Raw genomic sequence first — 53904 nt, 5'->3', positions numbered from 1 at the left:
AGAGTTAAGTGTTTGTTTTTCATTGTCGGTTACCAACTTGTCCCATAGTAAGTTCTACCTTATTTCTTTGTCTCATTCCAGTTTCCAGTTTTTAAGACAGACTAGAACTTACTTTGGGAATTTACTGTGTTGTACCAGTCGGCCCTGATTTGGACTGGACACTTGAAAACTAAAGAAAAATGTGTTATACTTTGAGTGCTTAAAAGTTCAAAGAGATAAGCGCATAAAGAAAACACCCAAGGTGGCCGCCGTGGGTGTTTTTTTGTGCTTGCTCAAGGCACGCAGGCTATTGTTTGTATTTGTCGCATTTGTCCGCTAATCGGATTAGCCATTCCGAAATCACGTTTGCTAATATGGATACTAACAAGGGTAGCAGGACAAGTTCAAAGAGTATACGCATAAAGTCTCACCTCCCAACCTGCGCTGTTTAGTGATTGCGACTTAGATATTATACCATAAAATGAGTAAATCGTGCTATTATAAACAAGTTATCATCCACTAATGAAACAACAATTAAATAGCTCCTACAGATTTTTTCCACGATTATCAGAAAATCAGTTCCAAGAATAACTGGTTTGCTCCCTCACCTTCACGTATGATATAATGGTTCAGATTTTTAGAAAAGGAGAATTTTATGTCTGAAATAAAGGCAAAACGTGTATCCAACTATGAATTGTTTTATGATTTGGTCTTTGTATTAGCCACTTCCTCACTGACGGGCTTGCTGCATGGGGACCACATCGGTTTTAAGGAGATTGTCACCTTTATCATCGCCAATCTGATTATTATGACCTTGTGGATGAATGAGACCATTTATCTGAATAAGTATGGCGAACGAGATTTTCTGGATATTTTCACCATTATTCCATCCATGTATCTGATTGGTAACATGTCACTCAACTTCAGCAATGATTTTGAAAAAACAGCTCTGCCCTTCAATGCCTTTCTGACCTTGTCATACGTTTTGATTTTCGTGCAATATTACCTAAGAGGTCGACGGATTGGCTTTAATGAGGACATCAAGGCAACCTTGCAGATGCTGGCGACATACATTGCGTCCTTTGCAATTGCAACCTTGTTGGTCATCTTCAAGCTATGGACCAATGATGAACGGATGCTGATTGTCTATATTATTCCCTTCTTGATTTCCTTCTTCTTCCAAAAGAGAATGAGTCATGACCCCATCAACTTCCCACACATGGTGGAACGTTGCCAGCTGATTACCATTATCACTTTCGGTGAGACCGTCATCGCTATTATCAAAAATTACCCGCTTCTAGAACTTCCTTTGGAAGGAATCCTCCTCTTCTTCGCAATGGCGACTCTGTTCATCTTCTATATTTCTCAGACCTATCTCACTATCGACCATCACCGCAAGGCAGATGCGACTGTTCTGCTATACGCTCACTTGGTGATTGTTCTTAGCTTGAATTTCTTCACAGTGGCAATGGAGCTTTTCTCTAGTCATCATAATGATTTGGCCTTGCCCATGCTGATTGTAGGAAACCTTATCTTCTATAGTGGTATCCTTTCGACCTCCTTCTATAATCAACAAGTCCATCAAGTTGGCAGGAGAGGGCTGTTCATCTATGCTCTCATTTTACTAATTGAAAATGTTGCCTTATTGCTGGATGGTCATTCAAATATCCTACTATTTGTTATCTTAAACCTGCTCTCACACGCTATGATTGCCTATCATGTTATTCGCTTCCGCAAAGCCAACCACAGTTTGTTGGGAGAAGATATATAATCATTCAGTTTATTACAGTAAAAGAACAAAAAAAAGCAAGGAGACTTCCTAATTCAAAGCCTTCTTGCTTTTTATTATAACTGTATCTAACTATTTCAAAAATAGGTTAAAATCTCCCTTATATGTAGCCCATTCGGAAGTTAGGAATTCTTTTTTTAGCTGATAATGAACAGGTGCTTGTTGTTCTGTCAAGAATGGGTGAATATACTTATCAAGCTCCAGCCAGCCTTGCCAACCGATGTGAATCGTATCTTGCATAAAATAATCTATCCCCCCCTGCTCCGACAAATCAGCAATATGATTAAAACCTTGACTGGTCAACTGGTACTTAATCTTTGCTACTGTTGCCCGATACATATCTTTATTGAGACCAGTGTAGTTCATCCAACGTTCATTAACCGGGGGAATTACAAATAGCACATCAGTCTGATGTTTAGCAAATTCATTCAAAACCAGCTGAAAATCATTGTACTCCGGTGATTGCAGATAAGATATTTTTGTCTGGGATTGTTTAAGTTTTTTGATTTTTGACTGAAGACGATTTCTATAAAACCTATCATCAATTTGGAAATCATTTGATTGAGTAGAACGACTCCCGTCCTCATTAGCCACTTTACTCAAGCGGTCATAGGAAAAAGGCTCTGGAAGTTTCATCGCTTCCGTTTCTACCAATCCTAAATTACTACCAGAATCAGCAAAGCGACTAAATAAGGCATCTTGCTTTTCTAATAAATAGGCTTGCCAGGTCAACTGCTCTCTATCCCATTTCGACAATTCCTTACCACTAGCTACTTTTTGAAACATTCCTGTCAAACTACAGTCTGATTTAAGCTCTAAGAAACGCTTTGCTGCATATCTATCATAGTCATCCCCAGCACTTGTTTGCAGAAAATGAGTGGCTTGATCACTACTAAAATATTGTTCAAATGCCTTAGATGATGCCCCTTTGGGTGAAAACCATTGAGGAGAAACAACATAGATAGCCTGACTATTCTTTAAATGTGCCCCAATCTGTTGCATGCCAAAATATTGTGTCAGCGAAGCTGCACCACGTTGTCCTAACAAATAGGGAGTATACTCTCTCTGATAAGCATCTGCCAACACTGATGGATGCATACTATCAAAACGCGACCACTCACTTGACCCAAAGAAAGGAACAAAACGATGATTTTTGTCTCCCAGAGCCCTATTTTTCTTATATTTGCTCTTAAAACTAATATAAGACAATGCTACTGCATCTTGTTTTTCTTCTTTGAAATTTGGCCGAGAAGCACTCGGGAAAAACAACAACGTGAGAATAACTAAAAACGTTGCACAAATCACAGGCCCAAAAATCTGCCACAATTGCTTACGCATGCATCAACTCCACAACACCAGAAATGATTTTGTTAGCTGTATTCCAATCTTCACGACCAAACTCTGAAACTGGAACTGTAATATTAAAACGACTTTCTAACTCCACAATAAGTTCTACAGTCCCCATACTATCTAAAACACCCGCATCAAATAGGTCTTCATCCATCATTTCAGATACATCTTCCATAAATAATTCTTCGATAATATTCAATATTGTTTCTTTTACATCCATTTTATATTCCTTTCTACGATTCATACAATCGTTACCTATTGTCTACTTGAACCACAATTTATCTAAAAATCCTGAAAATATCAAGAAAGAGAACATGACCGTATGGAAGGTCACAAACATACCAGCGAAACTCGTCCAACGATTATCCGGAAGTGGTTCTTGCCCAGCTTTTTTTCGAGCTAAATTAATTGATTTCTTCTTACGAATCCAAGCATCATTGATGATCAATCCCAAAGCATGAAAGAGACCATATGCAATATAATACCATGTTACACCATGCCACAAGCCCATCAAGAGCATATTTAACAGATAGGCAACATTGGATACCGTATTTCGATTTTTGAAAACCTTATGTTTCAACAAAGTCTTAACCAGACGCATGAAGACGAAATCACGGAACCAAAAAGATAAGCTGATATGCCATCGATTCCAAAATTCCTTAAGATCACGCGATTTGAACGGTTGATCAAAGTTAATTGGGCAGCGAATACCCATAAGATTGGAAATACCTATAGCAAACATGGAATAGCCTGCAAAGTCAAAGAATAATTCAAAACCATAGAGATACATAACTCCAATAGTAGGTAAGTTAAACCATCCACCTTGATCCAAGGCTACTGCCTTTAAAGGCTCCAGTAAAGTATGCCCGATAAAATAGGCTAGAATAAACTTATATAAGAAGCCCATCATAATATAATGCACAGTCTGATCGAGCATATTTAATAACTCAGTTCGCTCAGGAATTTGTTTGTAATCTTCCGTAAACCGTCTATAACGATCAATAGGGCCACTCGAAATAGTTGGCATAAATAGCAAAAATCGCAAAAAACTTCCCAAACTAAATTCCGTTAGTAAACCGTCCCGCATTTCAATCACCATTCCGACCGACCGAAACGTTAAATAAGAAATACCTAAAAAACCGAAAATTGCCCCATGCTGACTAAAAGTCGGTGCCAACTTTACCCAAGTCAACGGAAAAACAGCTAAACACACGATTAAATAGAAGACCCAGCTTTGATTTGCCCGTTGACGATAATGCTTGTAGAAAAAAATCAACATTGTCTGCCAAATAATATAGGCCAATAAAGACAGCAATTGCATTGTCTTTGTACCTGTAAACATCAAGACAATGAAGGCTAAACTAACACCTGTTTCATACAAGGGGAAACGTTTTTTAAAAAAGAGTCCTATAAAAATTGGTACTAGCGCCAAGACTAGATAGAAAAAGTACAATGGATTTCCATAAGGCTCTAACTGAGGTAGCTGTTTGAAAAACTCCATCATTGAGCATTCACCTCAGCGATCAACCCCTTAATATCAATCTTCCCATTTGCAGTCAAAGGAAGACTGTCTCGATAAATAAACTTCGAAGGCATCATATAATCCATCATCCGTTCTTTTAACTCCTGCTTGATGACCTTGGTTAACTTCAACTCTCGATCGAACTGCTCCATAATCCCTGCTTTAGGGACAACATAAGCTAACAGATTTTGCACTTTATGGTCAGCATTATAACGTGGAACAGCCACCGCAGCCTCAATATAGGTTGATTTATTTAAGTGTTGGGCAACTTCTTCCAACTCGATACGATAACCATTATATTTAATTTGGAAATCCATACGTCCGCCATAGAGTAACAGACCTTCATCTGTCATCACACCCAAATCCCCAGTATGATAGGCCTGTAAGCCGTCAAACTGGAAAAATGCCGCCTCGGTTCTCTCAGGATTATTCAAATATCCTTTAGAGACAGCAGGACCTGATACAACGATTTCCCCCTGTTGACCATTCGGTACTACTTGACCATCCTCACCCAAAATAAAAGTTGGCGAGTCTGGTTTGGTATAACCAATCGGCAAACGTTTATAATTCACCAGCATCTCATCAGTGATGGCAACTGCTGATAAGGCGACTGTAGCTTCGGTCGGTCCATAAGCGTTAACAATCACAGCTTTTGGAAAACGTTCGCGGAGCTTCTGAGCTGTTTTTACAGTTAACTCCTCTCCGTCAAAATAGAAATGCGTCAAATCTGGTAAATGTTCCCCATCAAACTCACGAGATAGCAAGGCCATATCTACAAATGATGGTGTCGAAGTCCAAATCTTAAATGGCAAAGTTTGAATAGCTGCAAATAAGGTCTTAAAATCCAAAGTCAACTCTTTCGGTAGAGCAAATAAGGTCCCACCAAGGGCAAGCGTCGGAGCCCAATACATAACCGACAAGTCAAACGAATAGGAAGGTTGAGCCAACATTTGTGGTCGCTCTGGCAGCGCAAACTCTTTATCACTTATCATCCAGTTAGTAAAGCTGAGCAAATTGTCATGCGAAATTTGCACCCCTTTTGGTTTACCCGTCGTCCCAGAAGTGAAGATAATATAGTAGGTATCATCTCCGCTTACAGGATGCATCAACTGATAAGTCGATTTCTTCTCAAAAATGGCTTCAACTTCAGACAAACCAAGCACTGGCAAACTTGTCTCTAGCGGAAAGTCTGCTACCGCAAACACCAAACTCGGCTCTGCTATTTCCAGAATGGCTTCAATCCGATCCAAAGCAGAATGACTATCTACAGGGATATACGGATGACCAGCCTTGGTTAAGGCAACAAAGATTGCCAACATCTGGTACTCCTGTCCGCCAAAAACAAGAACAGGAGAGTTTGCTGGTAAATCCAAACTATCAATATGGGCTGCTAAAGAATCTGAATCTGCCTTTAAATCCCCATAACTATACAACTGTCCTAGATAATGGTAAACAGGGTAGTCAGGATTTTCTGTTGCAAAATGCTCTACCCGCTCTAACATGCTGCTAATCATTTTTATACTCTCCTCTTTAAAACTCATTATAGATAAATCCTCCCTGTCCAATGTCTAAATAACTATACAGATACAAAAGTAGTAACAATATAAAAAAATAGAACAGGGTTCTACAGATAAATCGTACAACTGGATGTTGCATGTTCTATCTCCTTCCATCTCTTATTCCTGCGAATTGCTTTAAATACAATGTCTAGTCAATCTTGACTTACTTCGAACTCATTCCATTCATTAAATGATTAATTTTAAATCAACCTATATTTTACCATAATTTTGTCAATTTATTTCTTTTTTCACTAAAAAATACAAGAATATACCTGTTATACAAAGACTGTATTTTTTATCAATGCAATATAAAAAGTTTAGAACAATTACAATATCCTAAACTTTTCACTCTTTAATTTATCTAAGAAAAATTACAACCGAGACTCAAGAAATATGGAATTCGTGTCAACATCCCATTCGCAAAAAATGTGAGGTCTATTACATAATTTCTTGCACAATCTCTGGTTTAGATGCCTAGATCTTTCCAATATTTCATACGCTTTTCATTTGAATAAAGGCTCACATGAACCACTGTTCCCTATCCATATGAAGTCAACGAAAAATAGAAATCTTAGCTAAAAATATTTTTGACAAAAGTTTTAAAACGATTCCAAAGGTTCCAAAACCATGAGGGACTTTCAGAAGACTTCGGAAAAGTTTTAACCGTTCCAGTAATATTGATTCCATTATTTTTAAAATTGTTATTTTTAGGAAATACCCCATTTATTGCAAAATTGTTTAAATTATGACCTTGAAGTGCTTTTTCTAAAGATTTTTCCGTTATTGGAGAGTAACCGCGTGACACTGCTTGGTCAACTTTTTCTTGAACATCAGCGTGCACCGTTGTCCCAATAACAGAGGTAACTGCAAGAGTTGTAATGAGTGTTAAAGCTGCTAGTTTTGAATTAGCTCGTTTCATGAAATGTCTCCTTTTACAAAGTATTAGTTTTTTTAATATGAAGGTTTATAAATTAATTGCGCTAAATATTACAAGATTATAAACATTTGAATAACACTTTAATTATTGATTACTTAAATCCAAATAATCTTTGTATACCGAAACCACGACGTACCCCTTTTTCAATAAATGTTTTGAAAACTGTTTTGAATTTCTTCCATAAGTTCCAAAACCAAGAATCAGACGAATTAGCTGAATCAGCATTCTGACTATTAATAGATTTCAACTCAGTGACCCCAGTATTCTCAATAGGAGTAGATGACGATTCCAATTTCATAAACACTCCCTTGCTCATTGGTTTTAGTTCTCCAGATGAAGTGACATGATAGTCTTGTGCACCAGCAGTTACGCCACCTGCAGTGCTCATCAGAAGAACAAGAGCCATAGCACACAGACCAACTTTATAACTACGTTTTGTTACAATACGTTTCATTTTTGAAATGTCTCCTTTATACAATATTCGCCCTTTTTTAGACAATGTAGTGCCAGTATAGCACAAAAAAATAATGTAAATCCCAACTTTAGAGAAAGATTAGATAAAAAACCATTAAATTCCAAAAAATAAAAATATTAATATAAAAACATAGAAATAGGATACGCTCCGTTCAAGAGAACCTTGTCTCGAATAAGCGAAGCAATAAAAAAGAATATCTCTAAAAAATTTAAAACCCTCTATTTTCACAGAGGGCATACTATTTTGAGTTATATTATTAAAGTTATGAATGTATAGATGAAAAAGATTTTTAAGAGGGTAATATATAGAAAATTAAAAATTTAAGAAAGATTAATGAAGGTATGAAGGATTTGCAAATTTAATTGACTAAATATTACAAGAATATAACTCTAAATAGTAAACATTCTACTTAACACCATCCAACTCCACGACAGAATGCTTCCCAGAATGTTTTTACACTACTCCAAAAAGAATTAAACCATGATTTGGTTTCAGACGGTTTAGTTGTAGAATTATTCACAGGTTTCAAAACTATGCTCCCCTGTGCAAAAGACTCCGCTGGAGCTTCCAACAGCCTATACACTTTGGTATCACCTCGGGTTTCGACACTGTAGGTCTCCGTACTTGCATGTGCAGTTGCGCCACCTGCAGTGGTCATTAGCAAGGCCAAAGCCATGGCACTCAAACCAATTTTATAACTACGTTTTGTTACAAGTTGCTTCATTGTTGAAATATCTCCTTTATACGATATTCGTCTCTACAAATGATAGTATAGCACAAACAGACAACTCAAATTCCAACTTTAGAAAAAGGTTAGATAAAAAACTATAAAACTCCAAGATATGGAAATATTAATATAAAGACAAAAATACACATGCAATGTTTGTGGTTCAAAAAACTTGTCTCGAATAATTGTGGTAATAAAGAAAAAATGTCTCTAAAATGTTTAAAACCCTCTATTTTCATAGAGGGCATACTAATTCAAGTTATATTATTAAAGTTATGAATGTATAGATGAAAAAGATTTCTAAGAGGGTAATATATAGAAAATTAAATAATTTAAGAAAGTTAGTGAAGTATGAAGGATTTGCAAATTAATTGACTAAATATTACAAGATTATAACTCTATGTTACTTACTAACTTTGAGCCCAGTTAGTCCCACAGAACAACATAATGCATTCCAGAATGTTTTTACATGTCCCCAAAATGAACCAAACCATGATTTTTGTACAGAAGGATCCATTTTTTGATTGATAGACTCTAATTGGTTAACTCCATTATTTTGAAAAGACTTATTTAGAGCGGGCGTTGCTACAAGGACACTATTTCCTCGTTCTGAAATAGTACCTGTTGATGTTAGTCGTTGCTCTGCATTTACAACTGCACCACCTGCAGTAGTCATCAGCAATGCAAGTGCCATAGCGCATGCACCAACTTTATAATTACGTTTTGTTACAATATGTTTCATGATGAAACATCTCCTTTGTATAGATATTTGCTTCCTCCTATCGGAAACGTAGTAACAGTATAGCACAAAAAAATAACTCAAAAACCAACTTTAGAAAAAGATTATATAAAAACCAGAAAACTACCTGAAAAAAATGAAAACGTTATACAAAACGTAGAGAAAATGATACTATTTCGCTCATTTCACTTATCCCTATCAATTTTCAACATGATAAAGGATAGCAATACCTCTTGTTGAAATTTTCTCTCACATCCAACTTAATGTTATATATAATCCATTCAAATATATAACAACTGATATGGATTATCAGAATAGCAAAAGGCATGCCCTTAAAAATATAAGTTACATGCCTTTTCACAATTTTTGTCAAATTCATAATGGAAAAAGAACCTAGATTCATTCAGAAATTATACTTATTGTACTGTTACAACCAACTTTATGTCTAAGAATAATCGTTTACAACATACTACACTAATTTACTCGCTGCTGCTTGGTCGAGGATGAGGATGACATTGTCATGGTTTTGGAGGACGCTTGCTGGGACATCTTCTGTCACTGCCCCTTCCACAGTCGCCTTAATGGCGTCAGCTTTTTCCTGACCATAGGCCATGAGAACAATGGTCTTGGCTGCCATAATGTTGGCGATGCCCATGGAGATAGCTTGTTTTGGTACATCTTCTGGATTGTCAAAGAAGCGGGCGTTGGCTTCAATGGTTGATGGCGCCAATTCAACCAGATGAGTCTGACCATCAAATGGAGCACCTGGTTCGTTGAAACCGATATGGCCGTTGCGACCGATACCCAAAATTTGGAAATCAACCGGATGTTCAGCCAAAATTTTATTGTAACGTTCTGTTTCAGCAACTACATCTGTCGCCAAACCATTCGGTAAATAAGATTTCTTAAACGGTTTGTCATTGAAAAGATTTTCCTTCATAAAATGAATATAGGATTGGTCGCTCTCCTCACCTAGACCAACATACTCATCCAAGTTTACAGATGTCACATTCGAAAAGTCTAAATCTGACTCACGAATCAATCTGTAAAATTCTAACGGACTGGAGCCTGTTGCCAAACCTAATACCTTGGCACCTCCGTTCAATTTTTCTCTCAAAATGTCTAATGCTACAGTTGCTCCTTCAACTTGATTATTTACTACATGAATTTTCATAACACACCTCTTTGGTCTATACCATTTCTTTTTTTCTTTATTATATGGTATAGACCAATTTTTGTCAAGAATTTATACTTATAGAGTATTACATTAGCACGAATAATTTTAATTCTCTTCCCATCCATCAAGACTTAAGTGTCTAACTATGATATAATACATTTATGACAGATGTGCTTTTTTACTTATTTTTTATTGGTATTCTGTTCTGCCTTACTGGCTATTTTATTTCTAAATCAAAGGTCCTAAAATTTATTTTCTACTTGATTGGTAGTCTATTGGTGGCTTTGCCATTTGCCCTATTGATTTATTTTACCTATATTTTATTTTAGTCTAAGGAGTGAATATGAATACTGCAGATTTTGATTTTGATTTACCCGAAGAGCTTATCGCTCAAGTGCCTCTTGAAAAGCGCGACAGCTCTAAACTATTGATCCTCGACCGCGAAAAACGGAGCATGGTTGACAGTCACTTTGACCATATCATTGACCAGCTGAATCCCGGCGATGCTCTGGTCATGAACAATACACGTGTTCTGCCTGCCCGTCTCTATGGCTACAAGCCTGAAACTATGGGACATGTTGAGCTTTTGCTTTTGAAAAATACCCAAGGTGATCAGTGGGAAGTACTTGCCAAACCAGCAAAACGTCTGAAGGTCGGTACCACAGTCGCTTTTGGTGACGGACGATTAACTGCTACTATCGTAGAGGAATTAGAACACGGTGGAAGAATTGTTGAATTCTCCTATGAAGGAATCTTCCTTGAAGTCTTGGAAAGTCTAGGCGAAATGCCACTTCCACCTTACATTCATGAAAAATTAGAAGACCGTGAACGCTATCAAACAGTTTATGCCAAGGAAAACGGCTCTGCCGCAGCTCCAACTGCTGGACTACATTTCACCCAAGAATTACTCGAAAAAATCGAAGCTAAAGGAGTGAAACTAGTCTATCTGACTCTTCACGTTGGGCTTGGGACCTTCCGACCAGTCTCTGTTGATAACGTTGATGAGCATGAAATGCACTCGGAATTCTATAACCTATCGGCAGAAGCTGCTCAAACCCTCAATCAGGTCAAAGATAACGGTGGCCGTATCGTCGCAGTCGGCACGACATCCATCCGCACCCTCGAAACCATCGGTAATAAATTTGATGGCCGTTTGGAAGCTGATTCTGGTTGGACAAATATCTTCATCAAACCTGGCTACACCTTCCGAATCGTTGATGCCTTCTCAACCAATTTCCACCTGCCAAAATCTACTTTGGTTATGCTAGTTTCTGCCTTTGCAGGTAGAGAATTTACCTTAGATGCCTATAAACATGCTGTTGAAGAACGTTACCGCTTCTTTAGTTTTGGGGATGCAATGTTTATTCAATAGGCTGTTATCACCAATTTATTCTGAGTTCAGATTTTATTTTCCTTACATCTCAAGGAGGGCCCTATGAACAAGATTGAAAGCCGCCATCAGCTAATCCTGTCTCTAATCATGGAGAAGAAAATACATACCCAGCAGGAATTGCAAGAATTACTAGAGGTCAACGGAGTCTCCGTCACCCAATCTACCCTCTCCCGTGACATCAAGATGCTCAATCTTGTCAAAGTCAACGAAGATGATTCTTCTCACTATGTCATCAACCCCATTGCTCCTACTCGCTGGGAAAAACGACTGCGACTCTATATGGAAGATGCTTTGGTCATGCTAAAACCTATCCAACATCAAGTGGTGCTCAAGACCCTACCTGGATTGGCCAACTCATTCGGTTCTATTTTGGATGCCATGGAAATTCCTCAAATTGTAGCGACCGTCTGCGGTGACGATGTCTGTCTCATCATTTGTGAAGATGTCGAGGGGGCACAAGCTTGCTTCGAGCACTTGAAACAGTTTACTCCACCATTTTTCTTTAGTAAATTATAAAAATTTGTGTTCACAAACAAATACTTAATTTTAAAGATAATTTTTCAAATAAATATCAATAACTTCCCTTTATACTCATAAACGAAAATCTCCCGTAATAAGATTTATTACGGGGGATTTTTAGTAGCCTATAAAAAATTATCCTGTTATTCATAGCCTTCTAGTTTACTTTTTGTACAAGGCAATGAGCTACATGCTATACTTGGGTACGGCAAAGCGAGTGAAAGAAAAACTAAATGACTATATCATTACAATTAGAAAGCCCTAAACATTCACTCAAATGGCTATGTTACTCCTCTTTCCTCCGACGAATAGCAGCTGCTAGGCCGATAAGTCCAAGAAGAGTGAATCCAAGACCATCTACTGCGCCTGTATTTGGCAATTCTTTCTTCTGAGAAGCTACTTGCTTGGAATTTGACTGCTCACTGCTTGGTTTTGATACAAGGGATAAAGGTGTGACAGATGGTCCATAGTTTGATGTCAGGTATCCCTTAAAGGCAGGGCGTGGTTCTGCTTGGACACTTTTTCCTTTAGCAGTAATCAGAGGTAGCTTGCCTTCTGGTAAGGGCTCCGCTTTGACGCTGTCTCCTTTTGCTGTCACAGGAACTAACGCTTCACGCGCTGCTTTTACTTCTGCCAAGTAACCATCAACAAACGCTTGGTTATTTCTACTTAGTTTCCAATCAATCTTGTTCAAGACCTCTTTTAAAGTCGCCACGCTCTCTGGTGTATAGGAATTTAAATCAGTAGGAATCTTCCCAACTTCTTCTCGCAAATCTCGGTACTCTGCCCAAAAATAATCAGAATTGTTTTCCGTAAAACTGTGCAAAAGTTTTTTAATTGAGTCATAGCTGTAAGGCTTGCTTGGGTCATCTGCCCATACCGCAACCATGCTACCGATAATGGGTACCTTAGTATTCTCAGATTTCGGTACTTGATCAAACCTTGTTGATTTAGTTCCTCGAAGACCTTGATCAAGGTTATACCATCCCAAACCTTCTGCTTCACGTCCAATAACATAGTACCAAGCATCATTTGTATTAAGAATTTTATGCCCTTTTTCATGAAGGAATTTTGAGGAAGCAACATCATATCCTCCCCAACCTCCTGTCCAGAAAGAAGCAATAATGTCTTTATCAAAAGTACCCGAACTAGTATCGTGGTTATAATAGATACCATCATTGAAAGCCATTGGCTCTAAACCATGCTTCTTGACGATAGCTGCTAAATCATTGGCATATTGAATAAACTTACCATAATCACCTTGTGTCTGAAGAATGTGCCATCCAGAAGCATTTGTAGCATCGTTAGCATACTCATCTAAGCCAATATTGAAAATTTTAGATTTGCCTGCAAAGTAACTAGCATATTTATCAATTAAGGCTTTAGTAAAAGCAACTGCTTGGTCATTTTTTAAATCAACTGTACGTGCAGATGTTTTGCCATTATAACTAAATTTTGGCGATTTTATCCCCAATTCTTCCATTGCTTCTACAATCGCATCCATATGACCTGGGCTATTGATAGTTGGAATAATGGAAATATTTTTTTCCTTAGCATAAGCAAGAATATCATCCATCTCACTCTGACTTAAGGTTGTACCGTTTGGATCGTCATAATAATGCTTATTACCATTTATTATTGCTTTTCTAACTGCTTCACTGTCATACACCTTATCTCCAACGGTCAAATTCATATCATCTAATAAAAATCTCAGACCATCATTTCCCAATAAGAGGTTCATATCCGTGTAACCATAAGAAGAAATTAAATCAATAATCTCCTTTATCTGATTTACAGAGAAATACTTGCGACCGGCATCGAGTGAAAAAACTTTGGACAAAGCTAGTTTTTCTTGATCAACAATAGGTTTTTCTGGTTCTGCTTCAGGATGAGCAGCTACAAAAGTTACTTTTGCTAACTGAACATCACTGGCTTGCAGGCCTTTCTCTGTTCCATCTTCCAACTTATAGGAAATACCTTTGACCGTTGGAAAGACGATTTTCACAAATTTAGTACCTTTTCGAATGTTGCGAATATCAAATGTAGTGCGTGCATAAGCTGGGGTTGCTTCTACAAAATTATCCACTACAGTAACATTCTCTTTATTCCAGCTTTTGCCGTCAACAGATGAATACACAGTGAAGTCAATTTCACCGTCTTTTGCATTTATCAAATGTTTGCGAACAGATTTTCCTTCATTAGCCCCTGCTTCTTTATTATAGACAGAATAGTCTTCAAGTGTTTTGTAATAAGTTGTTAAGTGCAAAGCCTCTGGATTAGCAATCTTGTAAACTAGTGCATTTTCGCCATCACCATCAGCATAGAGCCTGCTTGTTTCGTAACGTGGTTGACCTCCATAGTAGAAATTATTTTTGTTTTCATGAGCTGCTTTCCCGTTAGAGACTGTTACGAGGTGACCAAGTTTTTGCTGCGGCTTAATAACATAATCATTAGGCTTGGCATCATCTAGATTATCAAAATGTACCTTACTTTGATCTGCTTTTTGATAAATTCGAACCCAATCAACCAAGTACTCACTATCCTGTTTAGTCATGTTGCGTTTGTAATCAACATCACCAACCCAGCCATCACCAACTTGGGTTTCCAGTATTGGGAACATAGGGCGGGTGTGCATACCATCCCTATCCTTACCACGGTTGGTTTGAAAAACAAATTTTCCATCAATATACCATTTGATGACATCTGGAGTCCATTCGACTTCGTAGACATGGAATTCCTGACTCCAAGCTTCGTAATTCTTATAAGCTGAGCCATCAGATTTTTTATTTTTTGCCAAAATACCAAAATGGTTAGTTGTCCATGCATCCCATGGATTTTGACCAAGGTATTCCAAAACGTCAATTTCGTCATGCCCGGTCTCATCCTGTGCCAACATCCAAATAGCAGGCCAGATTCCCTTAGAGTCATTTACCTTAGCTCGAACAGCCATTCGACCAAATTGGAAAGAATACTTATCTTTAGATTCTAGGCGACCAGAAGACCATGTTACTTTATCTGGTAATTCTTTATCATCATACCGATCGTGCCCAACTGCTTCAACCAAAGCTTTTTTATCCTTATGGTTCGTGCTACGGATAGACAAATAGCTCTTGTCGCCATCTTTTTTGATAGAAACTGCTTTACGATTGTATATAGCCGCATGATTCCACATGCCATCAATAATTTGCCATTTACTTTCATCAATCTTGTCGCCATTAAATTCATCAGACCAGACTAATGTATCGTATTCAGATTTTGGTGGAACATATTCTGGAGCAGATTCGTCATAAGATTTTCCTCGTCCCATAATCTGAATTTCTGAATAGCGAAGAGGAGTATCGTCTACGCGAGTACCTCTAAAGCGAACATAACGCGCTTTAGAGTTCTTCGGAGTTTTAATCGTTATAATCTGTTCCTTGTCAATGGTGAAATTTTCATTCTTATAGATTGTATTATAATTATTACCATCATTATAATCATCATCCAAATCTATCCGGAAATTACGATACTCTCCAGGAGCTAACTGAACCTTGATTTCCTCAATAGTATAGACATTTCTAAATTCATATTGAAGATAGGCCTGGTTCCCTATTGATTCTTGAGTAGTATAATTCTCGTCGAACTTTCCATCGTTAATGGCTTCTGGATTAGTTGGAGCCTTACCATAGAAATATGGTTTTTTTAATTTAGCGAGGTTGACTAGCTCGGTTTGTGGTTCTTCATTCGTACCAGCATCTGCTTCAACCTGCGCCAAGACTTCTATCTCGTTAAAGAGAACGCCATTACTATATCCCTTCCAGGAACTGTTTGTATTTTGGATATAATGCCCCCGTCCCCAAATACGAATATAACGAGCATTGATTGGTGTTGGCAATTGGATGACTTGAGGCTGTCCTTTATTCGCAACTGTTTCTTCTACATCTGCCTGTTTGAAAATGACTTCTGTGGTTTCAGGAGAAAAATCTACACTTGTAGACAATTCCACTTTAACATCTTTAAAAGTAGACACTGCATTATCATAAGTATTACGATGAATTTTTACAGTATGGACGGGAACTTCCTTTTCAAAATCATACTGAACGTAAACATGATCCCACTTGGAGTAACCGTTATCTGATTCGCCAGTTTCTTTACCAGCAATGATTTTGGTATTGCTATTGGCATCATCGCTACTACCGTAAGCACTCCCATCGGTAGCTGCATCTGGATTTTTTATAGAAACAGAAGGGACCGTTGATAATTCCGAAACCATCTGATGCTGGCTGTTAGTTACGGGCTTTTTCCCTTCTACCACATTTTTATCAGCTACTTGTGATTCCTCCTGTTTTTCTTCTGGAGTTGAAGGTTCTGTTTCAGTTGATGGAGTAGCTTCCACAAGTGGTCTTGCTTCAATAGCAGGTGGAGTTTCATTGTTAATTGCTACTGGTTCTCCCTGAGATACCTCCTCTGCTGCAACGGTCTGTCCTGCCCATACCAAAAAACTGGTACAGATGAGAAGCTGACCAAGGATGACTTTTTTCGTAAACTTACCTGTTTCTTTTTTCATTATTTCCTCCTATAAAGTCTGCAAGTTTATCCTACCTATAGCCAAAATAAAGCAGTTTGTAAACCTTTTTAGCCTCGTATAAGACTCAAAATTCAGTTTACTGGTTGATGTGCGATCGCATTTTCTGTCACAAATATAACATGTAAGCGTTTTATTGTAGAATAGTCTAACTTGACTTATTCTATATGCAGATGGGGTCTATTTTTAAAACAGCATATAATAAGTCACACTTTCATATATTTTTGTCCACTTCTTGTAAACAGTGACACATTTCTATCTCATCTTTTTAATGTTATTCTTCATAAAAAAAGCCCTCAGATATTTCACTAAGAGCTTTTAAACTGTATTTTAATATTCAATGCTGATAATGGCTATTCCGCAGCTAAACGATAGACTGCCTCAGCATAAATATCCATTGTTTTATATAAGTCTTCTAATGGCATGCGTTCATTTTCCTGATGCTCTGTTTGTTCTGTATCTGGGAAACATGCACCAAAGGCCACACAGTTTGGCATAGTACGAGCAAAGGTAGCCCCACCTGACGAGATTGGCTCGCTTGTCAAATCTCCTGTCTTATCTTGATAAACAGACATGAGGGTAGATACCAGCTGGCTGTCTAATGGCACATACAAGGAAGCAAGGTAGTCGTACTCTTCGTAGGTCAAACCACATGATTGCGCTTTGGCTTGTAAAGTAGAAACTAGGGCTTCTTTATCCGCAGTGACAGGAATACGAATGTCCAAGCGAATTTCTGATTTTTTTGCGCTAATGGTTAGACCTGCAATATTGAAACTGAGTGTCCCTGATGGTTCATCAGTCACATCACCAAAAAGCTTAAATCCTGTAGCATCTTCACCAACTGCATTGACGATAAAGTCCAAGGCTGGATGGCTTTCGAAATGTTCCAAGGCCTTTGCCAAACGAACGATGGCATTGACCCCCTCGGCAGCATCCTTGGCGTGCCGCGAAATACCAAGAACCGTTACTTGATCATCTTTTGTTTCATAATCAAAGCCTAATTGATCTAATTCCGCAATAACTCCTGCTAATAAATGACCAGAATAGCTTGCCTTGGCAGGTACTACGTTATAAGCAGTTCCCGCTTCGATACTCAGACAAGGGTGACCTGGACCATGCAATTTGGCCTGTAACAATCCTTTTTCAGCATAAGTCAAAGGGAAGGAGGAATCTGGTGCAAAGCCCATAGTTGCCACTTCTTCCAACTGATTGTAGCGGTTCATACACCGCCATAAGGTCTCTTCATCTGTTCCAAAAATGAAACGAATCCGCTTGTTAAATTGGACTCCCGCATCAAGAAGTGCTTTTACTGCAAATAAGGCTGCCATCGAAGGGCCTTTATCATCCTGAACCCCGCGTCCAATAATATAATCTCCCTCTACCACAGCCTCAAAAGGCGGCGTCTGCCATTGACTAAGATCACCAGCAGGTACTACATCTAAGTGGCAAAGGATTGCTAATAATTCTTTACCTTGCCCAATTTCAGCATAGCCATAATAGCCAGCAGGGTCTAAATAAGTTTTAAAACCCATTTTTTCTGTCAAAGCCAACGTGTGCTCCAGAACATCCTGAATCGCTTGACCAAATGGCGTATCTGCCTGATGTTCTTGCAAAACAGAAGGAAAAGCAACCAGTTCTTGGATGGCTTGAATACATGCCTCCTGATGCGATGACTGAATAAAACTTGTTCTCATTGTGTCCCCTTTCAACATAATAAGATATGATATATTTTCTAGCACTATTCTATCATAAAAGGAAAAACTGAGCCAAATTTTATCTGTATTCATGATAAAATCTGACCCAGAATTTCGATTAGAAGAATGTCGCAATGACCAAAATAGCTATGGAGGCAATCATGATGCCTACGATTAACTTACCTACAAATTTATACCAAGTACCAATTTCAACACGACCAAGTGCCAAGGCTCCCATTACAATACCTGATGTTGGAGCTACCAAGTTCAAGAGACCTGATGCAGCTTGGAAAGCTGTGATAACCAAGCTCGCTGGTACATTTACAAACTCACCAAGAGGTGCCATGATACCCATAGAAGCCCCTGCAAGACCTGATGAAGATGGAATCAAGAAGGACATTGGTAGGTAGAAGAGATAGGTCAAAATGATGAATACTTGTGAAGATAAACCTTGCAATCCTTCTTCACCCATGTGGAGAATAGTGGCAGTAATCATACCATCGTTCATGATGACTTGAATACCACGCGCGATAGCACAAATCAAAGCTACGCTGAAAATATCAGCCGCACCGAACATGAAGGATTTTACCAAACGTTCTTCACTCATACCATAAACTAAACCAACTACAATCCCTGCAATACCAAAGAGCATTGCTCCTTCTGGGAAGTACCAAGTACCAAGAGCAGCTGTTGAAGAACCAATCACTTGACCGATGAACGGAAGACCAATCAACCAATCTTTAAATTGTGTAAAGATAGTAACACCCAAGTCTTCCCATGGTATAAAGCTACAAATCATGAGAACAAATGTTAATACAAATACCCAGAGAACACGTTTTTGAGCTGGTGATAATTCTGCATTCACTTCTTGAGTTGCTGTTACATTAAAGTGTTGCATGTCCGCTTCACGTTGTTTATAAACCAAGGACTTAGTCGGATCGTTTTTCACTTTCTCAGCATAGTTGGCTACAAAGAGAACCCCCATCAAGAGAATAACAACGAAGAAGACAAAGCGCCAAATCATACCGTCCGCAACACTTACACCTGCCGCGTCAGAGGCTACAACTGTCGCAAATGGGTTTACAGTAGAAGCCAAACAGCCGATTTGAGAACCTAGCAAGATGATGGCTACACCAGTAATACTATCAAAACCAACCGCCATCATAACAGGAACAAGGAGCGGGAAGAAAGCCATTGTTTCTTCACCCATACCATAGGTTGAGCCTCCCAAGGCAAACAAAGGCATGAGGATGTAAATCAACATTTTTTCACGACCTTTGAAGCGTTTTACAATAGAAGCAATCCCTACATCAAGTGCACCTGTTTCGTTAACTACACCAAGAAAGGCCCCAACCATGATGATGAAGAATGCTACGTTAATCGCTGCTTCAGTCGCACCGTGACCAAGCATGGCACGAACTGGAGCCATAAAAACATCGTAAATCCCTTGTGGATTTTGAGCAACCTTCTCATAGGTACCAGCCACCAAACGTCCGGCTTCATCAACCTGATACTGACCAGCTGGAATAATCCATGTCATCACTGCCATAAAGGCAATAATGAGCATCAATATTGTATAAGACGAAGGCAATTTAAAGCCTTTTTTCACTTTTTCGCTCATCGCAAAAACCTCCTATAATATTTTGAAAGTTTATCCCCTATTTAAGGGAAATTGTATCCGTAATAACCGTATCAAATATCCACCTATCTTCAAGAGATGTCTATCTCCTTCAGTCTATTATCTGAAATCATTGCTTATAGATAGATACTTGATAGGAAATGGATGAGAGGGGAGGGAGCTTAGAAGCCCAGACCTTCATGTTTAGATTAAAGGGAACCCTTGTGGGACTATCAACACTTCCACTCCCCTAACTCCATCAATAAATAACCCGTCTAGTTTAAAAACTATATTTGCATGCAGAGTCCATCAATAAATAGAAGCCTCAACGATACATACAGCTGCTTAGCCTTTGACAATGATAGTGCCGCTATCGGATTCAATCAAAGCGCCTAAGTTTTCTAATGAGGTAATGACTGCTTTTGATTGCGGCTTATTGTTTACAAAAGCAATAGCTGCTTCAACTTTCGGTAGCATGGAACCTGGTGCGAATTGATTTTGTTTGATATATTCTTCCAATTCAGCCACGGTAACGGTTTCTAATTTTTCTTGGTCTGGTTTGTTGTAGTTAACAAAGACATAATCTACACCTGTCAAGACGATAAACAAGTCTGCATCAACCAATTCTGCCAAACATTGAGAAGCAAAGTCCTTATCGATAACTGCTTCCACACCGGTCAGGGTGCCATCTGCTTCTTGGACAACTGGAATACCTCCGCCTCCAGCAGCTACGACTACCTCACCTGCATTGAGAAGGGTACGAATGGTACCAATTTCTTTGATTCCTACAGGTTTTGGCGAAGCAACGACTTTGCGCCAGCCACGACCGGCATCTTCTTTGAAGGTTGCACCAGTCTTTTCTGCTTCTGCTTTCGCTTCTTCTTCTGTATAGAATGGTCCAATCGGCTTGGTCAAATTTTCGAAGGCGGGATCATTCTTATCTACGATAACCTGGGTCACAACAGATGCTACATCTTTTTCAATGCCTTCCTTGAGCAATTCATTTTCCAAGGCATTTTGCAACCAGAAACCAATTGAACCTTCTGTCATGGCTACCAAACTGTCTAGTGGAAAAGCTGGGTTCTTTTCCGAATCAGCAGCAAGGTTTTGAAGAAGTAAGTTTCCAACCTGAGGACCATTACCATGTGTGATAATAAGGTCATCCCCATTTTTTATCAATTTTACAAGGTGCTTGGCTGTTTGTACCAAGGCCTCTTTTTGTGCTTTAGCCGATGGGTCGGACGATAAAATGGCATTGCCACCCAAGGCTACTACAATTTTACGATTTGCCATATCTCTTGCTTTTTCCTCACTTTCGCGAAATAGTAATCGCTTACACATCTATCCTCAAAATAAGGGGGCTGGGTGCCAGCCCCCGGAGGTTGCGATGCGTTATTAGATAGTTAATTATTACACACGTGGAACAAATGGATCCCCTAAAGTAGCCGCCATCACTGCTTTAATAGTGTGCATACGGTTTTCAGCTTGGTCGAAGTGACGAGCATATTTGCTACGGAATACTTCGTCTGTTACTTCCATTTCTTCTACGCCGAATTTTTCAGCGACATCTTTACCATAAACAGTGTTTGTATCATGGAAGGCAGGCAAGCAGTGCAAGAAGATGAGATTTTCATTTTCTGCTTTTTTCACCAATTCCATATTCACTTGGTATGGTTTCAAGAGGGCAACGCGTTCTGCAAATTTATCTTCTTCACCCATTGATACCCAAACGTCAGTATAAAGAACATCTGCACCTTTGACTGCTTCGTCAGCATTATCAGTAATGAGAACACGTGCTCCACTTTCTTTCGCAAAAACTTCAGCCAAGGCAACTACTTCTTCTTCTGGGAAGAGTTCTTTTGGAGAGAAGATATGGACATTGACACCAAGGATAGCACCTGTCACCAAGAGAGAGTTGGCAACGTTGTTACGACCATCACCACAGTAAACCAGAGTCAAACCTTCCAACTTGCCAAAGTTTTCTTTGACAGTCAAGTAGTCCGCCAACATTTGAGTTGGGTGCCATGCATCTGTCAAACCATTCCATACTGGCACACCAGAGAATTCTGCCAATTCTTCCACCATTTTTTGACTGAAACCACGGAATTCAATACCGTCGAACATACGCCCCAAAACTTTAGCAGTATCTTCTGTAGATTCTTTCTTACCAAGTTGGATATCATTTGCACCAAGATATTCTGGATGGGCACCAAGGTCAATAGATGCTACTGTGAAGGCAGCACGAGTACGTGTTGATGTTTTTTCAAACAAGAGGGCAATATTTTTACCTTCCAAATAACGGTGTGGAATATTGCGTTTTTTCAAATCTTTCAAATGAGCTGAGAAATCAATCAACCATTCCAATTCTGCGCGTGTGAAATCTTTCTCTGCAAGGAAATGTCTACCTTTAAATACGTTTGTCATTGTCTCTTCTCCTAATGTTTAAATAAATTTTGTCAATGTCTGGCACCATTCTCCATCTTCTTGATAAACTTCAGAAGTTGCTTGGTAGCCAACTGACTCATAAAAAGTCTTTGCAGTTAACTCCGAATGTATATTCAACTGATGAAAGCCTGCTTCACGTGCATAAGCTTCCAAAGAGCTGATAATCATTTTTCCATAGCCTTTTCCACGAAAATTCGGTAGAGTGGCTATTCGGGTTAGACGAGCTTGACCAGGACCGACAGGAAGAAAACGTCCCGTTGAAACAGGCTCTTCACCAATAAAGAGATTGGCGTAAACTCTTCCTTCCGTATCATTCTGGTCAAATTCATCTTCCTTTGCAATACCACGCTCAAGGACAAATACCTTATAGCGGACATAGATAGAGGCTGCGCGTTGCCATTCTTCCGAACCGATTGTTGTTCGTTCTATACTTGGCATTAGATGTCTTCCCGTTCAAACGGCATTGACATACAACGAGGTCCACCACGACCGCGAACCAATTCGCTTCCGCCAATCTTAATCAAACGAAGCCCTTTGGACTCGAGGATAGCATTGGTAATCGTATTGCGTTTGTAAACAACTACCACACCTGGTGCAATAGTCAATGTATTTGAACCATCATTCCATTGCTCACGACCAGCAGCAACCATATCACCGCCACCACAACGGATTAATTCTACTTTTTCAAGACCAAGGTTCGCAGCCAAAAGTTCTGCCAAGTCACCATGTTCTTCTTCAATATGAAGCGTGTCATTTTCATAGGTTACAGAGAAGACACGAAGGTCACCTTCAATTTCTGGGTGGATAGTAAACTTATCATAGTCAACCATGGTAAATACTGTATCCAAGTGCATGAATTTACGGTTGTTAGCAAATTCGAATGCCAATACTTTCTTGAAGCCAACATGCTGTTCAAAGATATTTACCAATAGTTTTTCAATTGATGCAGCGTCAGTACGTTGTGAAATACCTACTGCCAAAACATCTTTTGAAAGAACCAATTCGTCACCACCCTCTATACGAGTAGTTTCTTCACGATTGTAAACCAATGGAACTTTTCCACCATATTCTGGGTGATGAGTGAAGATGTATTTACCATACAAGGTTTCACGGTTCCGTGTTTCTGAATACATGTGGTTAAGAGAAACAGCATTACCAATCGTAGCAAATGGATCCCGTGTGAAGTAAAGGTTTGGCATTGGGTCTATTGCAAATGGGTAAGAGGATTCAACCAAATCTGTCAAACCTTTTTCTTCAGCAGGGATTTCTGGCAATTCTGCCTTTTGAATACCGGCCATCGTTTTCTCAACCAGTTCTTGATTATCTTCAATAGACAACAACAACTTGCGAATTGCCTTCTTAGTCGCCCGACCACGAATGTTAGCTTCTTCGAGATATTCATCAATAAATTGTTCACGAATTTCAGGTGTAACAAGTGACTCAGCAGCTAATTTTTCCAAGTAGAGCACTTCGACACCTTCATCACGAAGAGCTTGAGCAAAGGCATCATGCTCTTTCTGTGCATCTTCTAAGAATGGAATATCATCGAAGAGTAGGCGTTCTAGGTAGTCAGGCATAAGGTTTTCAATTTCCTTACCTGGTCTGTGTAACATAACTTTTTTCAGCTTACCAATTTCTGAAAAAACATGAATTGGATGGTTTGACATGATCTGTCCTCCTTGTAGATTTATACATGATGGGAAACGAGGAGGACCGTACGCTTTCCTGCCTCTCATTTCCTCTTTACATCCATAGTTTAACAGAGCAAAAAAACAAAAACTTGAAAACGCTCACATTTATTTTGAGAAATTCTTCACATTTTTAACCTTATTTATAAATAATTATCGATTATATCGCCTATATTCTGCATAATTCTCTCCGTTATATCATTATATGAATTTTTATTTTTTTATAAAAAAACAGAAACTTCAATGAGTTTCTGTCAAATTTTCTAAGAAATAATCAATATCTAAATAAGTTAACTGTTTATGGCTATAAGCAATTTTACCATCCTGCTTCAGTTGCTTCAAAACATGGCTAACCGTTTCCCGTGTCGTAGCTGCTAAACGCGAAATCTCTTGAATATGAATTTCAAATGGCAAGGTAGCAAACTGATCGCGCTGGCACATATCCCAATAAAGAAGAGCCAAGGCTTGAACGACTCGATCTGATGCCTTGGAACGCATCGCATTTCGCAAGCGCAACTCTTGAAAACGAAGCACTTTGGATAATTTTTGACAGATATAAGCCATTTGACTCGGATTTATCTTCGACAAGGTTTCAAACAAGACCATCGGTACAATAAAATACTCTAGGTCCGTTATGGCAATGGCAGTATAATGATAAGGTTTGTCCTGAAACATATCTCCAAAAGGGAAGGCACCGCCCTGCCGAATATAGTCCAAATACGTAAAACTATCCGTCTCATCATATTGCTCAATCCGAGCATAGCCCTTATACAATACAAATAGATAATCTCTAGGATCCTCTGCGTAAAAAAAGATTTGCCCCTTAGGAATCTTTCGAAAACGAATATGCTTAGCTAATTGATCAAAGCTATCACGTGTCAAACGTTCAAAAGTTGGATGTGCCCTTAGATAATCATATTGTTCGTTGCTTATCATCAAAACTCCTTTCTAGCTAAAGTATCCTTCTATCTATTTTAACATATATTAACGTTCTATGCTAATCATTACTGAAAAATTCATAAAACAGGATCATTCCAGTGAAGAAGATTGCTATCACAGCATACAAAAAACCGGTCCTCTCGAACCAGTCTTAGTATCGTCGAATGGATTAACTTTCAGACAAGGAACTGAGGTGCAAGCAATACTAGAGTACGGCAAGCCGAAAGTAACGATGTATCAAAGTTAATTCAAATGTCTATAACATTCTATGTATACCTATCTATTCAGTCAATTCATCCGCAATCTTATTGATTTTCCGCAAACGATGGTTGACACCACTTTTAGTGATCGGTACCGTTAGACTATCCGCCAATTGCTGAATGGAATAGTCTGGATGCTGAATTCGCAACTGGGCAATCTCCTGCAAGTCACCTGACAACTGATCTAGACCGATAGTATCCATAATTTTGATAATATTATTGATTGTTTTCATACTAGCATTGACCGTCTTTGCAATATTAGCGGCTTCCGCATTTGTAGCTCGATTTAGGTCATTGCGAGCCTCACGAAGCAATTTAACATTCTCAAATTCTGTCTTTGTCTCTTCTGCTCCAATCACCAAAAGAAAATCCATAATGTCCTCTGCACGTTGCAGATAGGTAATGGTTCCTTTACTCCGCTCAATAACCTTGGCGTCCAAGAGAAATTTCTGCATCAGATTGGCCAGGTCATTGGCATGGTCACTATAGACAGAAGCTATTTCAAGCTGGTATTTTCCTTTTTCAGGATCCTTAACAGAGCCTGCCGCTAAAAATGCTCCACGAAGATAGGCTTGACTCCACGAATCATTTTCCAAAACCAAGGGGGAAATCCCCGTCTCTAATCCAAAGAAGCTATCAGCCAAATGCAAATCGTTCAATATCTCATTCACGCCGTCTTCTATCAAAACTGCATACACACGATTCTTTTTGAGATTAGGTTTTTGATGATGGCGAATCTCAGCCTTAATTTGGTAGAAATGGAGTAACAGTTCATAAATGTGACGGGCAATCTTTGCATTTTCCGTGCTGATAGAAAGAGTCAAACCTGATGAAGCTAAGCCCAAACTACCTGATAATTTGATAATAGCAGATAGCTCGCTCTTATTTTGGCTAGACTGAAGCAGCAATTCTTCCTTTACTTGTACTGTAAAACTCATGGTCGCACCTGCAAAATCTTGAGCAACTCTTCTACTACCAAGTCACCATCATGGAAAGCTCCGCCATTTTCCAAACGAAGAAAATTCGAAGAAATCACACGATTAGCCTGTTTTTGTAAACCTGCAAAATCGTGTTTTACCTGTACCAAGTATTCATCAAACTGATTACTATTCATATACTCTTGTGGAACTGGCTCAATATTGACCAAAACTGTATCAATGAATTGTTCAGCTAGGTGAGCATTGAGGACCGCCACATGGTCTGCATCTGAGAAAAACTCAGTCTCTCCCCGTTGGGTCATAATGTTGCACACATAGGTCACTTCAGCCTTGGTTTCTTTTAGGGCTTTGCCAATGTCAGAAATCATCAGATTCGGCAAGATTGAGGTAAAAAGAGAACCCGGTCCAAGTACAATCATGTCACTTTCCATAATCGTTTCAACTACCTGACGACTGGCTTTCGGTTCATCATCATTATAAGAATTTGTCACGTAGACATGATCAATCATCCCATTATGCTTGGAAATCTTGCTCTCACCTGCTACCTCGGTCCCATCTGTAAAAATAGCATGAAGGGTCAAGGCCTGTTCGCTAGATGGATAAATCCGCCCTGTCGTATGGAAAAAGCGCGTCAACAACCTCATCGCATTGTAGGTTGAACCCTGCATTTCTGAAATACCAGCAATGATGAGATTCCCTAGTGGATGACCAGCCAAGGGGCCATCTGAATCCGCAAAACGATACTGGAAAATTTGTTCATAAAGTTTGGGCATATCCGACATAGCCAATAGGACGTTACGCAAATCACCTGGAGGGGTCACCTGCAAAGCCTGACGGATTTCCCCCGAAGATCCTCCGTCATCAGCTACCGTCACGATAGCGGTAATCTCTACATCCTTATCCCGCAAACTCTTCAAGATGACTGGAATACCAGTCCCGCCCCCGATAACTGTAATCTTTGGTTTTCTCATGAGCGGTTGACCGTCTCCTTCCGTCTGTCCTTATCACGATGACTACGATTGACATTCCAATTTTTCTCTAAATCGTCTGCCAAACGTTTAGCAAAGGCTACGCTTCTATGCTGACCACCCGTACATCCAACGGCAATCGTTAGAACTGATTTTCCTTCCTTCTGATAACCAGGAAGAATCGGTTCTATCAAGTCGAGCAAATGACTATAAAACTCTTCCGATTCTTGATGCTCCATGACATAGTCAAAGACAGGCTGATCTAGTCCTGTAAGATTCCGTAATTCTAACTTGTAGTAGGGATTTGGTAAGAATCGAACGTCAAAAACTAGGTCTGCATCCAGAGGTAATCCATATTTGAAACCAAAGGACATCACTTCTATGCGAAACGACGGTTGATTATCTTGACTAGCAAACTGCTCCGAGATTTCCTTACGCAGATTACGAGGAGTCAGCTCTGTCGTATCAATAACATTTTGACTCATATTTTTCAAGGGAGCCAAAAGTTCACGCTCTAGCTGAATCCCGTCCAAAACACGACCATCAGCCGCCAAAGGATGGGAACGACGAGTTTCTTTATAGCGAGCAACCAATTCACTATCCGTTGCATCCAAGAATAGGACTTTAAAATCTAAATCCTCTGCCCCCTCAATCTCATCCAACACCTCTCGAATCTCCGAGAAGAAGGAGCGACTCCGCATATCTACAACAAGAGCAATCTTATTGTTATCCTGACTATGGCGAATCAACTCTAAAAACTTTGGCAAGAGAGTCGGTGGCATATTATCAATGGTAAAATAACCCAAGTCTTCAAAAGACTGAATGGCTACCGTCTTACCAGCTCCAGACATCCCTGTCACAATCACTAAATGGAGTTTGTCCGACATGACATTCCCTCCTTTTCTCTTCTAATCAATAACTGCAATAACTTCAATCTCAACCTTAACATCACGTGGCAAGCGAGCAACTTCCACCGCTGAACGAGCTGGAAAATCTGCTGAGAAAGCTGTTTTATAAACTTCATTAAAGGCTACAAAATCATTCATATCTTTTAGGAAACAAGTCGTCTTCACCACATGGTCAAAGTCTGTTCCTGCTTCTGTTAAAATTGCTGCGATATTTTTCAAGACTTGCTCAGTCTGCTCCTGAATGGTTTCACCAACCACTTCACCAGTTTCAGGTGACAAAGGAACTTGACCAGAGGCAAAGAGGAAATTTCCAACAACCTTCCCTTGAACGTATGGGCCAATTGCTGCAGGGGCCTTATCTGTGTGAATGGTTTTCATCTGATTATCTCCTTTTTATCATTCTACTGATATTATACCAAAACACTAGCCTAATCAGCCAGTTTTCGCGTTGTAATAGTAAATCTCCAGCTTAGGAAGATTGCTCGCAAGAGCAGGTCAATCAAAATCGACAGCCAGACGCCAGCAATTCCTAAACCGAACATCTGACCTAAGACGATAACACCTAATACGCGCTGCCCCCACATTCCTATCATTGTGGAGTAGAGTGGCGACTTGGTATCCCCCAAGCCCTGCAGAGCGCCAGCCATAATCAAAGAAACCGCAAGGCCTGGCTGGTTGAAAGCATCGATCCGTAAGGCTGTGACGACTTGTTTGACGGCTTCTAGGTCTTTGGTAAATAGCAGAGCAAAACTTGGAGCTCCGAAAAATAAGATGGTACCGAGCAGAGACATGATGGCTACTCCATAGGCAGAGCTGAGAAATGCGACTCGTCTAACTGTGAGGATGTCCCTCTTTCCCAAGGCTTGACCAATCAAAACCGCTGCCGCTGTCGCAAGACCATAGGCTGGCATATAGGTAAAACTCTCGATATTGCCTGCAATCATGTGAAAAGCATAGACAGTCGTCCCCAGCCCCACAATCAAACTGAAATAGACCACCTGTCCCAACCGCATGACCAAGCGTTCCAAGGCTGCAGGTATGGTCAAATCCACCATTTCCTTAGGACTTCCGAAGTGGAACAATTGTTTGAGATCAACTGCCAAGTCAGTCTGCTGTACTTTTCGGTAAAGCAAGACAGTACCAAGCAAGCGAGCTAAGACAGTTCCCAAGGCCGTCCCTACAATCCCCAAACCTGACCAAGAGCCAATACCAAAAATCAAGAAATAGTCCAAGACCACATTAAAACCATTGGTCAGAAGACTGATTTTCATAGGGGAAACCGTATCCCCAGATGCCCGCAGGATTGTTCCCAAAATGGTCATCAGAGCTTGGAAAATCGTCAAGCCACCAACCCAGTAAAAAAATGCCTGGGCGCCAGCCAAACTCTCCGCATCTGCTCCCATCAAGACCAGCATCTGTCGCCCGAAAATAAGGGATAGTAAACCCAATAGCAGACCTACACCTACTGAAAGCACTAAGGCTTGACGGACATGAAAGGTAAGAGATTCCCTATCTCCTGCGCCAATAGACCGAGCAATCAAAGCCGTTGCCCCAACTCCCAAAGCCATATAGACCGCCAAATAGACATTCAAAATCGTATTGGCTAACCCACTGCCGTCACCGCTACCAGCCCCAGCTATGCAATCAAGAGGGTATCCACAAAACCAACTAAGGTCTGAAAGATATTTTCCACCGTCGCAGGAAAGGCCAAACGAATAATTTCTTTTCCTAAACTTTCTTGCTTCATTTTCCTCTCCACAGATTTATTTAGAATAATTATAAATAAAATTCAGTGAAAAAGCAAGAAAACAGGAAGTGGGGAAGAACTCGATAAGTCAAAAAGGAGTTCATCTCCCCACCCCCGCATAGCTCCAAAGGTTCGGGGAACCTTTGGAGCTTGGAGATAAGGCGAACTCCGTTCGCTTCAGTCGTATAGGTCAGATTTGGAGTGGAAAACACGAATTGCTGAGATTTGCTTCGCAAGCCTTATCTCCAACCTTTTTACCTCGCTTTTCTGTTTCAAGGCTCGGGCTGAAACAGTTCCCAGAACTGTTTCACTCCACTGAACTGTTAAAGCCAATCAACCTCTGCGCTGAGATGTTGACACGAACTCTGAAAAGTGCACCGATACCGAGCCTAGTTACCTAGAACTTCACTTTTTATAGATTTCTTTCCGGTGCCCGATTTCAAGAGCTAGGATGACCATTTTATTATCAATAATATCGCAAATCACACGGTAATTCCCTACTCTATACCGCCACAGCCCCTTATAGTCTCCTACCAAGGTCTTCCCAAATTGTCTTGGATTCTCCAAACCGTCCAAACGTTTTTTCAAATCCTTAGCAAGCATCATCCCCACATGCCTGTTCATTTTTTTCAACTGCTCCAAGGCATCATCGCTGAGAACAAGTTTATAAGCCATCTTCTAACTCCGCAAGAACATCATCAATCGAGTGTGTAACAGGATTTTCTTGGAATTTCTTCAAAGCCTTGATACCAATTTCATAGTCCAACTGGTCTTCTATCTGTTCAGCAAGTGCAGTTTTGAATAGCTCAGACAGGCTTTTTCCTGTATGAATGGCATAGCTTCTGAAGATTTCTTCTTCTGCATCGTTTAACCGCAAGGATACAATTCCCATCATTCCACCTACTTTCTTCTTGTAATACATTGTAAAACAATTCGTTCAAAATGTCAATTGACACCATAAAAACAGACCACGTTTGTAGTCTGTTTGTGTATTTATTGATTTGCTTACGGATACAAGCGGTGCAACATACGTGGGAACGGAATGGCTTCACGGATGTGTTTTGTACCCGCGACGAAGGTCACCATACGCTCGATACCGATACCGAATCCACCGTGTGGCACTGAACCGTACTTGCGAAGGTCAAGGTAAAATTCGTATTCTGACTTGTCCATGCCCAGCTCATCCATTTTAGCCACCAAGGCATCGTAGTTGTCCTCACGCATAGAACCACCGATGATTTCACCGTAGCCTTCTGGCGCCAAAAGGTCTGCACAAAGCACGCGCTCTGGATTGCCAGGAACTGGTTTCATGTAGAAGGCCTTGAAGCTTGCTGGATAGTTGACCACGAATGTTGGTACACCAAAGTAGTTTGAAATCCAAGTTTCATGTGGCGAACCAAAGTCATCACCATGCTCGATGTGCTCGTAGTCTGTATCTTCATCAGCCTCATGCTCTTGCAGAAGGGTAATGGCATCATCATAAGCCACACGTTTGAATGGTTCTGCAATGTAGCGTTTGAGAGCATCCACATCACGCTCAAGAGTTTCCAAGGCTTGTGGAGCACGGTCGATAACACCTTGGATCAAAGCTTTGACATAGGCTTCTTGCAAATCAAGTGACTCTTCATGGCTGAGGAATGAATACTCGGCATCCATCATCCAGAACTCTGTCAAGTGACGACGAGTTTTTGATTTTTCCGCACGGAAAACAGGTCCGAAGTCAAAAACACGACCAAGTGCCATAGCACCAGCTTCAAGATAAAGCTGACCTGATTGGCTGAGATAGGCAGGTTGACCAAAGTAGTCTGTTTCAAACAATTCTGTCGAATCTTCTGCCGCATTTCCAGACAAGATTGGGCTATCAAACTTAATAAAACCATTCTTTTCAAAGAATTCATAGGTCGCATAGATAATCGCGTTACGGATTTGCTGGATAGCAACCTGCTTACGCGAACGCAACCAGAGATGGCGGTTGTCCATAAGGAAGTCTGTTCCGTGTTCTTTTGGTGTGATTGGGTAATCTTGTGACTCACCAATGACTTCAAGGTCTGTCACATCCAACTCATAGCCAAACTTAGAACGCTCGTCTTCCTTGACAATACCTGTCACATAAACAGAGGTTTCTTGGCTAAGACGTTTGGCAACTTCAAATTTTTCCGTACCAGCTTCTTCACCGAATTTCTCGATAAAGTTTGGCTTGAAAGCAACTGCTTGGAAGAAAGCTGTTCCGTCACGCAACTGTAGGAAAGCTAACTTGCCCTTGCCTGACTTGTTGGCAACCCAGGCACCAATGGTCACTTCTTGACCAACATAATCTTTCACTTGGTTAATGGTAATCAATTTTCTAGACATTATTTTTCCTCTTTTTATTTTTTCATAAATGTGTGTAGTCGGGCCACTGCTTCTTTGAGCGTGTCCATATCTGTCGCATAGCTGAGGCGGATATTTTCAGGAGCTCCAAAACCAGCACCTGTCACCATTGCAACTCCCGCTTCTTCCAAAATGGCTGTGGTAAATTCAGTCACATCTGTATAGCCCTTCATTTCCATAGCCTTTTTGACATTTGGGAAGAGATAGAAGGCACCTTCTGGCTTGATAACTTCAAAACCAGGCACTTCTGCCAGCAAGGGATAAATGGTATTAAGCCGCTCTTCAAAAGCCTGACGCATGGTTTCTACCGTATCTTGCGGACCAGTAAAGGCCTCAATGGCCGCATACTGAGCAACGGTGGATAGATTAGAAGTCGTTTGACCGACAATCTTACTCATTGCCGCAATAATCTCAGGATTGCCAACCGCAAATCCAACCCGCCAACCTGTCATGGCATAGGCCTTGGCCACCCCATTGACAACAATAGTCTGCTGACGAATGCTTTCTGAAATGCTTGAAATTGGTGTAAAGGTATTTCCATTATAGACCAAACGACCGTAAATATCGTCTGCCAAGATGAGAATATCGTGCTCTACAGCCCAGTTTCCAATAGCTTCCAATTCCTCACGACTGTAAATCATGCCAGTCGGATTAGAAGGAGTATTGAGTAGGAATACCTTGGTCTTGTCTGTCCGAGCCGCTTCCAGCTGGTCAACCGTTACCTTGAAATTGTGTTCTTCCCTTGCAGTGACAAAGACAGGCACCCCATCATTCATCTTGATTTGATCTGCATAAGAAACCCAGTAAGGTGTCGGAATAATCACCTCATCACCAGGATTGATGACCGCCGCAAAGAAGGCATAAAGAACAAACTTAGCACCTGTCGCAAGAACGACTTGATTGCGTTCGATAGAGTAGCCATAGAAATTCTCAAAGTAGGTATTGACCGCGTCCTTCAACTCAGGAAGCCCTGAAGCTACCGTATAAAAACTCGCCTTACCATCTTCAATAGACTTAATAGCAGCTTCTTGAATATTTTTCGGTGTGACGAAGTCTGGCTCACCCAAGGTCAGCTCTAAAATATCACGTCCTTCCGCCTTCAAGGCTTTTGCACGCGCACCTGCTGCCAGAGTTACACTTTCTTCCATCTCTAAGACTCGTCTTGATAACTTGCTCATAATCCCTCCCGTTTGATAAAGTTCCCTGTTTCAAATTCAACTAAATAGTAGGCAGTACCTGACTTGACTTCCCAAATAGGTTTGCCATCCCTTAAACCTAGAATAGTTCGCTCTACTTGGCTTGCACCGTTTTTCTTGGCAATAGCTTGCGCTTCTTCTTGCGAAATTCCCTGAGCTAAAGGATAGACATATACTGTGCTAGAAGCCTCTGGAATCAAAACTGCAACCTCTTCTCCCTGACTGGTGACACCAAATACACAAAAATAGGTTTCAGTACCATTGTAGATAGAAAAATCATTGACAGTTTGCAAATCAGCATATTCTGTAGCTACTGCAACTGCATGACTACGCGCATTGTTGAAAGGGGCAGCAGCAATATCCCAAATAGTAAAAATTGAAAAAGTCACAACACTGAGAAGGATAAAAGAGCCCAACACTAACTGACCAGTCTTGGAAGCCATCCACTCCAACAGTTGAAAAATCTTTTTTTCCATAGTAGTCCCATTATACTACAAATTAAAGCATATTTCCATTCTTTCCGTGATTGTAAATAAAATTTCCTTTTCCTTCGCACAAAGAAAAGGATATAAGAACCTACATTCACAGTTTTGCACTTCCATCTAAGACTATTTTTCAAATGCTCATTGCTCGTTTTTTCCAGTACAGTTAGTATTACCTCAAAAAACGAACTTGATTAACGAAAAACTATCTTTTCTATAAAAGCACTTTACCTATGAATATAGAATCTAACTTTTTTTGCTTGATAACCGAACTATTTATTGCTAAAATATTCTCATGAGAACTGTTGAACAATCTTTAAACGAGAACAAGCATGCACTTCACAGTCTAGTCGTCTTTCGCAGAGCAGCTAATACTATCACAAAATCAGAATTAGAAACAATCAAAAAATACGGACTGACAGTTTGTCAGTTTGGAGTGATGGAGGCACTCTACAACAAAGGAAATCTGCGAATTCAAGACTTAATTGATAAATTATTAAGTACATCTGGCAACATGACTGTCGTTATAAAAAACATGATTCGAGATGGTTATATCTACAAGACTATCGATACCAATGACCGTCGTGCTTCCTTGATTGCTCTCACTCCACTTGGACGCGAAACCATTGAAAAAATCCTTCCAGAGCATTATGATCACGTTGGAGAGATTTTTTCTATCCTTAGTTCAGAAGAACAAGACCAATTAGCCGAAATACTTAAAAAATTCAAGAACCAGCAGACCTAGGATTGCCAACAAAAGACAAATACGATATACTAAATTTATGTTTTTATGAAAAGGAGGCCATCATGGCAAACGTATTGTTTTTAGTTGGTTCACTACGTGACGGTTCTTTTAACCATCAAATGGCCAAAAAAGCTGAAGCGTTCTTGGCTGATAAGGCTCAAGTATCTTACATTGATCTTGCAAAAATTCCCCTATTCAACCAAGACATCGAGACACCTATCCTTCCTGAAATCGCAGAGCTACGTGCACAAGTAGACGCTGCGGATGCTATCTGGATTTTCTCACCAGTATATAACTATGCAATCCCAGGAATCGTAAAAAATGCTCTCGATTGGCTCAGTCGTTCGCTCGATTTATCCAATCCAAAAGGACCATCTATCCTACAAGATAAAATCACAACTGTCTCTGCCGTCGCTAACAGTGGTCACGACCACCTATTCAAAGACTTTCAACACCTTCTTCCATTTATCCGTACTCAGATTGCTGGTGAATTTACAGGTTCAACCATCAATCCAGAAGCATGGGGAACAGGTGTATTGGAGTTATCTGACGAAACTCTAACAAAACTCGAACAACAAGCAGCTGACCTGTTGGCAGCAATTCAATAACCAAAAAAACCAGAATTTCTGGTTTTTTTGATTAACATTTTGAGAGCATTCCGACTTCTGCCAAGAATCAATTACTGCTTTGATGACTTCTCAAAATTATTCCCCAACTTCACTTCTCACACACTGCAAGGCAGCTCCGATGACTTGGTGCATATCGTAGTAACGATAATGACCAAGACGCCCACCGAATATGACATTCTCTTGTTGTTCTGCGAGGCGTTTATAAGCAGTATAGAGTTTGTTGTTACGATCATTGTTCACTGGATAATACGGCTCATCACCTCGTTTCCAGGTCTTCGAATACTCACGTGTAATAATGGTTTTCGGTTGTGTACCAAATTCGAAATGTTTGTGTTCGATGATGCGAGTAAATGGTGTTTCACTATCTGTGTAGTTCACAACTGCATTCCCTTGATAGTTTTCCATATCCAACACTTCTGTCTCAAATCGAAGGCTACGATATTCCAATTCACCAAGTTGGTAATCAAAGAACTCATCAATCATTCCTGTAAAGACAATCTTTGGATAGGTAGCTAAATAGTCTTCCTTATTGGCAAAGAAATCAACATTTGTCTCAACATCAATATTCTCATGTTCCAACATTTTTTCAACAATCTGCGTGTAACCGCCGATTGGAATACCTTGGTAGCTATCGTTGAAATAGTTATTATCATAAGTCAAACGCACGGGTAAACGACGGATGATAAAGGCAGGTAACTCCGTACATGGTTTTTCCCATTGTTTCTCGGTATATGACTTGATCAATTTTTCATAGATGTCTGTACCAACTAGTGAGATGGCTTGTTCTTCCAAGTTCTCAGGTGTTTTTCCTCCCAAAACAGCTCGTTGCTCTGCAATCTTGGCTGCTGCTTCAGCAGGGGTCACCACGCCCCACAGTTTATTGAAAGTATTCATGTTGAATGGAAGGTTGTAGATTTCACCCTTGTAATTGGCGACTGGTGTGTTTGTATAGCGATTGAACTCCGCAAACTGATTCACATAATCCCAAATTTCTTTTTCAGAAGTATGAAAAATATGCGCGCCATATTCATGGACTTGAATACCTTCTACTTCTTTTGTATAGATGTTACCTGCAATGTGGTCTCGTTTTTCGATAACCTTTATTTTTTTACCATTTTTAGCTGCCTCATGAGCAAAGACCGCTCCGAACAGACCCGCACCAACAACTAGATAATCGTATTTTTTCATGTTGTTTTTACATTTAACTTTCTAAGGAAGTCAATTCTCCAAATCTTTTACTAGACTATCGTTTATATCATATCTCATTACCAATAAAGAATGAGTTGTGATAATCTCTTCCCTAAAACCTTTCACTTAAAGCTTGCAATATCCAATATTATAACAGACAATACAACCTTCATCAAGTTTATCAATGATAAAGAGGACTAAGATAAAATAATACCCGTGGTGCTAGTTCGTTTCAAAATAGCGTAAGTTATGAGCTAGGATAATTTGTTCAATTCGTAGCTGGAGTCCGGCTATCCCTCTAGCTAATGTATGTTCGACATCAAAGAGACGACACAGTTCAGAAAAAGGGGTTTCAATAGTTCGTCTCATAGCCATCACTTTCCAATCGTTATGTTCTTCGGCCCCTGTCATGTTTTTACGAAATAGCGTCCATAGATGGTAACCTTGTTGTTCTAAGTCCTTCTTGAGTTCACTGCTTAGGTAGCCTAAATCACCTAGGATAACCGATTGCTTACACCCTTCTAATAGTTCATAAACCACCTTGATGTCATGAACAGAGGCTGGCGTGACAACATAGTTCAAAATATAACCAGATAAGGTCACTAGCATATGAACCTTGAAACCGTAGAACCATAGAATGTACTGTCACTTCTCCTACATCCTTACTATAATACCTTGGCGCGATACCAATGAGAGTTGACTTCCCTGCACCATCACTTCCAACAAGGGCGGTAATCTAACCATCATTTAGAGTTAAACTAACATTGTTTAAAACAGATTTTCCACCAAAGGCTTTATTTACATCATTTAATCTTAACATCTTAAATTTCCCTCCTATTGAACCAATAAAGACCCAAGCCAACTAAAGCCAATGATGTTATAAGAAATGTTATCATAAATTATTCAGTCCTTAGCTCTACTCTCATTACAAGAATCCCAATACTACTATGACCTCTGTTCATGCTGCCACGATTTCGCTATTCCTCCCTCTTACAGTCTTTGTTTCTGGAGTCAGACTTAAAACAGTCTCTCCCCAGACCATTTTAATCCGCTACCTCACGATAGTCAGGCTTGGGAGCCGCCATTGGGTTCTACCTTCAGCTTGTGTCCTGTGGGACTTTCATCCCAGATACATAGCATGCCCGTCGTACCTAAAAATCACACTGACTTTTATATCAGTGTGATTAACTTATTATTACTCGCTAAGCGACTGTGTTGCACAAAGTATTAATCTCATATTTTATTACTTAGTAAATCTATCCTCAAATTGATAAAGAACCACTAATGGAACAATTACACCCAGGAAATCAATCCAACTTGATCCATTCATCACATATGAAACTAAGCCAGCTATAATAAATATAAAAGCACATGCTCGATAGATTTTATTTCGGAATTTTTTAAAAGAGATACTGGCTAAAATATAGATTAAAAAAAGAGTTAGAATAACCATTTGAGGTATGATTGTTTCCATTTCAATCTCCTTTCGTTATTTAGGAGGTCGTAAACCGTATGCAATTAGGCCTCCTACTACAGCCCCGCCTGCTGCACATATTAGGTAGGCCTGGGGCCCAGCCAAAATGCACTGTTGCCCAGCTTGATAGGCTCCAGATAGAGCTCCCACAGCGATATCTCCACCTAATCCGCCACCGCTAACTTCCGATAAGTTATTTTTTTGTATTTCCATGAATTTTTCCATTATCACATCCTCATTTCTACTTGAAAATATTATCTGCAATAATTGCGACTGAACCGCCAATTTTCGCACCTGCCCAGGCACATGCTCCAGTTACCACCCATGTAGCTCCTGCTGTCATCATACCACCTGCAGCGCATAAACTAACTCCAATACCAGCTCCATAAACAGCCCCTTGCGCTGCATTTTTCCAATCTGTTGCTCCTCCACTTATTAGTGATAACTCACTTGTTGAAATTTCATACGTTTTTTCAAAAATCACAGTATTCATATCGAACACCTCCTATATATTTATTTCCCTATTCGTCCAGTTGCAACCTTGACATGTTTAGTATATCACCTTAAAAAATAAGTTTCTCTCAAAATCCTCAAATGTATTTTTTTCATCATGAAATGATTTTTTCATCGTTTTTCAATCATTTTAAATTAGAAAACAACCACTCATAATCCATTACTTTTAATTTTAAAATACCATTCAGGATATAATAGATACCATTTAAGATTTTCCGATTTTTTTATCAGTAGTTTCGTAATAATGAATTTATAATTTACTGAAAGGAAACATAGCAATGACATCATATAAACATACTTTTGTACCACAAATAGACGCTAGAGACTGCGGTGTTGCAGCGCTAGCTTCTATTGCCAAATTTTATGGCTCGGATTATTCCCTCGCACATTTACGAGAGTTGGCTAAGACCAATAAAGAAGGAACAACAGCCCTTGGAATTGTTAAAGCTGCCCAAGAAATGGAGTTTGAAACGAGAGCCATTCAAGCTGATATGACCTTATTTGATATGGATGATGTCCCTTATCCTTTTATTGCCCATGTTAATAAAGAGGGAAAACTCCAACATTATTATGTTGTCTATAAGGCTAGAAAAAATTATATCCTTATTGGAGACCCTGACCCGACCGTCAAAGTTACCAAGATGTCCAAAGAGCGCTTTGCGTCTGAGTGGACAGGTGTTGCTATTTTTTTAGCACCCGAACCTAGATATAAGCCCCATAAGGATAAAAAGAATGGCTTGATGAGTTTTCTACCCTTGATTTTCAAACAACGGTCTCTCATCTTTTACATCGTCATAGCAAGCCTGCTTGTTACTTTGATTAATATCGGTGGTTCCTACTATCTACAAGGCATTTTAGATGAATACATCCCAAATCAGATGAAATCAACACTCGGAATTATCTCAATTGGTCTTATCATTACTTATATCCTTCAACAAATGATGAGTTTTTCACGGGATTATCTCTTAACTGTACTCAGTCAGAGATTAAGCATTGATGTGATTTTATCTTATATTCGCCATATCTTTGAGTTACCAATGTCTTTCTTTGCGACAAGGCGTACAGGGGAAGTCATTTCACGCTTCACAGATGCCAATTCCATCATTGACGCACTCGCTTCTACCATTCTCTCACTTTTTCTAGACGTTTCGATTTTAACAATTGTAGGTAGTGTACTACTCGTACAAAATACCAAACTCTTCCTACTATCTTTGATTTCCATTCCCATCTACATTGTCATCATCTTTGCCTTTATGAAGCCGTTTGAAAAGATGAATAACAATGTCATGCAGAGCAACTCTATGGTCAGCTCAGCCATTATCGAAGATATCAATGGTATTGAAACCATTAAATCGCTGACTAGTGAAGAAAGTCGTTATCAGAAAATCGATAGCGAGTTTGTAGATTACCTAGATAAATCCTTTAAACTCAGTAAATACTCTATCCTACAAGGAGCATTAAAACAAGGGGCACAGCTTATACTTAATGTTATTATCCTTTGGTCAGGTGCTCAATTGGTAATGAATGGAGCAATTTCTATCGGACAACTCATAACATTCAACACGCTCCTAGCCTACTTTACCAATCCTTTGGAAAATATCATCAATCTGCAAACTAAGCTACAATCGGCTAAGGTTGCTAATAATCGCCTCAATGAAGTTTATCTGGTTGAGTCCGAATTTCAAAATAGACAAACCTTGACCGATACGCAATTCTTACATGGAGATATAGAATTTGAAGATTTATCCTATCAATATGGTTTTGGTCGTGATACCTTATCCGACATCAATTTGACCATTAAACAAGGTGATAAAGTCAGTCTTGTCGGTATTAGTGGTTCAGGTAAGACAACTTTAGCCAAAATGATTGTTAATTTCTATGACCCCTACAAGGGAAAAATTTCCCTCAATCATCACGATCTTAAAATGATTGATAAGAAAGTCTTACGTCAGCACATCAACTATCTTCCCCAACAAGCCTATATCTTTAGCGGTTCAATCTTAGAAAATCTAACCCTTGGCGCTAATCAGGCTATTAGCCAAGAGGATATCCTGAAAGCATGTGAAATCGCTGAAATTAGAAAAGACATTGAACAAATGCCCATGGGCTATCAAACAGAACTATCTGATGGTGCTGGACTTTCTGGAGGACAAAAACAGCGAATCGCCCTTGCTAGGGCTCTCCTAACAAAAGCACCCGTACTCATTCTAGATGAGGCCACAAGTGGGCTTGATGTACTGACTGAAAAGAAAGTTATCAATAATCTCATGGTCATGAGCGATAAAACTATTATCTTTGTGGCTCATCGTCTCAGTATCTCCGAACGAACTCATCAAGTTATCGTACTTGACCAAGGAACCATTATTGAAACTGGCTCTCATAACGAATTAATGGCCAAACAAGGTTTTTATTATCATCTATTTAGCAAGTAAGGAAATCGATATGAACCCAAATCTTTTTAAAAGTGCTGAATTTTATCAGCGACGTTACCATAATTTTGCCACACTCTTAATTGTCCCTTTGATGTTATTGCTTGGTTTTCTTCTTATCTTCGCATTTTTAGCTAAAAAAGAAGTTACTGTCACCTCTCAAGGTGAGATTACACCTACTAAGGTTATCGCCTCCATTCAATCCACCAGTAATAACCCAATTATTACCAATAATCTCAGCAACAACCAGCTTATCCAGAAAGGTGACCTCATTATTCAATATTCAGAGACCATGGAAAGTTCTCAGAAAAAAGCTTTAGAAACACACTTAGAAACGCTTAACAGGCAAAAAACTGGGATTGCGACACTTATTGATAGCCTGGAGCAAGGAACAAATCTTTTTACAGGAGAGGATGAGTTTGGCTACATCTATACTTTTAACAACTTCATCAAACAGTTCCAAGATCTTGAACTAGGCATTTCAAAAGTCAATACTGAAGTTAGTAATCAAGCAACAATTGCTGGTAATACTGTTGCTGCTATTGATACCCAAATCAATAATCTCAACCAGCAAATCGCCGAGTATGAAGAACTCTACCAAGCTATTATCAATAAGAGCGACAAACTATCTGACGGAAATCCACATCAAGCGACCCTAAATAATTATTTAACTCAAACCCAACAAAATACAGACGCTTCACTAGAAAATCAATACGTCACTCAGATTAATCAAAGTATCACTTCTATTGAATCTTCAATTAATAGCTTAAATATCCAAAAAGCCAGTACAGGAAGTGTCTCTACCTATGATAATAGTTTAGGCACAAAGATAGAAGTATTAAGAACACAGTTCTTACAAAGTGCCTCTCAACAAGAAACTACAATCGACAATCAAATCACTGAACTTACAACTCAATTGGACCAAGCTAATATTCAGTTAAAAAATAATAAAATCTTAGCTTCTGAAACAGGCATTGTGCAATTAAATAACGACTTTGAGGGACATAATCTTATTCCTAGCGGAAGTGATATCGCTCAAATCTACCCAGATATTGCCGATACAAAAAAAGTTCTTATTACCTACTATGTTACCTCAGACTATGTTTCCCTACTAAAGGAAGACCAGCCTGTTCGACTTAGCCTGGAAAAAGTAGGAAATCAAAATCTCACAGTTATTGGAAAGATTCAGTCCATAGATAAAACAGCTACCAAGACGGAGCAAGGAAATCTTTTCAAAATTGAAGCTCTCGCTCAGTTATCAGATAAGGAGAGCAAGCTTGTTCAATATGGGCTTCAAGGACGTGTCACAACCGTCATTGCAAAGAAAACTTACTTTGACTACTATAAAGATAAGATTTTAAATAACTTCTAAACCAACATTTCATGATGGAAAATGTACCGTTTAGGATTTTATAAAAAAAGCAAATCAAACCTGCTATATAATATAATTATAAAATATAAGGAGATTCCAAAATGGACAACAAACAAATGATATCTAACTACTCTACACTCTCAGAAACTGATTTAGAAACAGTTAACGGAGGAAGCGACTTCTTGATACGTGTGGTAGACAAAATACTTGGTAAACACGTAAGAAAATCAATTCCGTCAGAAATTGTTTCAACTAAATATTAGCTATAAAAAATAAGAAAGTTTAACAAATATCGATTCCCATATTTATCCATATTAGTCAGAAAAAAGTTTACACTTTCCACAAATATAATATTAATTTACACTTCTAAATTTACTTAAACCGCCTGCTCCCCAGTGATTAATTTTAATTACTGGAGAGCAGACGGTTTTTATATTTCCATCTCTAAAATCTGTTTGAAAACGTAATTAGAACTTAAAGTCTGTAAAGAGACCTCTGGATAGGCTCTCAAAATCTCGTTAACATTTGACAGGCCGATTCCTCTCTCCTCACCTTTAGAGGATACTCCTCGTTGAAACAATTTACTAACATCCACCTGCTTCTCTTTGGTAGAATTTTGAACAATAAAAACTTGCTTATTTTTTGTAGGATTTTCAAAAAAACATACCACTATTCCAGATTCTGTATCTGCCTCTGCTGCTGCCTCTACTGCATTGTCTAACAATATGGAAATGACTGTTAAAAAATCGATTTTTTCCATATTTTTCAATGTAATCGGCTTCTCAATTTCTAAAGAAACTGGGACAGATAAACTTTGAGCTTCCGATAATTTTGAAATCAAAAGACTTTTCAGTGGCAAATCGAGAATATTTCTTAATCTGGCAACATCGAATTTCTTACCCCTTAAGTTCTTACCTGAATCTTTCAAGACATTCTGATAGATTTCAGAAACGATATTCATATCTTGAGAATCAATACCAATTTTCAAACTGGTCAAAATGTTGACATAATCGTGCCTAAAACCTCTAACATCTTGATACAGTCGCTCAATTTGTTGGCTATAATTAGTTATATTTTGAAGCTGTATCTCCTTTTGTAATATCATTTTTTCCTGCAACTCTTGCTTTAGATTACGGTCTAAAATATTGACAAAACAAATAAATAGAATAAAGTAAAGTGCTGTTATCATTTCCTTGTAGTGAGACAAATCAATACTTGAAATTCGTTCTGTGGTAGCAATAAAAGGAATAATCATGTAGTAAAAAAACATACTCGCATTTGCAAGATACAATGTCGCCCTATCCTTAACATTTAATTGCTTTTTTCTCAAGTGACTAAAATCATACTTAAACAATCTAAATAATAACAGAACCAAAAGACCAGCTATAATTGAAATTACAAAAACCATATTTCTATCCCCCTTATTCAAGGAAGGAATATTAGAGGTAATAAAATAATTAATAAATGAATGTTCTATATCCCAAAAGGCTATTGGAAACCAACTGTAAAATATCAAAAATACCCAACGCATTTTACCTTTAGTAATGTAAAAAGTATGTAAAAGGAAATAAGTTGGGTAAATCAATATAGGAATAATTAAATCATCTCCAAGATAATCTGAAATAAAGGTCAGTAACGCTGAGTACAGAAAAAAGGAAAGCGTATAAAGCGAAAGATTCTTTACAGTCACTTTGTACTCATATACTTTAGCATGCATAGTAATCAGAATAGCAATAAAAGCAAAAGTAAGAGCTAACAAAATAATATCACTCATCTAACCCTCCTTATGTATGAAGGTTTTCGACTGCTTCTTTGAGTGCAGTAATCTTTAACCTTGATACCATACATGTCGAACCATTTTTTAGGTAAACCAATCGTTCGTCTCGATTGATGGATGATATATTATAGGGATTTACAACATACGAGCGATGACATTGAAATAATCTTGGTTCTTGTTTAACTATTTCAGATAACTCACCATAAAATTCAATCCTTTCTCTAGTAGAATAAAGAACCAGCTTATGGGCAATGTATGATGTTTCAATATAAAGTAAATCAGCAAATGGAATCTGAACCTGAGTCTTAGCGTTTTTAAAAATAAATGAATCTTCAGCTAAAGTTTGCCCCTGTTGATTTTGAACATAGTCAATTGATTGTTCAATGCGCTCAATGAACTGTTTTTCCGATAATTCTTTATCAATAAAGTCTAGAGCAGAAACATGATACTGGAAAGAAACTGGCATAAACTCTGAGTGAGTTGTCACAAACACAATTTCAGCATGAGGATCTTTTCGCCTAATCTCTAGAGCTAAATCTAAACCTTTTTTCTTGTCATCCTTGATTTCAATATCCAGAAAGAAAAGTTGATGTCCTCCTCTTTCAGTAATATCTTCTAAAAGTTGACCTGGTTTTCCATAAACTTCAAAATGTTTGACACCAATTTGTTTATCAGATACTATTTGACGAACAATATTTTCCATTCGAGTTTGTTGAAAAAAATCATCTTCAAGTATAAAGATATTCATCTCTTTTCTCCTTAATTATTTTTCCATTCTGCTAGTAACATGGGAAAATATCTTCTTGAACAACTAATATCAGGAATGCGACTGTCCATAAACATAATCGTTCTAGTTGCATAATCAAATCCAGTAATTTTAGATTGATTAACCAAATATTTACGATGACATCTTTTTAATTTCCCTGCACTTTCATCCTCTATCTGTGTCAATGACATGTTTGCTTCAAACTCGCCTCTTAATGTGACAAAAACTACTGTATGAGGCTTAAATGAGTGTGTTGTAACATAATAGATTTTACTAATCGGCAATTTTACCACTGACCGATTCTTAGATAAAATAAAATTTTGCATTTTTGTCCTCCTTCTTTATTTATATCTTAATATAAATATAAAAATTTAGACGATAAAAATCTCAAATGGTATTTATAATATCCTGAACGGAACCTTAATATCACTTTAAGACACAATAGAGACTTTTTAGGAATTTTTAAAATTATATTTTAAAAATTTTGGTACGATTATAGTACACAAATAGGAGGAAAAATGGTAATCATTCAAATTTTACATCGGTCATTGTTGGGATATGTTTTGTCTATCTATATAAAATACTACTTAAAAAAGTATTTATTTAAAATCAAAATTGTTAGCGGTAAACACTTGAAGTATAAATACAGAGTTCATACTTATTTTATCATAAAATCATCCTTTTTAAAATCTGAACAAGTTGATGAACTTTTAAAAGAAATTCGCATGCGTTATGTTCAATCTCACATTATTCTTATTGGTAGTCATATTAATTACGAAGAAATTTACAAAAATCATTATCGTGTATTTGGTGTCATTGACACAACGACTAATCAATCATTCAAATTCATTCGAGACCAAATTCATTTTTACTTAGATGAACTTTATGGTCCAAAACATTTGTAGAAATTCCACTTATTATTTTAACAAACGATTCCAGTCTCCTAACTTTGTATTCATATTCATCTATCAGGTCTGTTAAAGATTGCTGTGATTGGGAAATCTCTTTCTCAACTCCCTCCAGTTTTATAGCTGCAGTCAAGTTCATCTTGGCATAGTCATATCCGGTCAAACGACGGTTCTCTATCTCCTTGTTGTCTAGATTTAGTAGAACTTCTGCAACTTTGCTGTGATGAGCTATATTGTCCTACAACTCTGTAATGCTCAAATCTAATTGAGCAATATCCTTAACAATCTCATCTTTAACCTCTTGATAAGACTTATTCTCCGTATCCAACTCAATAAGGAGATTTATCTCTTCAATCTTTTTCCTAAGTGTATCAATGGTTGGTCGTCTTCTTTTAGGGATAGTCTTGCTATCATTGGTTAACTGATGAATGAGCTCACGCCCTCTCATATAGCGATTGAGTTCGGACGTCTCCTTGTTGTAAATGAAGAATTGTGCAGTCTCACGGATAAAGACATGGTAAGATTTACCACTCTCTGTCTCTTTAATATCTAAATGACGGTTTGGAATAAAAACAAAGCCGTCTTTTTTAACACCATAATTCATCCTGATAAAGAGACCATCTGTGACTAATTTATCAATCTGATGGTCAGCTGAAACAACCTCAAACTCCTGAACCTGGTCTTGTTTCTCCTTAAATGCTTGATAGGCTTCTTGCAAGTCTTCATATGCTAGGTTATCCTTATCTTCTTCCTCACAACCCTATCAAAGTCAGAAATAAGTTGAGATTGGTCAATAGCAGGAACTTCTCCACGTTTCTCAAAGTAACTCTCGAAAAATTGAACATCGTAGAGGTTTTTGGAACTAAGTTTTTGATTATTGACTGTAATGCTATGGCCATTTTCTGTCAGAGTAAAAGCCACATGCTTTTGTTTCAGAGAAATAGTGAGATTGAGTTCTTGTACAAATTCCAAAAGCTGGGAAAGGTCACGAACTCTGGATAAGAGAAAATCTAAACGTTGTTCAATCGCTCGCTTGGCAAATTGCTCTCGAAAGTATTCCTCAATATAGGGTTGACGCTTATCCAACTGCTTGCCTCGGATAACCTGCTTCATAGGTATATCCGTCATCAAAAATCGTGCATACTTTCTTGAAAAATCAATCTGGACATTCAAGGCTTCTGCTTTGGATAAAAAGTCATCAAAGTTCTTACTATTCTCCATCAGAAAATAAAGCCGCTGCTTCAACTCAAATTTGTGGTTACTCTTGCGATAGGTCACAAACTTCTCATGAGAATAGCGGTTCGGTGTGATAATTTGGACACCTGCTTCTTTGGCAAGCTGATCAGAAATCAAACGTAAATTTCTCTCCTGGGCAAAATCCCATTTGAGTTTCTTCTGAGAATTAAGATCAACAGAATTGATGAGGATATGATTATGCAAATGAGGTTTGTCTGTGTGGGTCGTCACAATAAAGCGAAAGTTTCCTCCAGTCAACTCCTTTATCGTCTCATAACCAATACGATTCCTATTAAAATCATTGACATTGAATACTTACCAAAAAATTCCAACATCTATTCACTTTTTGATTTACTATTCATGTGTTAGTTTTTATCGAATTGTTAGCTTAGCAAGCTAAGAATATCCTACTTGCAACACTCTTTTATTTTAGTCGAATATTTAGTCAAAAGATTCTTTGAATAAATTTTTTCATTTTTTGAATTTCGGACTTCTTTCCAAAGAATAGAAGCTACTTTTAATTTGTTTGAGTAGTTGCAACTATTTTCGTCTGCACAGAAATCCTTCAAAAATTGATTCCATTGACAAACCGAATTGTCATACTTAGCATAATTTGATTTTCCATAATAAACTTTTAGCATATCTTGAATTGTAAAACTCAAATCCTTTTCTCTTTTTACTTTCCTCCAAGCTGTTGCCATATCAGCAGTAAATTTAAATGGTGAGATACCTGTTAAAACAGAGAAATATTCTCTGAACTTTGCATTAAAGGAAAAACCACATTCAAGTAATGGCATATCTAAGGTAATAGCTTCTACCTGTTTCTTTTCATTTATTGTTGTTGACTTTTTAATGAAATTACCCTTAAAGTATTGCTCAATAATATAATTGAATTCCTGTTTTGTACCTCTATATTCCAATCCTAATGACTTGCATATCTGTGAAAGTTCTTCACGATACCAATAATATTTATTAAACTCGTCAAACGATGTAATTTTGACAAACTCAGGTCTACTTTCTATCAATATTTTATCTCCTCAAAACCAATTTACTTTTTCATCTCTAAACAATGGTGTTTCACTCTCTTTGTAAGGATTGTAGTTATTACAATTACAACCAAACTCTTTCAATACTTTTATCTTATTATCGGATGTCCAAACAAGCAAAGTGATACCGTCAAATTCTTTAATTTTCCCCTCATTCACTTTATTTTTAAAGTGCCATTCTTTTTGGGAGTTCAAAGGTCCTGGGGACCTTTGAAGTAGCTTGCTCAAAAACAGGAGAGCAAGCTGGACAATCTAATTGCGTTTTTTTAATAATCCCACAACTTCTATATGATGCGTATTTGGAAATAAATCAGTCGGCTGTACCTTCGTCAATTTGTACCCCAATTCCTCATAAAGTTTAATATCACGCGCCATGGTTGCCACATTACAAGAGATATAGACGATTTTCTCTGGTTTTACAGAAGTACTTGCTTTGATAAAACTTTCTGTCAAACCTTTTCGTGGTGGGTCGACAAAAATCACAGTTGGTTTGACTCCATCTGCCACCCATTTTTGCATAGCGGATTCTGCACTATCACAGACATAGGTAACATTGTCAATGCCATTTCGAGCAGCATTCTTCTGACTATCAAGGACAGCCTTTTCAACGACTTCTACACCGTAAACATGCTTAACTTGTTTTGCAAAGGAGAGGCCAATTGTCCCAATACCTGAATAGGCATCAATCACGACATCATCTGCTGACAATTCTGCAAAGTCAATGGCGGTCTGATAGAGTTTTTCAGCCATTTCTGTGTTGACTTGATAGAAAGACGGTGCAGAAATTTCAAATTCATTGCCCAACATGGTATCTGTAATAGTTTCACTGCCATGCAAAAGACGGAATTCTTGACCGAATATAGCATTGGTATTCTGGTCATTAATATTCTGAACGATAGAAATAAGATTTGGAAATTGGCTTGTCAAACGCTCAACAAGGGTTTCAACACGGAAAATCTTCGGACGAGTCGTAACTAAAACTAGCATCAACTGACCTGAATAATGACCACGGCGAACAACAATATTTCTCACAAGTCCTGTCTGTTCTTTCTCATCGTAAGGCTTCAAGTCTAATTTTCTCAACAGGTCACGTGTCGCTAGAACCAAGGTATCAATTTCCTTATGTTGAATGTAAAAATCCTCAATCGGAACTAAATCATGTGAATTTTTTCGGAAGAATCCTGTTTCTAACTGCCCATTCACACGACGAACAGGAACAGTTGCCTTATTGCGATATGCAAGAGGATTGTCCATTCCCAAAGTATCTGCTACTGCTATTTCTGGCAGACCTGCAATCTTACGTAGATTATTCTCAACTTGTTTTTTCTTAAAAGCTAGTTGGGCTGGATAAGTGAGATGCCCCAAGTCAGCAATACCTGTTCTTAGATAGGTCAAATCCAAGTCCTGATTACGGTCTGGTGAGAAGCTCTGCCATTGCTCCACCTTACCAAAACCAATATTTTTCTTAAGTTTTAAGATGCGCATGGAAATTTTCTCACCTGGAAGAGCATTGTCTACAAAGAAGACAAAACCATCAATTTTTGCCACACCCTGCCCCTCGTGTGTCAAATCTACAACTTCTACTTCGACAATATCGTTTTTCTTTAACATAATTCTACTTTCTATTTTTGGACCACTAAAAAAGTGACCGAAGTCACTTCTAGTATACCATATTTCTTAACGCAAGCCTAACTCAGCCAAGCGCTGCTGGTATTTTTCAAAATCAACACGAAGAGCCATACCACCATACATATCATAGTCGTCAATCCAGTCTCCATTTTCTGGGATTGTAACACGTTCGATACCATTTGCCGCATCCAATAGAAGGCCTGGTCCCTGTAGCCACATAAAGCTTTGTGGCACTGTTGTTGGAGTCATCGCCACAACCTTACCTATAGCTTCGGAGCCAGAGAATAGTTTCATTGGATTTTTAGCCTGTGTCATAACAGCAGATAACACTTCCTGTTGACGTCTCGTACGACCAAAATCACCCTCATCATCCGAACGATAGCGCGCGTAGTTAAGCAAGGTCTTACCATCCATCTGCTGTACACCGACCTGAATCGTTTGATAAGCAGGAGCATTTTCTTCCAGCTGTAAATCATTCGGCACTTCTACTGAGCTAACGACTTCACCATTAATAGTTGAAAACTGTGCATCAATCGTTACGCCCTCAGGGAAAAGTGTATCAATCGTCGTCGCAAAGGTTGCAAAATCCACCATCGCATAGTACTTAACATCGATGTCAAAATTATTCTTCAACGCCTTCCGAACTTCTTCAGCCCCTTGCTGATTATCCTGTTCTCCCAAAGTATAGGCAGTATTGAGTTTATATTCATATCCCTCAATATCCACCAAGGTATCCCGCATAAAGCTAACAAGTTTGACTTTGTTATCCGTGTTATTCACATTTAAAACCATGATGGTATCCGTTCGAGTTTCACCTGAGCTTTCGCCAACACGACCGTCTGTTCCCAAAATTAAAACATTTGTCCCATTCGATGTATCTACGCCGTTGAAGACCTCAGCTACTGGCTTCTCACTCACGCTATTCATACCTTTGAAAAAACTATAGCCCATCGCTACAATCACTAGCGCTATAGCAAGCAATACGAAACTAATAAAGCGCTTGAAACCACCCTTTTTACGAGCTTTTTTAGGTTTAGGTACTTTCGCTTTGGGCTCGATACGAGGAGACTGAAACCGTTGAGGTTTGGTTTGTCTTGCTTTTCTGGATCTACTTTCAGGATAGCGAGGCAACAGTTCCTCTTGCTCATCATCCTCTTCAAAATAATCTTCCTCGAAGTCATCTTCGTAAGCCGTTGGTGTGAAGCTACGTAGAGATTGCCTTGGACTTCCATGCCGTTCTCTCAGCTCTTTTTTATATAATAGATAATCCAACTCACGACTTTCTTTGTCATTTAAGTAGTGGATATTTTTTTGCAAATAATCTAACCTCAATTGTTCATGATGGGTTAGGATATTATTGTTTTTATTCATCTGTCTTCATCCTAGCTGGTCATATAGACCAGGTAATTCCCTAGTACTTTATAGGTTATGTCTAAACTAGTCAATTCTTTTTGAGAATAGGCTAATAATTCCTCAGACTGATTATCAAGATCCAGTATGAAAAAATACTCACCCAAAGCCGTTTTCAGGGGTCGGCTTTCTATTTTTGTTAAGCTGATTCCTCTCCATGAGAAAACAGACATGGCCTTATACAAGGCTCCTGGCAGGTTATCTGGCAATGTCAGTGCAAGACTGACTTTTTTAGCTACTTGTTCCAGTGCAATAGACGGAGCCTTATCCCCCAAAATCCAAAAGCGTGTAAAATTCTCGCTAATTTCCTGGATGTCTTGCGCAATTACCTCCAGTCCATATTCAACTGCTGCCGCTTGCGGAGCAATTGCCGCGAATGGTTGTTCAGGGTGTTCTGCCACAAAGCGAGCAGCATAGGCTGTACTAGCTGTTATTTCAATACGAGCCTGAGGAAAATGTTCCTGAATATATTTCTTCCCCTGAGCAATTGCCTGCGGATGAGAATAGATAACCTCTACAGCCTTATCGGCACTTGTGGCTAACAGTTGTTGGGCAATCGGTTGAACAATCTCTGCAACCGCATGAATCTCCGCCTGATGAAAGAGATAGTCAATCGTTTCATGAACACTACCTTCAATCGAGTTCTCTACTGGAATAACGGAATAGGTAACTTCCTCCGTTTCGTAGGCCTTGATAACCTCTGTAATCGTTTCAAAAGCCTGCAAATCCGCAGTCGGAAAGGCCTGCTGGGCCACTTGATGTGTAAAAGAACCACGAGGTCCTAGATAGGCTACTTGCATAAAATTTTCCTTGCTACTTGTTCTGGATTCAGTTTATCTGTATCGATTACAGTATCGGCTAAACCTTGATAAAGTGCCATTCGTTCACGATAGAGGGCTTCAAACTCTTCCTTACTACACTGTAAAAAGAGAGGTCTTTGCGACTGTCTATCCTTACGAATTCTCTGATAGGAAACTTCAAAGGAGGCAGTAAGAAGTACATTGTCCTCCCTATTTGCCAGCAGCAATTCCCTGTTTACTTCAGATTTAATCACACCACCACCAGTTGACACGATACAATTACTAGGTAAGTCCAGCAATTCTTTCAACACCTCTGTCTCCAGTTGTCTAAACGAAGCCTCTCCTTCAAGACTGAAATAGTCAGCAATAGGCATACCAATCCGTTCTTCAATGATATGGTCCATATCGTAAACGGGGAGATTTAACAAATGTGCTGTTGTTGTTTTTCCAACTCCCATAAATCCAAGTAAAACGATTGGCATACGTTCTCCTAATCCATCAAACTATTTAAGTGTTCAAAGAAGGCAGGATAGCTAGTATTGATAGCTTCTGCTCTTTCCAATACAACTTCTCCATCTTTGGCCAACAAGGCGGCAATGGCAGTCATCATACCGATACGGTGGTCACCAAATGTATTGATTTCAGCACCATGTAAAGCAGTTGGTCCGTGAATAATCATACCATCTTCTGTTGGTTCAATAGTTGCTCCCATACTATTTAGAGCATCTGCAACAACCTGAATACGATCCGTTTCCTTGACCTTAAGTTCCTCAGCATCTCGAATCACTGTCGTGCCATTTGCTTGAGTCGCTAAAAGTGCAATAATCGGCAATTCATCAATCAATCGTGGAATGAGGTCGCCAGCAATTTCTGTCCCTTGCAAGTCAGAAGTTTCCACCGTAATGGTCGCAGATTTTGCAATCTCATCAATATCTGAAAGCGTCATCTGACCACCCATGGCCTTGATAACATCTAAAATCCCAGTACGCGTTTCATTGATACCAACATTCTCCAAAACAATCTTGGAATTTGGCACCACCAAACCAGCTACTAACCAAAAGGCCGCACTTGAAATATCGCCCGGAACCGTAATCTCCTGACCTGTAAATTCCTGACCACCTTGGATACGAATTTCCTTGCCATTAACCGTCAACTCACCGCCAAACTGGACAATCATATCTTCCGTGTGATTGCGGGTCAATTCTTTTTCAATGATGACACTTTCACCTTCGGCTTGTAAGGCTGCAAATAGCAGAGCAGACTTGACTTGGGCAGAGGCTACAGGGAGTTGGTAGCGAATTGGTTTTAAATTCTTATTCCCTTTGATGGTCAACGGAGGTAGGTCGCGTTCAGTTTGTCCAGAAATCTCTACTCCCATTTGACTGAGTGGAATAGTTACTCGGTCCATAGGACGTTTGGATAAGGAATCATCACCAAACATAGTCGCTTCAAAATCTTGACCTGCTAAAACGCCTGAAATCAAACGAATCGAGGTTCCAGAATTTCCCATATCCAAATCATTTTTGGGTGCTTGAAGACCATCAAAGCCAACACCGTGTACTTCAACAATATCACCATTGTCTTCAATTTTTACACCCAAATCACGAAAGACCTGCATGGTTGACAAGACATCTTCTCCACGCAAAATATCGTGGACACGGGTAACACCTTTTGCAAGGGAACCAAAAATAATAGAGCGATGACTAATTGATTTATCTCCTGGGACACGAATCGTTCCCTGTAGTTTTTCTACGCTTCTTCTTAATTTCATATCCTTACCTCAAACTAGTATCACTTCTATTTTATCATATTTATAAAATATTTTCTGATTTTTATGACAATTACTTGTGAAAAATCAATCTCCATTACATTTGAAAGTTCTATAATGAAGTTAGCCACCTTACCTTAGTCAAGAATTAGATGTTTCACTATGTTTGAGTAAGTTGATGATTTCATTTGATAACAGGCTTGAAGCTGTTAGGCTAGGTGGCCAAGGCTA

Annotated in this window: 49 protein-coding genes and 4 pseudogenes; 9 read left to right on the top strand and 44 right to left on the bottom strand. The window is 38.9% G+C overall.

The window, feature by feature from the left end; all coding sequences use genetic code 11:
* Positions 1-634: 634 nt before the first annotated feature.
* Positions 635-1750 (top strand): low temperature requirement protein A, encoded by a 1116-nt coding sequence (locus ODU50_RS08285; protein WP_105153417.1) that lies wholly within the window; start codon positions 635-637, stop codon positions 1748-1750.
* 90 nt (positions 1751-1840) lie between these two features.
* On the opposite strand, the gene dltD is transcribed toward ODU50_RS08285, so the two are convergent.
* The 10 genes from dltD to ODU50_RS08235 all read right to left on the bottom strand — a co-directional run bounded on the left by dltD (position 1841) and on the right by ODU50_RS08235 (position 10251).
* Complete coding sequence (dltD, locus tag ODU50_RS08280) at positions 1841-3106, bottom strand: D-alanyl-lipoteichoic acid biosynthesis protein DltD (RefSeq protein WP_105153416.1); 1266 nt, start codon at positions 3104-3106, stop codon at positions 1841-1843.
* Positions 3099-3338 (bottom strand): D-alanine--poly(phosphoribitol) ligase subunit DltC, encoded by a 240-nt coding sequence (gene dltC, locus ODU50_RS08275; protein WP_002937198.1) that lies wholly within the window; start codon positions 3336-3338, stop codon positions 3099-3101. Before dltC ends, dltD begins: the two co-directional genes overlap by 8 nt.
* Positions 3339-3380: 42 nt before the next feature.
* Entirely contained in the window at positions 3381-4622 is a 1242-nt protein-coding gene (gene dltB, locus ODU50_RS08270; RefSeq protein WP_011922177.1) for a D-alanyl-lipoteichoic acid biosynthesis protein DltB, read from the bottom strand.
* Positions 4619-6154, bottom strand: coding sequence for a D-alanine--poly(phosphoribitol) ligase subunit DltA (dltA, locus tag ODU50_RS08265; protein ID WP_105153415.1), 1536 nt, complete (start codon positions 6152-6154; stop codon positions 4619-4621). Before dltA ends, dltB begins: the two co-directional genes overlap by 4 nt.
* Positions 6155-6170: 16 nt before the next feature.
* A complete protein-coding gene (gene dltX, locus ODU50_RS08260; RefSeq protein WP_002937209.1) occupies positions 6171-6296 on the bottom strand; it encodes a teichoic acid D-Ala incorporation-associated protein DltX in 126 nt (41 codons plus the stop codon).
* 474 nt (positions 6297-6770) lie between these two features.
* Positions 6771-7118: a hypothetical protein gene (locus ODU50_RS08255; protein ID WP_029752239.1), complete on the bottom strand. Its 348-nt coding sequence runs from the start codon at positions 7116-7118 to the stop codon at positions 6771-6773.
* Between the two features lie 109 nt (positions 7119-7227).
* Positions 7228-7590: an SSU0592/SSU0593 family protein gene (locus tag ODU50_RS08250; RefSeq protein ID WP_105105963.1), complete on the bottom strand. Its 363-nt coding sequence runs from the start codon at positions 7588-7590 to the stop codon at positions 7228-7230.
* 430 nt (positions 7591-8020) lie between these two features.
* Positions 8021-8335, bottom strand: coding sequence for an SSU0592/SSU0593 family protein (locus ODU50_RS08245; RefSeq protein WP_044762979.1), 315 nt, complete (start codon positions 8333-8335; stop codon positions 8021-8023).
* A gap of 406 nt (positions 8336-8741) precedes the next feature.
* Positions 8742-9080: an SSU0592/SSU0593 family protein gene (locus tag ODU50_RS08240; protein ID WP_105153414.1), complete on the bottom strand. Its 339-nt coding sequence runs from the start codon at positions 9078-9080 to the stop codon at positions 8742-8744.
* Between the two features lie 466 nt (positions 9081-9546).
* Entirely contained in the window at positions 9547-10251 is a 705-nt protein-coding gene (locus ODU50_RS08235) for a glucosamine-6-phosphate deaminase (RefSeq protein WP_023370745.1), read from the bottom strand.
* A 346-nt stretch (positions 10252-10597) separates the two neighbouring features.
* On the opposite strand from ODU50_RS08235, the gene queA reads away from it, so the two are divergent.
* Both queA and ODU50_RS08225 read left to right on the top strand, forming a co-directional pair.
* Positions 10598-11626: a tRNA preQ1(34) S-adenosylmethionine ribosyltransferase-isomerase QueA gene (gene queA, locus ODU50_RS08230; RefSeq protein ID WP_024400857.1), complete on the top strand. Its 1029-nt coding sequence runs from the start codon at positions 10598-10600 to the stop codon at positions 11624-11626.
* Between the two features lie 63 nt (positions 11627-11689).
* Positions 11690-12163, top strand: coding sequence for an arginine repressor (locus tag ODU50_RS08225; RefSeq protein ID WP_002941715.1), 474 nt, complete (start codon positions 11690-11692; stop codon positions 12161-12163).
* 289 nt (positions 12164-12452) lie between these two features.
* Here the strand turns inward: ODU50_RS08225 and ODU50_RS08220 are convergent, their stop codons facing one another.
* The 18 genes and pseudogenes from ODU50_RS08220 to ODU50_RS08135 all read right to left on the bottom strand — a co-directional run bounded on the left by ODU50_RS08220 (position 12453) and on the right by ODU50_RS08135 (position 33977).
* Complete coding sequence (locus ODU50_RS08220) at positions 12453-16712, bottom strand: family 16 glycosylhydrolase (protein WP_105153413.1); 4260 nt, start codon at positions 16710-16712, stop codon at positions 12453-12455.
* Positions 16713-17083: 371 nt separating this feature from the next.
* A complete protein-coding gene (locus ODU50_RS08215; protein WP_105153412.1) occupies positions 17084-18424 on the bottom strand; it encodes a dipeptidase in 1341 nt (446 codons plus the stop codon).
* A 118-nt stretch (positions 18425-18542) separates the two neighbouring features.
* Entirely contained in the window at positions 18543-20045 is a 1503-nt protein-coding gene (locus tag ODU50_RS08210; protein ID WP_024396021.1) for a YfcC family protein, read from the bottom strand.
* Positions 20046-20387: 342 nt separating this feature from the next.
* The gene (gene arcC, locus ODU50_RS08205) at positions 20388-21335 is read right to left on the bottom strand and encodes a carbamate kinase (protein WP_002941719.1); all 948 of its coding nucleotides are present in this window, start codon (positions 21333-21335) and stop codon (positions 20388-20390) included.
* A 117-nt stretch (positions 21336-21452) separates the two neighbouring features.
* The gene (gene argF, locus ODU50_RS08200; RefSeq protein ID WP_002937241.1) at positions 21453-22466 is read right to left on the bottom strand and encodes an ornithine carbamoyltransferase; all 1014 of its coding nucleotides are present in this window, start codon (positions 22464-22466) and stop codon (positions 21453-21455) included.
* 18 nt (positions 22467-22484) lie between these two features.
* Positions 22485-22925, bottom strand: a complete 441-nt coding sequence (locus tag ODU50_RS08195) for a GNAT family N-acetyltransferase (RefSeq protein WP_002941721.1) — start codon at positions 22923-22925, stop codon at positions 22485-22487.
* On the bottom strand, positions 22925-24154 hold the full coding sequence (arcA, locus tag ODU50_RS08190; RefSeq protein WP_014638192.1) for an arginine deiminase: 1230 nt from the start codon (positions 24152-24154) through the stop codon (positions 22925-22927). Before arcA ends, ODU50_RS08195 begins: the two co-directional genes overlap by 1 nt.
* 261 nt (positions 24155-24415) lie before the next feature.
* A complete protein-coding gene (locus tag ODU50_RS08185; RefSeq protein WP_014638193.1) occupies positions 24416-25111 on the bottom strand; it encodes a Crp/Fnr family transcriptional regulator in 696 nt (231 codons plus the stop codon).
* A 283-nt stretch (positions 25112-25394) separates the two neighbouring features.
* Positions 25395-26312: a DNA-binding protein WhiA gene (whiA, locus tag ODU50_RS08180; protein WP_024378986.1), complete on the bottom strand. Its 918-nt coding sequence runs from the start codon at positions 26310-26312 to the stop codon at positions 25395-25397.
* Complete coding sequence (locus ODU50_RS08175) at positions 26309-27283, bottom strand: YvcK family protein (protein ID WP_002937257.1); 975 nt, start codon at positions 27281-27283, stop codon at positions 26309-26311. Before ODU50_RS08175 ends, whiA begins: the two co-directional genes overlap by 4 nt.
* On the bottom strand, positions 27280-28167 hold the full coding sequence (gene rapZ / locus ODU50_RS08170) for an RNase adapter RapZ (protein WP_024413015.1): 888 nt from the start codon (positions 28165-28167) through the stop codon (positions 27280-27282). The genes ODU50_RS08175 and rapZ overlap by 4 nt, the downstream gene beginning before the upstream one ends.
* 21 nt (positions 28168-28188) lie before the next feature.
* Positions 28189-28566 (bottom strand): RidA family protein, encoded by a 378-nt coding sequence (locus ODU50_RS08165; RefSeq protein ID WP_029171852.1) that lies wholly within the window; start codon positions 28564-28566, stop codon positions 28189-28191.
* 50 nt (positions 28567-28616) lie between these two features.
* A pseudogene (locus ODU50_RS08160) lies at positions 28617-29935 on the bottom strand (MATE family efflux transporter).
* A gap of 405 nt (positions 29936-30340) precedes the next feature.
* Positions 30341-30610 (bottom strand): type II toxin-antitoxin system RelE/ParE family toxin, encoded by a 270-nt coding sequence (locus ODU50_RS08155; protein ID WP_105153408.1) that lies wholly within the window; start codon positions 30608-30610, stop codon positions 30341-30343.
* Positions 30600-30827, bottom strand: coding sequence for a type II toxin-antitoxin system RelB family antitoxin (gene relB, locus ODU50_RS08150; protein ID WP_002938604.1), 228 nt, complete (start codon positions 30825-30827; stop codon positions 30600-30602). The genes ODU50_RS08155 and relB overlap by 11 nt, the downstream gene beginning before the upstream one ends.
* 113 nt (positions 30828-30940) lie before the next feature.
* Entirely contained in the window at positions 30941-32287 is a 1347-nt protein-coding gene (gene asnS, locus ODU50_RS08145) for an asparagine--tRNA ligase (RefSeq protein ID WP_105153407.1), read from the bottom strand.
* A gap of 14 nt (positions 32288-32301) precedes the next feature.
* Positions 32302-33483 (bottom strand): pyridoxal phosphate-dependent aminotransferase, encoded by a 1182-nt coding sequence (locus ODU50_RS08140; RefSeq protein ID WP_105153406.1) that lies wholly within the window; start codon positions 33481-33483, stop codon positions 32302-32304.
* On the bottom strand, positions 33480-33977 hold the full coding sequence (locus ODU50_RS08135) for a DUF5590 domain-containing protein (RefSeq protein WP_014638200.1): 498 nt from the start codon (positions 33975-33977) through the stop codon (positions 33480-33482). The genes ODU50_RS08140 and ODU50_RS08135 overlap by 4 nt, the downstream gene beginning before the upstream one ends.
* A gap of 301 nt (positions 33978-34278) precedes the next feature.
* Here ODU50_RS08135 and ODU50_RS08130 point away from each other — a divergent pair, with 301 nt between their 5' ends.
* Both ODU50_RS08130 and ODU50_RS08125 read left to right on the top strand, forming a co-directional pair.
* Positions 34279-34728, top strand: coding sequence for a MarR family winged helix-turn-helix transcriptional regulator (locus ODU50_RS08130; RefSeq protein ID WP_105153405.1), 450 nt, complete (start codon positions 34279-34281; stop codon positions 34726-34728).
* Between the two features lie 62 nt (positions 34729-34790).
* A complete protein-coding gene (locus tag ODU50_RS08125; protein WP_002941732.1) occupies positions 34791-35336 on the top strand; it encodes an NADPH-dependent FMN reductase in 546 nt (181 codons plus the stop codon).
* Positions 35337-35432: 96 nt separating this feature from the next.
* Here ODU50_RS08125 and glf read toward each other — a convergent pair whose 3' ends face one another.
* From glf to ODU50_RS08100, 5 genes and pseudogenes are all read right to left on the bottom strand, one after another.
* Entirely contained in the window at positions 35433-36545 is a 1113-nt protein-coding gene (glf, locus tag ODU50_RS08120; protein WP_105153404.1) for a UDP-galactopyranose mutase, read from the bottom strand.
* Between the two features lie 222 nt (positions 36546-36767).
* Positions 36768-37181 (bottom strand): annotated as a pseudogene (locus tag ODU50_RS08115) (IS982 family transposase); the annotation flags it as partial.
* A 607-nt stretch (positions 37182-37788) separates the two neighbouring features.
* Complete coding sequence (locus ODU50_RS08110) at positions 37789-38019, bottom strand: hypothetical protein (RefSeq protein ID WP_014638205.1); 231 nt, start codon at positions 38017-38019, stop codon at positions 37789-37791.
* A gap of 15 nt (positions 38020-38034) precedes the next feature.
* On the bottom strand, positions 38035-38232 hold the full coding sequence (locus tag ODU50_RS08105) for a bacteriocin (protein WP_228477855.1): 198 nt from the start codon (positions 38230-38232) through the stop codon (positions 38035-38037).
* Between the two features lie 28 nt (positions 38233-38260).
* Positions 38261-38512: a bacteriocin gene (locus tag ODU50_RS08100; protein ID WP_014638207.1), complete on the bottom strand. Its 252-nt coding sequence runs from the start codon at positions 38510-38512 to the stop codon at positions 38261-38263.
* A gap of 298 nt (positions 38513-38810) precedes the next feature.
* Here ODU50_RS08100 and ODU50_RS08095 point away from each other — a divergent pair, with 298 nt between their 5' ends.
* From ODU50_RS08095 to ODU50_RS08085, 3 genes are all read left to right on the top strand, one after another.
* Complete coding sequence (locus ODU50_RS08095) at positions 38811-40964, top strand: peptide cleavage/export ABC transporter (RefSeq protein ID WP_105105955.1); 2154 nt, start codon at positions 38811-38813, stop codon at positions 40962-40964.
* A 10-nt stretch (positions 40965-40974) separates the two neighbouring features.
* A complete protein-coding gene (locus tag ODU50_RS08090; protein ID WP_044759748.1) occupies positions 40975-42333 on the top strand; it encodes a bacteriocin secretion accessory protein in 1359 nt (452 codons plus the stop codon).
* A gap of 101 nt (positions 42334-42434) precedes the next feature.
* A complete protein-coding gene (locus ODU50_RS08085; protein WP_014638210.1) occupies positions 42435-42596 on the top strand; it encodes a ComC/BlpC family leader-containing pheromone/bacteriocin in 162 nt (53 codons plus the stop codon).
* Between the two features lie 167 nt (positions 42597-42763).
* Here ODU50_RS08085 and ODU50_RS08080 read toward each other — a convergent pair whose 3' ends face one another.
* Genes ODU50_RS08080 through ODU50_RS08070 form a run of 3 tightly spaced genes read right to left on the bottom strand, consistent with a single transcriptional unit; the run spans position 42764 to position 45202 of the window.
* Positions 42764-44107, bottom strand: coding sequence for a GHKL domain-containing protein (locus ODU50_RS08080; protein WP_105105954.1), 1344 nt, complete (start codon positions 44105-44107; stop codon positions 42764-42766).
* Positions 44108-44117: 10 nt separating this feature from the next.
* The gene (locus ODU50_RS08075; protein ID WP_014638212.1) at positions 44118-44858 is read right to left on the bottom strand and encodes a response regulator transcription factor; all 741 of its coding nucleotides are present in this window, start codon (positions 44856-44858) and stop codon (positions 44118-44120) included.
* A gap of 11 nt (positions 44859-44869) precedes the next feature.
* Positions 44870-45202, bottom strand: a complete 333-nt coding sequence (locus tag ODU50_RS08070) for a LytTR family DNA-binding domain-containing protein (RefSeq protein WP_014638213.1) — start codon at positions 45200-45202, stop codon at positions 44870-44872.
* 192 nt (positions 45203-45394) lie between these two features.
* Between ODU50_RS08070 and ODU50_RS08065 the strand changes: the two genes are divergently transcribed.
* Positions 45395-45781 (top strand): hypothetical protein, encoded by a 387-nt coding sequence (locus ODU50_RS08065; RefSeq protein WP_014638214.1) that lies wholly within the window; start codon positions 45395-45397, stop codon positions 45779-45781.
* Here ODU50_RS08065 and ODU50_RS08060 read toward each other — a convergent pair.
* The 8 genes and pseudogenes from ODU50_RS08060 to aroA all read right to left on the bottom strand — a co-directional run.
* Positions 45723-47308 (bottom strand): annotated as a pseudogene (locus ODU50_RS08060) (SAG1250 family conjugative relaxase); the annotation flags it as partial. The gene ODU50_RS08065 and the pseudogene ODU50_RS08060 overlap by 59 nt on opposite strands.
* Positions 47309-47427: 119 nt before the next feature.
* Complete coding sequence (locus tag ODU50_RS08055; protein WP_014638217.1) at positions 47428-48045, bottom strand: SAP domain-containing protein; 618 nt, start codon at positions 48043-48045, stop codon at positions 47428-47430.
* Positions 48046-48057: 12 nt separating this feature from the next.
* Positions 48058-48246 (bottom strand): annotated as a pseudogene (locus ODU50_RS08050) (hypothetical protein); the annotation flags it as partial.
* 72 nt (positions 48247-48318) lie between these two features.
* Positions 48319-49677, bottom strand: a complete 1359-nt coding sequence (gene rlmD, locus ODU50_RS08045; RefSeq protein WP_105153403.1) for a 23S rRNA (uracil(1939)-C(5))-methyltransferase RlmD — start codon at positions 49675-49677, stop codon at positions 48319-48321.
* A gap of 66 nt (positions 49678-49743) precedes the next feature.
* Entirely contained in the window at positions 49744-51066 is a 1323-nt protein-coding gene (locus tag ODU50_RS08040; protein ID WP_105153402.1) for an LCP family protein, read from the bottom strand.
* An 11-nt stretch (positions 51067-51077) separates the two neighbouring features.
* Positions 51078-51905 (bottom strand): prephenate dehydratase, encoded by an 828-nt coding sequence (gene pheA, locus ODU50_RS08035; protein WP_029180463.1) that lies wholly within the window; start codon positions 51903-51905, stop codon positions 51078-51080.
* Complete coding sequence (locus tag ODU50_RS08030; RefSeq protein ID WP_024393608.1) at positions 51896-52387, bottom strand: shikimate kinase; 492 nt, start codon at positions 52385-52387, stop codon at positions 51896-51898. The genes pheA and ODU50_RS08030 overlap by 10 nt, the downstream gene beginning before the upstream one ends.
* 8 nt (positions 52388-52395) lie before the next feature.
* On the bottom strand, positions 52396-53676 hold the full coding sequence (aroA, locus tag ODU50_RS08025; RefSeq protein ID WP_105153401.1) for a 3-phosphoshikimate 1-carboxyvinyltransferase: 1281 nt from the start codon (positions 53674-53676) through the stop codon (positions 52396-52398).
* Between the last annotated feature and the right edge of the window lie 228 nt (positions 53677-53904).

Origin of the sequence: Streptococcus sp. 2020WUSS084 (genome assembly GCF_044427445.1) — a bacterium.
Classification (GTDB): Bacteria; Bacillota; Bacilli; order Lactobacillales; family Streptococcaceae; genus Streptococcus; species Streptococcus suis.
This window is presented reverse-complemented; position numbering and strand designations above follow the sequence as displayed.

What these genes read in the sequence shown, in the direction of transcription:
- ODU50_RS08285 (WP_105153417.1), top strand. Translation starts at nt 635, where the DNA reads ATGTCTGAAATAAAGGCAAAACGTGTATCCAACTATGAATTGTTTTAT.
- dltD (WP_105153416.1), bottom strand. Translation starts at nt 3,106, where the DNA reads ATGCGTAAGCAATTGTGGCAGATTTTTGGGCCTGTGATTTGTGCAACG.
- dltC (WP_002937198.1), bottom strand. Translation starts at nt 3,338, where the DNA reads ATGGATGTAAAAGAAACAATATTGAATATTATCGAAGAATTATTTATG.
- dltB (WP_011922177.1), bottom strand. Translation starts at nt 4,622, where the DNA reads ATGATGGAGTTTTTCAAACAGCTACCTCAGTTAGAGCCTTATGGAAAT.
- dltA (WP_105153415.1), bottom strand. Translation starts at nt 6,154, where the DNA reads ATGATTAGCAGCATGTTAGAGCGGGTAGAGCATTTTGCAACAGAAAAT.
- dltX (WP_002937209.1), bottom strand. Translation starts at nt 6,296, where the DNA reads ATGCAACATCCAGTTGTACGATTTATCTGTAGAACCCTGTTCTATTTT.
- ODU50_RS08255 (WP_029752239.1), bottom strand. Translation starts at nt 7,118, where the DNA reads ATGAAACGAGCTAATTCAAAACTAGCAGCTTTAACACTCATTACAACT.
- ODU50_RS08250 (WP_105105963.1), bottom strand. Translation starts at nt 7,590, where the DNA reads ATGAAACGTATTGTAACAAAACGTAGTTATAAAGTTGGTCTGTGTGCT.
- ODU50_RS08245 (WP_044762979.1), bottom strand. Translation starts at nt 8,335, where the DNA reads ATGAAGCAACTTGTAACAAAACGTAGTTATAAAATTGGTTTGAGTGCC.
- ODU50_RS08240 (WP_105153414.1), bottom strand. Translation starts at nt 9,080, where the DNA reads ATGAAACATATTGTAACAAAACGTAATTATAAAGTTGGTGCATGCGCT.
- ODU50_RS08235 (WP_023370745.1), bottom strand. Translation starts at nt 10,251, where the DNA reads ATGAAAATTCATGTAGTAAATAATCAAGTTGAAGGAGCAACTGTAGCA.
- queA (WP_024400857.1), top strand. Translation starts at nt 10,598, where the DNA reads ATGAATACTGCAGATTTTGATTTTGATTTACCCGAAGAGCTTATCGCT.
- ODU50_RS08225 (WP_002941715.1), top strand. Translation starts at nt 11,690, where the DNA reads ATGAACAAGATTGAAAGCCGCCATCAGCTAATCCTGTCTCTAATCATG.
- ODU50_RS08220 (WP_105153413.1), bottom strand. Translation starts at nt 16,712, where the DNA reads ATGAAAAAAGAAACAGGTAAGTTTACGAAAAAAGTCATCCTTGGTCAG.
- ODU50_RS08215 (WP_105153412.1), bottom strand. Translation starts at nt 18,424, where the DNA reads ATGAGAACAAGTTTTATTCAGTCATCGCATCAGGAGGCATGTATTCAA.
- ODU50_RS08210 (WP_024396021.1), bottom strand. Translation starts at nt 20,045, where the DNA reads ATGAGCGAAAAAGTGAAAAAAGGCTTTAAATTGCCTTCGTCTTATACA.
- arcC (WP_002941719.1), bottom strand. Translation starts at nt 21,335, where the DNA reads ATGGCAAATCGTAAAATTGTAGTAGCCTTGGGTGGCAATGCCATTTTA.
- argF (WP_002937241.1), bottom strand. Translation starts at nt 22,466, where the DNA reads ATGACAAACGTATTTAAAGGTAGACATTTCCTTGCAGAGAAAGATTTC.
- ODU50_RS08195 (WP_002941721.1), bottom strand. Translation starts at nt 22,925, where the DNA reads ATGCCAAGTATAGAACGAACAACAATCGGTTCGGAAGAATGGCAACGC.
- arcA (WP_014638192.1), bottom strand. Translation starts at nt 24,154, where the DNA reads ATGTCAAACCATCCAATTCATGTTTTTTCAGAAATTGGTAAGCTGAAA.
- ODU50_RS08185 (WP_014638193.1), bottom strand. Translation starts at nt 25,111, where the DNA reads ATGATAAGCAACGAACAATATGATTATCTAAGGGCACATCCAACTTTT.
- whiA (WP_024378986.1), bottom strand. Translation starts at nt 26,312, where the DNA reads ATGAGTTTTACAGTACAAGTAAAGGAAGAATTGCTGCTTCAGTCTAGC.
- ODU50_RS08175 (WP_002937257.1), bottom strand. Translation starts at nt 27,283, where the DNA reads ATGAGAAAACCAAAGATTACAGTTATCGGGGGCGGGACTGGTATTCCA.
- rapZ (WP_024413015.1), bottom strand. Translation starts at nt 28,167, where the DNA reads ATGTCGGACAAACTCCATTTAGTGATTGTGACAGGGATGTCTGGAGCT.
- ODU50_RS08165 (WP_029171852.1), bottom strand. Translation starts at nt 28,566, where the DNA reads ATGAAAACCATTCACACAGATAAGGCCCCTGCAGCAATTGGCCCATAC.
- ODU50_RS08155 (WP_105153408.1), bottom strand. Translation starts at nt 30,610, where the DNA reads ATGGCTTATAAACTTGTTCTCAGCGATGATGCCTTGGAGCAGTTGAAA.
- relB (WP_002938604.1), bottom strand. Translation starts at nt 30,827, where the DNA reads ATGGGAATTGTATCCTTGCGGTTAAACGATGCAGAAGAAGAAATCTTC.
- asnS (WP_105153407.1), bottom strand. Translation starts at nt 32,287, where the DNA reads ATGTCTAGAAAATTGATTACCATTAACCAAGTGAAAGATTATGTTGGT.
- ODU50_RS08140 (WP_105153406.1), bottom strand. Translation starts at nt 33,483, where the DNA reads ATGAGCAAGTTATCAAGACGAGTCTTAGAGATGGAAGAAAGTGTAACT.
- ODU50_RS08135 (WP_014638200.1), bottom strand. Translation starts at nt 33,977, where the DNA reads ATGGAAAAAAAGATTTTTCAACTGTTGGAGTGGATGGCTTCCAAGACT.
- ODU50_RS08130 (WP_105153405.1), top strand. Translation starts at nt 34,279, where the DNA reads ATGAGAACTGTTGAACAATCTTTAAACGAGAACAAGCATGCACTTCAC.
- ODU50_RS08125 (WP_002941732.1), top strand. Translation starts at nt 34,791, where the DNA reads ATGGCAAACGTATTGTTTTTAGTTGGTTCACTACGTGACGGTTCTTTT.
- glf (WP_105153404.1), bottom strand. Translation starts at nt 36,545, where the DNA reads ATGAAAAAATACGATTATCTAGTTGTTGGTGCGGGTCTGTTCGGAGCG.
- ODU50_RS08110 (WP_014638205.1), bottom strand. Translation starts at nt 38,019, where the DNA reads ATGGAAACAATCATACCTCAAATGGTTATTCTAACTCTTTTTTTAATC.
- ODU50_RS08105 (WP_228477855.1), bottom strand. Translation starts at nt 38,232, where the DNA reads ATGGAAATACAAAAAAATAACTTATCGGAAGTTAGCGGTGGCGGATTA.
- ODU50_RS08100 (WP_014638207.1), bottom strand. Translation starts at nt 38,512, where the DNA reads ATGAATACTGTGATTTTTGAAAAAACGTATGAAATTTCAACAAGTGAG.
- ODU50_RS08095 (WP_105105955.1), top strand. Translation starts at nt 38,811, where the DNA reads ATGACATCATATAAACATACTTTTGTACCACAAATAGACGCTAGAGAC.
- ODU50_RS08090 (WP_044759748.1), top strand. Translation starts at nt 40,975, where the DNA reads ATGAACCCAAATCTTTTTAAAAGTGCTGAATTTTATCAGCGACGTTAC.
- ODU50_RS08085 (WP_014638210.1), top strand. Translation starts at nt 42,435, where the DNA reads ATGGACAACAAACAAATGATATCTAACTACTCTACACTCTCAGAAACT.
- ODU50_RS08080 (WP_105105954.1), bottom strand. Translation starts at nt 44,107, where the DNA reads ATGAGTGATATTATTTTGTTAGCTCTTACTTTTGCTTTTATTGCTATT.
- ODU50_RS08075 (WP_014638212.1), bottom strand. Translation starts at nt 44,858, where the DNA reads ATGAATATCTTTATACTTGAAGATGATTTTTTTCAACAAACTCGAATG.
- ODU50_RS08070 (WP_014638213.1), bottom strand. Translation starts at nt 45,202, where the DNA reads ATGCAAAATTTTATTTTATCTAAGAATCGGTCAGTGGTAAAATTGCCG.
- ODU50_RS08065 (WP_014638214.1), top strand. Translation starts at nt 45,395, where the DNA reads ATGGTAATCATTCAAATTTTACATCGGTCATTGTTGGGATATGTTTTG.
- rlmD (WP_105153403.1), bottom strand. Translation starts at nt 49,677, where the DNA reads ATGTTAAAGAAAAACGATATTGTCGAAGTAGAAGTTGTAGATTTGACA.
- ODU50_RS08040 (WP_105153402.1), bottom strand. Translation starts at nt 51,066, where the DNA reads ATGAATAAAAACAATAATATCCTAACCCATCATGAACAATTGAGGTTA.
- pheA (WP_029180463.1), bottom strand. Translation starts at nt 51,905, where the DNA reads ATGCAAGTAGCCTATCTAGGACCTCGTGGTTCTTTTACACATCAAGTG.
- ODU50_RS08030 (WP_024393608.1), bottom strand. Translation starts at nt 52,387, where the DNA reads ATGCCAATCGTTTTACTTGGATTTATGGGAGTTGGAAAAACAACAACA.
- aroA (WP_105153401.1), bottom strand. Translation starts at nt 53,676, where the DNA reads ATGAAATTAAGAAGAAGCGTAGAAAAACTACAGGGAACGATTCGTGTC.